This window comes from Pseudomonas sp. TH31 (assembly GCF_016650815.1).
Taxonomy (GTDB): domain Bacteria; phylum Pseudomonadota; class Gammaproteobacteria; order Pseudomonadales; family Pseudomonadaceae; genus Aquipseudomonas.
The window spans coordinates 1-47,450 of the sequence record NZ_JAEKEZ010000017.1 but is presented as its reverse complement, the minus strand read 5'-3'; the positions used below and the strand labels follow the sequence as shown (position 1 = coordinate 47,450).

The 47,450-nt window shown below is 56.8% G+C and carries 36 protein-coding genes and 6 pseudogenes; 22 read left to right on the top strand and 20 right to left on the bottom strand.

Features of this window, described 5'->3' with window-relative positions:
* Window positions 1–143 precede the first annotated feature (143 nt).
* Window positions 144–773: a LysR substrate-binding domain-containing protein gene (locus tag JFV26_RS14465; protein WP_242487831.1), complete on the bottom strand. Its 630-nt coding sequence runs from the start codon at window positions 771–773 to the stop codon at window positions 144–146.
* Entirely contained in the window at window positions 701–1,060 is a 360-nt protein-coding gene (locus tag JFV26_RS33555; RefSeq protein WP_242487830.1) for a LysR family transcriptional regulator, read from the bottom strand. The genes JFV26_RS14465 and JFV26_RS33555 overlap by 73 nt, the downstream gene beginning before the upstream one ends.
* Before the next feature lie 166 nt (window positions 1,061–1,226).
* Between JFV26_RS33555 and JFV26_RS14460 the strand changes: the two genes are divergently transcribed.
* The 6 genes and pseudogenes from JFV26_RS14460 (at window position 1,227) to JFV26_RS14435 (ending at window position 11,035) form a co-directional block, all read left to right on the top strand.
* On the top strand, window positions 1,227–2,531 hold the full coding sequence (locus JFV26_RS14460) for an MFS transporter (protein ID WP_201193378.1): 1,305 nt from the start codon (window positions 1,227–1,229) through the stop codon (window positions 2,529–2,531).
* A 28-nt stretch (window positions 2,532–2,559) separates the two neighbouring features.
* Window positions 2,560–3,660: a CaiB/BaiF CoA transferase family protein gene (locus tag JFV26_RS14455; protein ID WP_201193375.1), complete on the top strand. Its 1,101-nt coding sequence runs from the start codon at window positions 2,560–2,562 to the stop codon at window positions 3,658–3,660.
* A 123-nt stretch (window positions 3,661–3,783) separates the two neighbouring features.
* Entirely contained in the window at window positions 3,784–4,566 is a 783-nt protein-coding gene (scpB, locus tag JFV26_RS14450; protein ID WP_201193373.1) for a methylmalonyl-CoA decarboxylase, read from the top strand.
* A 308-nt stretch (window positions 4,567–4,874) separates the two neighbouring features.
* A complete protein-coding gene (locus JFV26_RS14445) occupies window positions 4,875–7,460 on the top strand; it encodes a bifunctional diguanylate cyclase/phosphodiesterase (protein ID WP_201193371.1) in 2,586 nt (861 codons plus the stop codon).
* 493 nt (window positions 7,461–7,953) lie between these two features.
* Window positions 7,954–9,696, top strand: coding sequence for an ABC transporter permease (locus JFV26_RS14440; protein ID WP_201193369.1), 1,743 nt, complete (start codon window positions 7,954–7,956; stop codon window positions 9,694–9,696).
* A 14-nt stretch (window positions 9,697–9,710) separates the two neighbouring features.
* A pseudogene (locus JFV26_RS14435) lies at window positions 9,711–11,035 on the top strand (ABC transporter ATP-binding protein).
* A gap of 501 nt (window positions 11,036–11,536) precedes the next feature.
* On the opposite strand, the gene JFV26_RS14430 reads toward JFV26_RS14435, so the two are convergent.
* The gene (locus JFV26_RS14430; RefSeq protein WP_201193368.1) at window positions 11,537–12,016 is read right to left on the bottom strand and encodes a GNAT family N-acetyltransferase; all 480 of its coding nucleotides are present in this window, start codon (window positions 12,014–12,016) and stop codon (window positions 11,537–11,539) included.
* Window positions 12,017–12,170: 154 nt separating this feature from the next.
* Between JFV26_RS14430 and JFV26_RS14425 the strand changes: the two genes are divergently transcribed.
* Window positions 12,171–13,193, top strand: a complete 1,023-nt coding sequence (locus JFV26_RS14425) for an AbrB family transcriptional regulator (RefSeq protein ID WP_201193366.1) — start codon at window positions 12,171–12,173, stop codon at window positions 13,191–13,193.
* 129 nt (window positions 13,194–13,322) lie between these two features.
* Here the strand turns inward: JFV26_RS14425 and JFV26_RS14420 are convergent, their stop codons facing one another.
* Window positions 13,323–13,574 (bottom strand): hypothetical protein, encoded by a 252-nt coding sequence (locus JFV26_RS14420; RefSeq protein ID WP_201193364.1) that lies wholly within the window; start codon window positions 13,572–13,574, stop codon window positions 13,323–13,325.
* Between JFV26_RS14420 and JFV26_RS14415 the strand changes: the two genes are divergently transcribed.
* Both JFV26_RS14415 and katG read left to right on the top strand, forming a co-directional pair.
* A complete protein-coding gene (locus JFV26_RS14415; RefSeq protein ID WP_201193362.1) occupies window positions 13,573–14,106 on the top strand; it encodes a hypothetical protein in 534 nt (177 codons plus the stop codon). The two genes, JFV26_RS14420 and JFV26_RS14415, sit on opposite strands and share 2 nt — an antisense overlap.
* Window positions 14,107–14,354: 248 nt before the next feature.
* A complete protein-coding gene (gene katG, locus JFV26_RS14410; protein ID WP_201193360.1) occupies window positions 14,355–16,610 on the top strand; it encodes a catalase/peroxidase HPI in 2,256 nt (751 codons plus the stop codon).
* 335 nt (window positions 16,611–16,945) lie between these two features.
* Here katG and JFV26_RS14405 read toward each other — a convergent pair whose 3' ends face one another.
* Both JFV26_RS14405 and JFV26_RS14400 read right to left on the bottom strand, forming a co-directional pair.
* Window positions 16,946–18,013 (bottom strand): NAD(P)-dependent alcohol dehydrogenase, encoded by a 1,068-nt coding sequence (locus tag JFV26_RS14405; RefSeq protein WP_201193358.1) that lies wholly within the window; start codon window positions 18,011–18,013, stop codon window positions 16,946–16,948.
* 345 nt (window positions 18,014–18,358) lie between these two features.
* Window positions 18,359–18,670: a DUF6124 family protein gene (locus JFV26_RS14400; protein ID WP_201193356.1), complete on the bottom strand. Its 312-nt coding sequence runs from the start codon at window positions 18,668–18,670 to the stop codon at window positions 18,359–18,361.
* A 414-nt stretch (window positions 18,671–19,084) separates the two neighbouring features.
* Here JFV26_RS14400 and JFV26_RS14395 point away from each other — a divergent pair, with 414 nt between their 5' ends.
* The gene (locus tag JFV26_RS14395) at window positions 19,085–19,531 is read left to right on the top strand and encodes a GNAT family N-acetyltransferase (RefSeq protein WP_201193354.1); all 447 of its coding nucleotides are present in this window, start codon (window positions 19,085–19,087) and stop codon (window positions 19,529–19,531) included.
* A gap of 188 nt (window positions 19,532–19,719) precedes the next feature.
* Here the strand turns inward: JFV26_RS14395 and JFV26_RS14390 are convergent, their stop codons facing one another.
* The 5 genes from JFV26_RS14390 to hxsA2 all read right to left on the bottom strand — a co-directional run bounded on the left by JFV26_RS14390 (window position 19,720) and on the right by hxsA2 (window position 23,536).
* Window positions 19,720–20,220, bottom strand: a complete 501-nt coding sequence (locus JFV26_RS14390; RefSeq protein WP_201193352.1) for a class I SAM-dependent methyltransferase — start codon at window positions 20,218–20,220, stop codon at window positions 19,720–19,722.
* Window positions 20,221–20,339: 119 nt separating this feature from the next.
* Window positions 20,340–21,506, bottom strand: coding sequence for a His-Xaa-Ser system radical SAM maturase HxsC (gene hxsC, locus JFV26_RS14385; RefSeq protein WP_201193350.1), 1,167 nt, complete (start codon window positions 21,504–21,506; stop codon window positions 20,340–20,342).
* Complete coding sequence (hxsB, locus tag JFV26_RS14380; protein ID WP_201193382.1) at window positions 21,500–22,957, bottom strand: His-Xaa-Ser system radical SAM maturase HxsB; 1,458 nt, start codon at window positions 22,955–22,957, stop codon at window positions 21,500–21,502. Before hxsB ends, hxsC begins: the two co-directional genes overlap by 7 nt.
* Window positions 22,950–23,252, bottom strand: a complete 303-nt coding sequence (gene hxsD / locus JFV26_RS14375) for a His-Xaa-Ser system protein HxsD (RefSeq protein ID WP_201193348.1) — start codon at window positions 23,250–23,252, stop codon at window positions 22,950–22,952. Before hxsD ends, hxsB begins: the two co-directional genes overlap by 8 nt.
* Complete coding sequence (gene hxsA2, locus JFV26_RS14370) at window positions 23,252–23,536, bottom strand: His-Xaa-Ser repeat protein HxsA2 (RefSeq protein WP_201193346.1); 285 nt, start codon at window positions 23,534–23,536, stop codon at window positions 23,252–23,254. Before hxsA2 ends, hxsD begins: the two co-directional genes overlap by 1 nt.
* A 330-nt stretch (window positions 23,537–23,866) precedes the next feature.
* Here hxsA2 and JFV26_RS14365 point away from each other — a divergent pair, with 330 nt between their 5' ends.
* The 4 genes from JFV26_RS14365 to JFV26_RS14350 all read left to right on the top strand — a co-directional run bounded on the left by JFV26_RS14365 (window position 23,867) and on the right by JFV26_RS14350 (window position 27,905).
* Entirely contained in the window at window positions 23,867–24,133 is a 267-nt protein-coding gene (locus tag JFV26_RS14365; RefSeq protein WP_201193344.1) for a type B 50S ribosomal protein L31, read from the top strand.
* A gap of 228 nt (window positions 24,134–24,361) precedes the next feature.
* Entirely contained in the window at window positions 24,362–26,395 is a 2,034-nt protein-coding gene (locus JFV26_RS14360) for a TonB-dependent receptor (protein WP_201193342.1), read from the top strand.
* A 999-nt stretch (window positions 26,396–27,394) separates the two neighbouring features.
* The gene (locus JFV26_RS14355; protein WP_201193340.1) at window positions 27,395–27,670 is read left to right on the top strand and encodes a bacteriocin immunity protein; all 276 of its coding nucleotides are present in this window, start codon (window positions 27,395–27,397) and stop codon (window positions 27,668–27,670) included.
* Between the two features lie 28 nt (window positions 27,671–27,698).
* A complete protein-coding gene (locus tag JFV26_RS14350; RefSeq protein ID WP_201193338.1) occupies window positions 27,699–27,905 on the top strand; it encodes a helix-turn-helix domain-containing protein in 207 nt (68 codons plus the stop codon).
* 59 nt (window positions 27,906–27,964) lie between these two features.
* On the opposite strand, the gene JFV26_RS14345 is transcribed toward JFV26_RS14350, so the two are convergent.
* Window positions 27,965–28,879 (bottom strand): LysR family transcriptional regulator, encoded by a 915-nt coding sequence (locus JFV26_RS14345; RefSeq protein ID WP_201193336.1) that lies wholly within the window; start codon window positions 28,877–28,879, stop codon window positions 27,965–27,967.
* A 157-nt stretch (window positions 28,880–29,036) separates the two neighbouring features.
* Between JFV26_RS14345 and JFV26_RS14340 the strand changes: the two genes are divergently transcribed.
* From JFV26_RS14340 to JFV26_RS34460, 5 genes are all read left to right on the top strand, one after another.
* Window positions 29,037–30,332 carry an MFS transporter gene (locus tag JFV26_RS14340; protein WP_201193380.1) on the top strand — a complete coding sequence of 432 codons (1,296 nt, stop codon included), beginning with the start codon at window positions 29,037–29,039 and terminating at the stop codon, window positions 30,330–30,332.
* 29 nt (window positions 30,333–30,361) lie between these two features.
* Window positions 30,362–31,864: a M81 family metallopeptidase gene (locus JFV26_RS14335; RefSeq protein ID WP_201193334.1), complete on the top strand. Its 1,503-nt coding sequence runs from the start codon at window positions 30,362–30,364 to the stop codon at window positions 31,862–31,864.
* 871 nt (window positions 31,865–32,735) lie between these two features.
* Window positions 32,736–34,388, top strand: coding sequence for a peptidoglycan D,D-transpeptidase FtsI family protein (locus tag JFV26_RS14330; protein WP_242487828.1), 1,653 nt, complete (start codon window positions 32,736–32,738; stop codon window positions 34,386–34,388).
* A 302-nt stretch (window positions 34,389–34,690) separates the two neighbouring features.
* The gene (gene umoC, locus JFV26_RS14325) at window positions 34,691–35,191 is read left to right on the top strand and encodes a lysozyme inhibitor LprI family protein (protein WP_201193328.1); all 501 of its coding nucleotides are present in this window, start codon (window positions 34,691–34,693) and stop codon (window positions 35,189–35,191) included.
* A gap of 407 nt (window positions 35,192–35,598) precedes the next feature.
* A complete protein-coding gene (locus JFV26_RS34460; protein ID WP_201193325.1) occupies window positions 35,599–36,765 on the top strand; it encodes a serine hydrolase in 1,167 nt (388 codons plus the stop codon).
* Between the two features lie 345 nt (window positions 36,766–37,110).
* Here the strand turns inward: JFV26_RS34460 and JFV26_RS14315 are convergent.
* Both JFV26_RS14315 and JFV26_RS14310 read right to left on the bottom strand, forming a co-directional pair.
* A pseudogene (locus tag JFV26_RS14315) lies at window positions 37,111–38,446 on the bottom strand (sensor histidine kinase); the annotation flags it as partial.
* Window positions 38,443–39,152 (bottom strand): annotated as a pseudogene (locus JFV26_RS14310) (response regulator). The pseudogenes JFV26_RS14315 and JFV26_RS14310, both read right to left, overlap by 4 nt.
* 128 nt (window positions 39,153–39,280) lie before the next feature.
* On the opposite strand from JFV26_RS14310, the gene JFV26_RS14305 reads away from it, so the two are divergent.
* The 3 genes from JFV26_RS14305 (at window position 39,281) to JFV26_RS14295 (ending at window position 40,700) form a co-directional block, all read left to right on the top strand.
* Window positions 39,281–39,574: a hypothetical protein gene (locus JFV26_RS14305; protein ID WP_201193322.1), complete on the top strand. Its 294-nt coding sequence runs from the start codon at window positions 39,281–39,283 to the stop codon at window positions 39,572–39,574.
* Window positions 39,564–39,833, top strand: coding sequence for a hypothetical protein (locus JFV26_RS14300; RefSeq protein ID WP_201193320.1), 270 nt, complete (start codon window positions 39,564–39,566; stop codon window positions 39,831–39,833). Before JFV26_RS14305 ends, JFV26_RS14300 begins: the two co-directional genes overlap by 11 nt.
* 165 nt (window positions 39,834–39,998) lie before the next feature.
* Window positions 39,999–40,700, top strand: a complete 702-nt coding sequence (locus tag JFV26_RS14295) for a DUF3313 domain-containing protein (RefSeq protein ID WP_201193318.1) — start codon at window positions 39,999–40,001, stop codon at window positions 40,698–40,700.
* Window positions 40,701–40,949: 249 nt separating this feature from the next.
* On the opposite strand, the gene JFV26_RS34875 is transcribed toward JFV26_RS14295, so the two are convergent.
* From JFV26_RS34875 to JFV26_RS14270, 6 genes and pseudogenes are all read right to left on the bottom strand, one after another.
* The gene (locus tag JFV26_RS34875) at window positions 40,950–41,357 is read right to left on the bottom strand and encodes a YagK/YfjJ domain-containing protein (RefSeq protein ID WP_201193316.1); all 408 of its coding nucleotides are present in this window, start codon (window positions 41,355–41,357) and stop codon (window positions 40,950–40,952) included.
* A gap of 195 nt (window positions 41,358–41,552) precedes the next feature.
* Window positions 41,553–41,690, bottom strand: a pseudogene (locus JFV26_RS34455) (group II intron reverse transcriptase/maturase); the annotation flags it as partial.
* Window positions 41,691–41,852: 162 nt separating this feature from the next.
* Window positions 41,853–42,490: pseudogene (gene sorB, locus JFV26_RS14285) on the bottom strand (SorB family sulfite dehydrogenase c-type cytochrome subunit).
* Window positions 42,491–42,500: 10 nt separating this feature from the next.
* Window positions 42,501–43,741, bottom strand: a pseudogene (gene sorA, locus JFV26_RS34450) (SorA family sulfite dehydrogenase catalytic subunit).
* Window positions 43,742–43,986: 245 nt separating this feature from the next.
* A complete protein-coding gene (locus JFV26_RS14275) occupies window positions 43,987–45,309 on the bottom strand; it encodes a DUF1329 domain-containing protein (RefSeq protein WP_201193314.1) in 1,323 nt (440 codons plus the stop codon).
* A 401-nt stretch (window positions 45,310–45,710) separates the two neighbouring features.
* The gene (locus JFV26_RS14270) at window positions 45,711–47,357 is read right to left on the bottom strand and encodes a long-chain-fatty-acid--CoA ligase (protein ID WP_201193312.1); all 1,647 of its coding nucleotides are present in this window, start codon (window positions 47,355–47,357) and stop codon (window positions 45,711–45,713) included.
* Window positions 47,358–47,450: the final 93 nt, after the last annotated feature.

The following is a 47,450-nucleotide window of genomic DNA, read 5'->3' as shown; positions in this document are numbered from 1 at the left end:
ATCTGATTCGGGATTTGTGGTGTTTGCGGTCGTCATCGCGAGCAGGCTCGCTCCCACATTTGATCTGCGGCGTTCACAAATCCCCTGTGTGCGAGCCTGCTCGCGATGAGGCCCTCAGTCACACCAAAAAAAACCACTATCCATCACCGCCCATCCGCCCACCCCGGCTGGCGCTCAAACCCGTCGAACAATTCAAAAATGGTGGCCTTGACCTTCTGCACCGCATTGCTCTGCACCGCCGTGTCATGCCAGCACAACGACAGCTCCCGGGTGAACAGTCGATGATCGATCCTCGCCAGCTTCAGCTTGTGCTGTTCCAGCTCAGCATGCGCCGCCGCCCACGGCAAGATCGTCACGCCAAGCCGGGCCTTGACCGCCGAGAACAGCAGGTCCGTGGAGTTGGCCTCGAACTCCACCTCACACTGCAGGCCGGCTTCCTGGAAAGCCGATTCGACCCGACTGCGAATCGTATTCGGCGCACAAGGCAGCACAAGCGGCATCTTCGCCAGGACCTGAATCGACACCGAGCCATCCGGTAAAGCAAATTCCGGCCATGCCACCAGGTACAACGTCTCGGTGAGCAGCCGTTGCGAGACCACGCCTCGGGTTTCGACCACATCGACGTTTACCGCCAGCGCCACCCGCCCGACAGTGATCAGGCCGCCGAGCTCGGCGCTCGGGGCGTCGATCAGCTCCAGTTTTATCCCCGGATAACGGCGGCGGATGGTCCGCGCCAGCGGGATCGCCAACATCCGCGCCGTACTCGACGGCATCCCGACCGAAACCTTGCCTTGCGGAAACTCGGCGTCCTGGCGCAGCAGTTCCCGGTGCCGTCGGCCTGGCGCAGCAGCTCGACGGCATGCCGGTACAACGTCCGCCCCGCCGCCGTCGGCACCACCCCGTGGACGCTGCGTTCGAGCAGTTGCATGTCCATGTCCTGCTCCAGATTGCGCATCTGCTGGCTGATCGCAGGCTGGGCGATGTGCAGGGCTTCACTGGCGCGAGTGATGTTGCCGCACTCGATGACCTTGATGAAATAACGCAATTGGCGCAGGTCCATGGGCACCTCCTAAGCCATCGTATTTTCCGTTGGGAGCAGAGGAATATCATATTTGAAGCTTATGAGATACCGCGCCTAGACTCGCCTCACAACAAACGAAGCGCTACCGGCCGCAACCGCCGGGCCGCGCTTCCATAGGCCTGAAAAAGGCCACTGGGAGATCGCCATGTCTAGAGCAATGACTGCATCTGCAACACGCGAGAAACCGATCAAAACGCCCCTGACCCGCGAGCAGATTCGCGGCTTCTGGACGGTCTACCTGGGATGGGTCCTCGATGGCGTGGACTCGGTCATCTTCGCCCTGGTGCTGATCCCGGCCATGACCGAGTTGCTGCCCAACTCCGGCATCACAGCCACCCCCGCCAACATCGCCATGTACGGTTCCTTGCTGTTCGGTTTGTTCCTGATCGGCTGGGGCTTGTCGTTTATCTGGGGGCCGCTGGCCGACCGCTTTGGCCGGGTGAAAATGCTGGCGGCGAGCATCCTGGTGTACTCACTGTTTACCGGCGCGGCAGCGTTCTCCGAGAACATCTGGCAACTGGCGGCGTTTCGGCTGATCGCCGGGATCGGCGTCGGCGGCGAGTGGGCACTGGCCGGGACCTACGTGGCCGAGTGCTGGCCGGAAGACCGCCGCAAAATGGGTGCCGGTTACCTGCAAACCGGCTACTACCTGGGATTCTTTATCGCCGCGTTGCTCAACTACACCGTCGGCGCCACGTATGGCTGGCGCGTGATGTTTCTGTGCGGCCTGTTCCCGGCGTTCGTGGCGATCTATACCGCGCTGAAAGTCAAAGAACCGCACAAGCCTGTCATCCACATCAAAGGCGCTAAAGCACATACCTCGTGGCTGGAAATCTTCGCCCCGGCGTTTCGTCGCCGCACGCTCACCAGCTCGGCCTTGGTCGGGGTCGCAATTGTCGGTTTGTGGGCCGGTTCGGTGTACGAAGCCACCGCGGTGGTGACCCTGGCGACCCGCGCCGGCATCGACCATGTCGGCGCGGTGCACCTGGCCTCGATTGGCGCAGCGATCCTGTCGCTAAGCACCATCCTCGGCTGCCTGGTCGCGCCGTGGCTGGCCGAACGCGTCGGGCGGCGCAAGGCGCTGGGCCTCTACTTCACCGGCATGGCGGCTTCAATCGTGGTCGCATTTGGCTGGGTGTTTTACATGGACGACGGCCTGCACCTGTTCATGGTGTCGCTGGTGTTCCTCGGCTTCTTCGGCGGCAACTTCGCGATCTTCTCGCTCTGGTTGCCCGAGCAGTACCCAACCCGCATCCGCGCCACGGCGTTCGCCTTCAACGCCTCGGTCGGGCGCTTCATCGGCGCCGGGGTCAACTTCCTGCTGGCGGCGGCCATTCACTGGCACGGCTCGCTCGGCGCGCCCATCGCCTGGACCGCCGCCGCGTTCGTGGCCGGGATTCTGATTCTGCCGTTTGCCGTCGAAACCCGTGATCAAACCCTGCCGCAATAGCGCTCTGATCATTGAACTGGAGAACCCTATGCAAGCGTTAAAAGGCGTGAAGATTGTCGACTTGAGCCGCGCACTGTCGGGGCCGTTCTGCACCATGGTGCTGGCCGACCTCGGCGCCGACGTGATCAAGATCGAGCCCGGCCCGAGCGGCGACATGAGCCGCACCTGGGGTCCGTTCGACCGTGGCGTCAGCACCTATTACCTGTCGTGCAACCGCAACAAACGCGGGATGTGCATCGACTTTCGCCACCCCGAAGGACTGGACACTATCCAGCAACTGATCGACGACGCCGACGTGGTGATCGAGAACTTCAAGCCCGGCACCCTGGAAAGCATGGGGCTCGGCTTTGAGGTGCTGAGTGCGCGCAATCCACGGCTGATCCTTGGCAGCATCAATGCGTTCGGTGCCGACGGGCCGATGAGCAGTTGGCCGGGCTTCGACCAGATCGCCCAGGGTTACTCGGGGCTGATGAGCCTGACCGGTTTCGTCGACGGCGACCCGACTCGAACCGGTACGGCTATCGGCGACTTGACCTCGGGGATGTGGCTGGTGACGGCAGTGATGGCCGCCCTGCTGGAACGCTCGACGACCGGACGCGGCCAGCATGTCAGTACGTCGTTGCTCGCCAGTCTGGTGGGGTTGTTGAGCGTGCATGGCCAACGTTATCTCAGCCTCGGCGATGTGCCCCGCCGTACCGGCAATGCGCATTCGGTCATTGCGCCTTATGGCGTGTTCCAGACCCTGGACGGCCCGCTCAACCTGGCGCCGATCACCTCGGCCATGTGGGGACGCTTGTGCATGTTGCTGGACTTGCCCGAATTGCCGGACGACCCGCGCTTCGCCAGCAACGAGGCCCGGGTCGAGCGCCGTGAAGAGTTGAAGGCGATCCTCGAAAGCCGCCTGAAAACCCGCAGCAAACGCGCCTGGACCGAATTGTTCATCGAGGCCGGCCTGCCCGCCGGCCCGATCAACACCCTCGACGAGGTCTTCGATGATCCGCAAGTGCTGCACAGCCAACTGACTGAAACCCTCACCCACCTCGACCCTCGGCGCACTTCGCCAAGTCGTGACGCCGGTGTTCAGCGCTACCGACAGCGCCGCCAGCCGCCCACCGCCGCTGTTGGGTGAACACACTATAGAGGTGCTGCGCGAGGCGGGTTTTGATGCCGCTTCGATCAACGCCCTGCTCGCCGCCAACGTCGTGTTCCAGGACACCGACGTTTCATCCGCACACGCCACAGGAACCGCCCAATGAACTCGACCGTCACCGTCCACCAGATCGATGAGCGTATCGCCCGACTGGTCTTCAGCAATCCCAGCCACCGCAACGCCCTCAGCGCCCAACTGCTGAGCGCCCTCGACGAGGGCCTCGGCGCCCTCGCCGCCCAACGCGTGCCCGTGGTGATACTTGGCAGCGAAGTGGGCCAACCGGTGTGGAGCGCCGGGCACGATATTCGCGAGCTGCAACATGATCGCGACCCGATCGCCTACGGCAAGCCCCTCGAACAAGTGCTGCGGCGCATCCGTGCGTATCCCGGCGTGGTCATTGCGTTGATCTCAGGTTCCGTGTGGGGCGGCGCGGTGGACCTGGCGATGAGCTGCGACCTGGTGGTGGCCGACCACAGCGCCAGTTTTGCGATGACCCCGGTGAACATTGGCCTGCCCTACACCACCAGCGGTTTGCTGCGTTTCTTCAACAACTTGCCGATTCATGTGCTCAAGGAAATGTTCTTCACCGCGCAGAAACTCGACGCGCAACGGGCGGAACGGTTTGGCGTGATCAATCGCCTGGTCGACAGCAGCGCACTGGAAGCGACCGCGCTGGAAATGGCCCAGGGTATCGCTGCAAAAGCACCGCTGGCGGTGGCGGCGGTCAAGGAACAGCTGCGGATTCTCGAAGATTTGCAACCGATGCCGGTGCAGGCGATGGAGCAGATTGCCGAGTTGCGGCGACAGGCCTGTGAGAGCAGCGACTTTGGTGAAGGGTTGGCGGCGTTTGCGCAGCGTCGGGTGGCGGTGTTTAGCGGTAGTTGATGAGGATCTGAGAGCTGCTGTGTTTGTGCCGCCGTCATCGCGAGCAGGCTCGCTCCCACAGGGGATCTGTGTTGGAACTCATTCACGTGAACGACACAAATCAACTGTGGGAGCGAGCCCGCTCGCGATGAGGCCCGGTCAGCCACCGCCAATTCCAAGGATGACCCCAGCGTTCTGGCCCACGCTGCCTATACTCTCGCCAATAGGTTCATCATCGACGATCGCGGATGACTGAATCGCTGGCCAGCCTGAACAATGCAACCATTCGGGCTGCCCTGACGCCGTGAGAATGGATCAAGGACGAGTCAATGGACCTTTCAGCCTATGCGGCCCCGGCCCATACCCGCCAAAGCTCGGTGACCCGGCGCCTGGCGCTGGCCATGGGCATCGTGTTTATCGCCGGGGTCGGTATCGCGGTCGGCACGTTGTTCAGCATCGCCGCCGGCCTCGACGCCGAAGACCTCAGCGATACCCGGTTCTACACCGAACGCGCGCTGGAAAACCGCGTCAGCGCATCAAAAAACTACATCACCAGCTATGCCTACTGGACGTCCGCCTATGAGCACTTGAATGGCCAGGTGGACACCGACTGGGCGTTCACCCAGCAAAACATCGGAAAAACGCTGTTCACCAACGATGGCTACGAGGGCGTATTCGTACTCGATCGGGAGCACACCAAGTACGCGGTGATTCGGGGGCTGTTGGTCCAGGGCGAGTTTTCCAGTTACCTGAGCGCGTCTGCCGCGACGCTGATCGATCAGGTTCAGGGCCAGGCCGACCTGACCAAACCGATGAGCCTGTACACGATGTTCGAAGGTCGACCGGCGCTGCTGACCGCTTCGGCGATCATGCCCAATGACGACCGCCCGATAACGGACCCCAAAAGCACCTCGCTGCTGGTGTTCGTCGATCAACTGGCCACGACCAAACTGCATACCCTGGGCGTCAGTTATGGCCTGGAGGAGTTGAGCCTCGTCGCCGATGCCAGCATCGCCAAAAACCTGCCACAGGTCGCCCTGGATAGCACCGGTTATAGCCTGATCGCCAAACTCGAAAAGCCCGGGCAGCATTTGTTGTGGTCATTACTGCCGCCGCTGATGGGCACGTTGGTGGTGCTGATGTTGCTGACCGCCTATTTCTTTCGCTATGCGTTGCGCTCCTCACGGTATGTCGACACCAGTTATGCGGAGCTGCAAGCCGCCAATCAGGCGCTGGAAGCCAGCGAAGAACGCTTTCGGGCGGTTGCGGAAGCGGCGTCGGACTGGATCTGGGAAATTGATCAACGCCAGTCCATCACCTACCTGTCCGGGCGCTTCAGCGAAGTGACCGGGTTCACCGATCAGCAATGGCTGGGCGAAAACATCGAGCAACTGCTGTATTGCGACACCACGCCCCTGGCCCTCTGGTTGAACAAACTGACCGAGCAAGCCGATGTCAGCGACCTGCGTTGTACCTACCGCGATCACACCGGACAGCAACGCTACTGCCGCGTATCTGCCCGGCCGATTTTCGACCACCACACCGTCATTGGCTATCGGGGTACCGCCAGCGACATCACCGATGAAGTCGCCGCCCATGCGCAAATCCAGCATCTGTCGATGCACGATGCGCTGACCGGCTTGCCCAACCGCAACAAGCTTTCGCGCTACCTTGACGAGGCGTTGCTGCTCAAGGAGTACTCGGCGCCGCTGACGTTATTGATGCTGGACCTGGACAACTTCAAGCCCATCAATGACTCCCTCGGCCACCCCGCCGGCGATGCGGTGTTGCAGGAGGTCGGTGCCCGTTTGCGTGACTGCACCCGCGACCATGACATCGTCGCCAGGTTGGGCGGTGATGAATTTGTCGTGGTGCTGCACGGCATGGACAGCCACAGCGAAATCGACAAATTCTGCACCCGACTGATCGCCAGCCTGCACCGGCCCATCCCTTATGAAAACCATGCGCTGCATATCGGCGCCAGCATCGGCGTAGCCCTGAGCCGCCGCCAGGGTTACCTGGCAGGCGAATTGATCCGCTGCGCCGACATCGCGCTGTACAAGGCCAAGTCCGACGGCAAAAACACCTGGTGCTATTTCGAAGCGCACATGAACGACCAGATTCAACAGCGTCGCCAACTGGAGGACGATCTGCGCCTGGCGGTGCAGAACCAGCAGTTTGTGCTGCATTACCAGCCGCGCTACAAAGTCGACGGCAAGGAAATTGTCTCGGTTGAAGCGCTGGTTCGCTGGCAGCACCCGACCCAGGGCCTGCTCGGGCCGGACGTGTTCATTCCCCTGGCCGAGCAAACCGACCTGATCGTGCCGCTGGGCCGCTGGGTGTTGCGCGAAGCCTGCGAAACCGCCCTGACCTGGCCGGCCCACTTGCTGCTGTCGGTGAATCTGTCTCCGGCACAATTTGCCCGCAGTGACGTGGTCGAGGATGTCCGCGAGGTGCTGGTCGAAACGCACTTCCCGGCCAGTCGCCTGGAACTGGAGATCACCGAAAACGTGATGCTCAACGACATCGACGGCGCCCTCACCACCATGAATGCGCTCAAGGAGCTGGGCGTGCGCCTGAACATGGACGACTTCGGGACCGGCTATTCCTCACTTGGCTACCTGCGTGCCTATCCGTTCGACGGGATCAAGATCGACAAACGCTTCATCGCCTCGATGAGCAGCGGCGGCAACGACCGCGCAGTGGTGCAGGCGATCATCGGCCTGGGCAAGGCCATGGGCCTGACCGTGACCGCCGAAGGGGTCGAAACCGAAGAGCAACTGGACATCCTGGGCGCAGACCAATGTCACGAGGTGCAGGGCTTCTTCATGAGCCGCCCGATCGACAAACAGGCATTCAGCAAACTCCTGAGCGAATCGCGCCCGCCATTCCCTGAACGCCCCCTCCCCCTGTAGGAGCAAGGCTTGCTCGCGAAGAGGCCCGCCCCCACAGCCTCAACTGGTACGCCACCGCCAGTCACTTTTCGAGGGTGTTAATACGCAAACATGACAGGTAATTTATGTTTTTGTAACATTTGGAAACGTATAATCCGCGCCAGCGTAGCCGGGCATCGACCCTAGCGTCGATAAACCCTGCAATTGCTGGCCCGATGGCCTCAATCAGCCCCCCAATACCCAACCTGCCAAAGGAGCATCCGGCCATGGACCCTGCCCATACTCGGTGGGTCATGCAGACAGAAGCTAAGCTCACGAAAGCCCCTCGCCCTGTTGCCTGATGAGTTCAACGTGGCGTTTGTGCCGGTGCCTTCAGCGTCCGCTTGCGTGACCTCACTCTGCTCTTTGCCAACCCTCAAGGGTGTGCCGTGCCGTGGTTCAGACGCGCGCACTCAAGAAAGTCCTGACTTGTGGTCCTGCCCTTCCACTCAGATCGCTGTTGGAATCACTGAATATGAACAAGGTATTGCGCCACTACCTCCCGGCCACGACGCTGCGACTACTGCCCAACCGCTGGGACCTGGTCGCCCTGCCGCTGGTGATTGGCTTCTTGCTGTTTTTCTCGATAGCCGCGCGGGAAACCTGGGCGCCGATGTCCACCTTGCAAGGTGAAGTCATCTCGCTCGACCCCTCCAGCCTGCCCGAATATGCCATGCGCACCACCCTGCGCATGCTCGCCGCGATGGCAGCCTCGCTGGTCTTTACCCTGCTGTACGGAACCCTGGCGGCCAAAAGCCGGCGCGCCGAGAAACTGCTGGTGCCGGTGCTGGACATCCTGCAATCGGTACCGGTGCTGGGCTACATCTCGTTCACGGTGACGTTTTTCCTGCTGTTGTTTCCAGGGCGAGTGCTCGGCGCCGAGTTCGCCGCTATTTTTGCCATCTTCACCAGTCAGGCCTGGAACATGACGTTCAGCTTCTACCAGTCACTGCGCATGCTGCCCCGTGACCTGGAAGAAGTCTCCAGCAACCTCCAGCTGTCCGGCTGGCAAAGGTTCTGGAAGCTCGACGTGCCGTTCGCCATCCCGGGACTGGTCTGGAACATGATGATGAGCATGTCCGGCGGCTGGTTCTTCGTGGTGGCTTCCGAAGCCATCACCGTGGGTGACAAGACCGTCATGCTGCCGGGCGTGGGTTCGTACCTGGCCGTCGCCATCCAGCAGCAAGACCTGCATGCCGTGGGCTACGTCATCCTGGCGATGATCGCGGTGATCCTGATTTACGACCAGTTCCTGTTCCGCCCTCTGGTGGCCTGGGCCGACAAGTTCCGCATGGAAAACACCGCCTCCCAGGCCGGCGCGCCGGAGTCCTGGGTGTTGAAACTGATCCAGCGCACCCGCATGGTCCAGCGCATCCTGCGCCCGATCACCCGCACCATCGGCCGAATCGGCAACCGCCGCTTCAGTCTGCCGCGCTCAAACCGTCCCGCCACGCCAGTGAACCCGGCCACTTCACGGCTGATCGATTGGGTGTGGGGCACGCTGATTGCCGTGTTGACCCTTTATACGCTGTACCACATCGGCCTCTATATGAGCAGCGAAGTGACACTCGGCGAGGTCGGGCACGTGCTCGTCATGGGGCTGATCACTCTGCTGCGAGTGGTGCTGTTGATCGCCGTGGCCTCGCTGATCTGGGTGCCGCTGGGGGTGATGATCGGTTTGCGCCCGCACCTGGCCGAGAAAATCCAGCCGCTGGCGCAGTTCCTCGCGGCCTTCCCGGCCAACCTGCTGTTCCCGGTGTTTGTCATCGTGATTCTGCGTTACCAGTTGAACCCGGACATCTGGCTAAGCCCGCTGATCGTGCTGGGGACGCAGTGGTACATCTTGTTCAACGTGATCGCCGGCGCCAGCGCCTTCCCGAACGACTTCCGCGAGGCGGCGGCGAACTTCCGCATTCGCGGCTGGCTGTGGTGGCGCAAAATCATGTTGCCGGGCATCTTCCCGTATTACGTGACCGGGGCGATCACCGCGTCTGGCGGCGCGTGGAACGCCAGCATCGTTTCCGAATTCGTTTCATGGGGACAGGACAAGGTGGTTGCCCACGGTTTGGGCGCCTACATCGCCGAAAACACGGCCGCCGGCGACTTCCCGAAAATCACCCTGGGCGTGGTGGTGATGTCGCTCTTTGTAGTGGCCTTCAATCGCGCGGTATGGCGACCGATGTACGCCATTGCTGAAAACAAACTCCGTCTCAATTAACGGGATTCGATGTCATGAACACCTACACCGAACACACACAGGCATCCCCCGAAATCTACTCTTTGAACAACGTGAGCCGGGCGTTTGGCAAAGGCAAGGACGAGTTGCAAGTACTCAGCAACGTTGACCTGACCCTGCGCGAAGGCGAAATCGTCGGCATGCTGGGCCGCTCCGGCTCGGGCAAGTCGACGTTGCTGCGCATCATTGCCGGCCTGATCCCGCCAACGTCGGGCGAAGTCCGCTACAACGGCCACTTGCTCAACGGGCCGGCGGAAGGCGTGGCCATGGTCTTCCAGACCTTTGCGCTGTTCCCTTGGCTGACGGTGCTCGAGAACGTCGAGGCCGGGTTGCAGGCGCTACAGGTCGAACGCAAGGAAGCGCGCAAACGCGCACTCGCGGCCATCGACTTGATCGGCCTCGACGGTTTCGAAAACGCCTATCCGCGGGAATTGTCCGGCGGCATGCGCCAGCGGGTTGGCTTCGCCCGCGGCCTGGTGGTCAACCCGACACTGCTGTTGATGGACGAGCCCTTCTCCGCCCTCGACGTCCTGACCGCCGAAACCCTGCGTACCGACCTGCTGGACTTGTGGAGCGGTAAACAACTGCCGATCAAATCCATTCTGATCGTGACCCATAACATCGAAGAAGCGGTGTTGATGTGCGACCGCATCCTGGTGCTGTCCTCTAACCCCGGGCGCGTGGTTGCCGAGATCAAAGTGCCGTTCGAACATCCACGCAACCGACTGGACCCCACCTTTCGGCAAATGGTCGACGACATCTATGCCCTGATGACCGACCGCCGCAGCGCAGACGCCACCAGCACCGGCAAATCCGAACTGAAAATGGGCAGCCCGCTGCCGGAAGTCTCCACCAACCTGATCGCCGGCCTGATCGAAACCCTGGCAGCCGAGCCCTATAACGGCGAAGCCGGCCTGCCCGACGTCGCCGAACGGCGCTTGCTGGAAGTGGACGACCTGTTCCCGGTCGCGGAAATGCTCGAACACCTGGGCTTCGCCGAACTCAAGGGCGCCGACATCACCCTGACCGAGGCCGGCAAACTCTTCGCCGACTACGGCACCCAAGAGCGCAAAACCCTGTTCGCCGAACACCTGGTCAAACACGTGCCACTGGCCGCGCGCATCCGCCAGGTCCTGCAGGAGCGCAACGGCCACCGCGCCCCCGAGTGCGTTTTGAACAGGAACTGGAAGATTCGCTGACCGATGCGTTCGTCGAAAAAACCCTGGAAAGCGTGATTACCTGGGGCCGCTACGCGGAGATCTTCTCCTACGACGACCACACCGAGACATTCAGTCTCGAAGACGTGGAAGGCAGCGTTTAACGCCCACTAACAAAAGCCCCGATCCCTGGCAGGAGCGAGGCTTGCCCGCGAAAGCGGTGGGTCAGTCAATCTTGATGTTGAAGGTGCCGGCCCCTTCGCGAGCGAGCCCGCTCCCACAGGGGGATCTGCTGTGAATCCACTATCGGTGAACGCCAGAGATCAACTGTGGGAGCGAGCCTGCTCGCGAATGCGGTGGGTCAGCCAACGTTGATGTTGAATGTGCCGGCCCCTTCGCGAGCAAGCCCGCTCCCACAGGGGGATCTGCTGTGAATCCACTATCGGTGAACGCCAGAGATCAACTGCGGGAGCGAGCCTGCTCGCGAATGCGGTGGGTCAGCCAACGTTGATGTTGAATGTAACGGCCCCTTCGCGAGCAGGCTCGCTCCCACATTGGGATCTGTTGTGAACTCACTATTTGTGATCGGCCGAGATAACTGTAGGAGCGAGGCTTGCCCGCGAAGAGGCCCTAAAGCCCAGCACACATTCAAGCCCTGAAAACATTCATCCCCAAACCTTCCTCAAATGGATCAGCGCCATACGACGCCCGTCCGGAGCCGCCCGCTCTTCAATATCAAACGGCACAAACCCAAGCCTGGGATACAAAATCAGCCCCGCCGTATTCTCGTTAAAACACGACAATTGCACTTCCTTCGCCCCATGACGTTCAAGCGCCAGCTGCTCCATCGTTTTCAGCAAAAACGTCGCCACACCCTGCCCCCGCGCCTCGGGCGACACGATCAAATTGCCAATCGCACAGATCCCGTCACGCTCGAACTTGTAGAAGTTGGCAAACCCGACAATGGCGCCGTCCTGCTCGATCACCGTAGAGTCCGAGCGCTTGGCAATCGATGCGCTCAGTTGCGCCTCCGTCAGCGGGTACTGGCCGGCCGGGAACATAAAGAACAGTTCCTGGGGATCTTGAGGAAATTCGCAAATCGTCAGGACATCTTCAGCACTGACTGGGCGATAGGTGAGCGGCATGGTCGGGTTCCCTCCAAATGTCGAGGGGACAGATTACGTTGAGGCCGCGCGGTGTAGAAGAGCACCGGTACTTGACCCGTGCATCGTTAGATGGGAAAACGTGCATGGCCTGAACGGACGACACATTCAGTAACACTAGAATCAAGGAAGACTCATGAAGACCTTACTGTGTTTGCTGATCGCCACCGGCGTCGGCACCGCACTGCAGTATGTCGGCGTACCTCATGGCCTGTTACTCGGTTCGATTCTCGCCACCTCGCTGATCGCCAGCAACCTGCGCTTCGCCCCCACCCTGCCCTTGGGCCTGGGCTTCGTACAAATCGTGCTGGGGGTCGCCACCGGCCTGATGTTCAAGGCCTGGGACAGCCACACTGCCGCCGCCATGTTACCCAGCCTCGGCATCCTGTTCCTGTGCCTGACCGCCCAGATTGCGATGGCCAGTTTCTGGCTGTTCAAGGTCTCGGGCTGGAACCTCAAGGACTCGCTGCTGGCCGTCTACCCCGGCGCCCTCGCTGCGGTGTTCGATTTGCTGGAGTCCGAACGGGCCTCGGGCAAAGTCATCGTCGTGCACCTGGTGCGACTGCTGTCGATCACCGTGCTGGTCAGTTTTCTGATTCCCGCGCAAACCGGCGTGGCACTTGCCCAAGGCAGCCCGCTGGTCTTCAGCACCCTGCTCACGGTGCTGTCGTTGATCGCCCTGAGCATCGGCATCGGCCGCCTACTGTTGCGCATCGGCGTCCCGGCACCGTTCATGCTCACCGCCATCGTCGCCACCGCCGTCTCTATCAAGATGGGCTATCTCCACGATTTCCAGATGCCGCAATGGAGCGTCGATGCCGCAACGGTGATCATTGGCGTGCTGATCGGCTCGAAATTCAAAGACATCTCCTTCGCCGAACTGATCCGCCATGGCCGGGCCGGGGCGATGGCCGTCGCCCTGATGCTGCTGATCGCCGCCGCGTTTGCCGGCGTGGCCGGACGGGTCCTGGGCAGCGATCCATTGTCCTTGTGGCTGGCCTACATGCCCGGCGCCATCGAAACCATCGCCATCGTCGCGTTCGGTGGCGGGCTGAATGTGGTGTTTATCCTGACGCATCATCTGGTGCGGATGGTGGTGCTGCACTTTGCACCGGCGGTGCTTGTTCAGGCGCGGCGCTGGCGCGAGAGTGAATCGTAGGCCCATGCCGAGCGCATCATTTGCCATCCGCGTTTTATTCGCCTGCTGCCTTCTGGTCGCCACGGCCAATCATTTGCGGGCGGACTTTGAACATGGAATTTTCTGGGACTACGGCTACGGCAATGGCGCCTATCGGGCCAGCCGGGTGTTCTGGGGGCGCTTACGATGCTTGATCCTTTGGCGGCACTGCTGCTTTTCATCAAACCCTAGGCAGGCATCGCACTCACGGCGGCGATCATCATCGCAGACGTCGTTCACAACACGTTCTACGTTGCCTTGAATCGGCAGTGGCTTGAGCCGTTCTATCTGTCGCAGGTAGCGTTCCTGCTGACGGTTGTGCTGCTTTCGCCTGTCGCTTGGTTCGGGGCGAAACGCTTTCATGATTAACCCCCGTACATCTTCGGTCCGGAAACCTGCAGGAGCACGGCTTGTCGGTGAAGGCGTTCGTGAGGCCGCCTTCGCGAGCAAGCTTTGCTCCTACAAAAAACAGATCAGCGCTGTCGGTGCAGGGGCACGGCTTGCCGGTGAAGGCGTTTGTGAGGCCGCCTTCGCGAGCAAGCTTTGCTCCTACAAAAAATTAATCAGCGCTGTCGGTGCAGGGGCACGGCTTGCCGATGAAGGCGTTTGTGAGGCCGCCTTCGCGAGCAAGCTTTGCTCCTACAAAAAATTAATCAGCGCTGTCGGTGCAGGGGCACGGCTTGCCGGTGAAGGCGTTCGTGAGGCCGCTTTCGCGAGCAAGCTTTGCTCCTACAAAAAACAGATCAGCGCTGTCGGTGCAGGGGCACGGCTTGCCGGAGATGGCGTCCGGGAGGCCGCCTTCGCGAGCAAGCTTTGCGCCTACAGTCGGCGCGAAAGATTTCGCCTATCACGCTCTAACACTGCGCCTATTAGCGGTCCGCCCCAGAGGGTCTAGTCTTACCCATGCGCCGGCGTACGCTGGCCGTTCAATACCTGATGAAGAGACAAGAAAGAGTCACAGGCTTGCCGTGGGCCCGCGTGCTGGCGAATCGATCGCCAATCTCCAGACTTCCCGTGTGGCCACAATGAGCAGTTGATCGAACTGCCTGGCCCAGCAGCCTATGTCATTGATTTCGCTCATTGCTATTGCGGGCCCAGGCCGGGCCGGATGGCTGGATGAACACGACCGAAGGTAGCTCTTACATGGCAAACGAATCGAAATGCCCGTTCAATCACGCCGCTGGCGGTGGCACGACGAACCGCGACTGGTGGCCGAACCAACTGAACCTGAAGATCCTGCACCAGCACTCTTCCCTCTCCGACCCGTTGGACAAGGGCTTCAACTACGCCGAAGCGTTCAAAAAGCTCGATTTTGCGGCGGTCAAAGCCGACCTGAATGCGCTAATGACCGATTCCCAGGACTGGTGGCCGGCGGACTTCGGTCACTACGGGCCGTTTTTTATCCGCATGGCCTGGCACGCCGCCGGCACCTATCGCACCGGTGATGGCCGCGGCGGCGCCGGTTCCGGCCAGCAACGCTTTGCACCGCTCAACAGTTGGCCGGACAACGTCAGCCTGGACAAGGCACGCCGACTGCTCTGGCCGATCAAGCAAAAGTATGGCCAGAACATTTCCTGGGCCGACCTGATCGTCCTCACCGGCAACGTCGCGCTGGAGTCCATGGGCTTCAAGACCTTCGGCTATTCCGGCGGTCGCCCTGATGTCTGGGAACCGGACGAAGACGTGTACTGGGGCTCTGAAAACAAATGGCTGGGCGGCGACACCCGCTACGGCAAAGACAACACCCCCGTGGAAGCACCCGGCGAAGGTCCACTCGTCGCCGAGCCAGGCAAAAATGAGGAGAGCCGTACCGACCACGGCCGCAACCTGGAAAACCCGCTCGCCGCCGTGCAAATGGGCCTGATCTACGTCAACCCCGAAGGCCCGGAAGGCGAGCCCGACCCAGTCGCCTCTGCCATCGACATCCGCGAGACCTTCGGCCGCATGGCCATGAATGACGAAGAAACCGTGGCGCTGATCGCCGGCGGCCACGCCTTCGGCAAAACCCACGGCGCCGGCCCTGCCGATAACGTCGGGCCAGAACCCGAAGCCGCCGGTCTTGAAGAACAAGGCTTGGGCTGGAAGAGCACATTCGGCACCGGCAAGGGCGGCGACGCCATCACCAGCGGCCTGGAAGTGACCTGGACCACCACGCCGACGCGGTGGAGCAACAACTTCATGGAAAACCTGTTCGGCTTCGACTGGGAACTGACCAAAAGCCCGGCCGGCGCACACCAGTGGACCCCCAAAAATGGCGGCGGCGCCGGCACCATCCCGGATGCCCACGACCCGTCCAAACGCCGCAACCCGACCATGCTGACCTCCGACCTGGCGCTGCGCTTCGACCCGATCTACGAGCCCATCGCGCGGCGCTTCCTGGCCAATCCCGAGCAACTCGCCGACGCCTTCGCCCGCGCCTGGTTCAAACTCATCCACCGAGACATGGGCCCACTCTCACGCTATCTCGGCCCGGAACTGCCCGGCGAAGAACTGCTGTGGCAAGACCCGATCCCGGCGCTCGACCATGCCGTGGTCAACGACAGCGACATCGCCGCACTCAAGGGCAAACTCCTCGCCTCGGGCCTGAGCGTTTCACAACTGGTGTCCACCGCCTGGGCAGCCGCTTCGACCTTCCGTGGCTCCGACAAACGCGGCGGCGCCAACGGTGGACGCCTGCGCCTGGCGCCACAAAAATCCTGGCCAGCCAACCAGCCCGAACAACTGGCGAAGGTGCTGGCGAAACTCGAAAGCATCCAGAGCGAGTTCAACAGCGGCGGCAAGAAAATCTCCCTGGCCGACCTGATCGTGCTGGCGGGTAACACCGGCGTCGAACAAGCGGCAAAAAATGCCGGCCACAGCGTCACGGTGCCCTTCACCCCAGGCCGGATGGACGCCAGCCAGGAGCAGACCGACGTGGAATCCTTCGGCTTCCTGGAACCGATCGCCGACGGCTTCCGCAACTACCTGAAAACCCGCTACCGCGTACCAGCCGAGCAACTGTTGATCGACAAGGCGCAACTGCTGACCCTCACCGCGCCAGAAATGACCGTGCTGATCGGCGGCCTGCGCGTGCTCGACACCAACGTCGGCCACACCAGGCACGGCGTGTTCACCCAGCGGCCAGAAGCGTTGACCAACGACTTCTTCACCCACCTGCTGGACATGGGCGTCGAGTGGAAACCAACGTCGGAGACCAAGGAGGAATTCGAGGGCCGCGACCGCAAAACCGGCGCAGTGAAATGGACGGCAACCCGGGTCGATCTGGTGTTTGGTTCGAATGCGCAGTTGCGGGCATTGGCGGAAGTCTATGCCAGCAGCGACGCGAAGGAGCGGTTCGTCAAAGACTTCGTGGCCGCGTGGACCAAAGTGATGAACCTGGACCGCTTTGAAGTGAAGTAACACAAACCCTAACGCTGAAAACTGCAACGCCTCCCAATGTGGAGGCGTTGTACTGTTTGCGGATCAGGAAAGACTAAACGGGAGAAATCGTGGCAAGGGCCCCCAGCAATATGGTCAGGACCAGAAATCCACCCAGGAAAATCGCCATCTTACCCATCGGGCCTCCTACATCATGAATGTGCGGTGCAAACCGGCCGCGACCGCGAACCGTGCCGGCATTGTGAGCCGCCGACCCGGTACATTACAGATGCAGGTGACACCAAAAAAACCATACCAGATCCCCCTCCCCCCCGTAGGAGCTGCCGAAGGCTGCGATCTTTTGCCCCTAAACCCAATCAAGCAACCTTCACTTCCTTCTTCAAACTGTCCATATCAATCACAAACCGATACTTCACATCCCCCTTGATCATCCGCTCATAAGCCGCATTGATGTTCTGGATATCAATCATCTCGATATCCGACACAATCCCGTGCCGGGCACAGAAATCCAGCATCTCCTGGGTTTCCTGAATCCCGCCAATCAACGACCCCGCCAGACTGCGGCGCTTGAAAATCAGGTTAAACACCGAAGGCGACGGATGCGGACTGTCCGGCGCGCCGACCAGCGTCATCGTGCCATCGCGCTTGAGCAGATTGAGAAAGGCATCCAGATCATGCGGCGCGGCCACGGTGTTGAGAATGAAATCCAGAGTGTTGGCAAACTTCGTCATCTCCTCCGGGTTCTTCGACACCACCACCTCATCCGCGCCCAGACGCAACCCGTCCTCACGCTTGTTCGGCGACGTGGTGAACAACACCACATGCGCGCCCATGGCATGGGCAATCTTCACCGCCATATGCCCCAGGCCACCGAGGCCAACCACCCCGACCTTCTTGCCAGGCCCGACCTTCCAGTGGTGCAACGGCGAATAGGTGGTAATGCCCGCACACAACAGCGGCGCGACGGCGGCCAGGTTGGCGTTGTCGTGGGAAATGCGCAGAGCGAACTTCTCCTTCACCACGATATTGTCCGAGTAACCACCAAAGGTGTTCTCGCCACCAAACACCGGACCGTTGTAAGTCCCGGTGAAACCATTCTCGCAATACTGCTCTTCGCCTTCCGCGCACGACGCACAGTGCTGGCAACTGTCGACCATGCAACCAACGCCCGCCAGATCCCCCACTTTGAACTTGCTGACATTCGCGCCGACGGCCGTCACCCGACCGACAATTTCATGCCCCGGCACCGAGGGGTACAGCGTGTTGTGCCACTCATTGCGCACGGTGTGCAGGTCGGAATGGCACACGCCGCAATAGAGGATGTCGATCTGTACATCATCAGCGCCCAGGGCGCGACGTTCGAAGGTGAAGGGCTTGAGCAAGTCCTTGGAACCCTGCGCGGCGTAGCTGTAAGTCTTGGCCATTGCGATCACCTTTTTCGTCAGAGGTTGAATATAAGAGGAGTAGCGTAGGTGCTGAATCGTTCAAGTGGATGACGGTGGCGGTCAATTTGATGGCCGACCGTCAAGAAGCCTTGGCGGCTGCGTTGAGCCGCGTGGCGGACAGGATAAGACCTGGGCGGGTGTGACCGATGGCTGCATTCTGCTGATTTATTGCCTAATCCCGTTAGATTGGGTTGGCGTGGGGTGAATCCGGCGGCATTGGTGATTGGTGAGTACTGGTTGGCCGCCTCTTGAATGCAAAAAACCCGCTGACCCTACAGGGGACAGCGGGCTTTTTATTACACCGCGGGAAAGGTGATGCCTCACCTACACCTGCGGATCAACTTCATCCAGCACCCGATTCACCGACAACTCAGCCAACGTAATCATCTGCTGAATCGCCAAGGCCAAATTGCGTTTTGGCCCGGAAAGTAGAAATGCGAGCTCGCTGGCCATCACACTGGCCGAGGCAAGGGTTTCGCAGGCATGAACCAGCAGCGTTTCGTTGTCTACGTCGGGAACGATATTGAAAATGGGATTGGGACGTCGCTCGGACATCGCCGGTTTGCTGGATGTGAAGGTGGTATCGGCTTCAATTTCGCCGTCGATATCCGGAGGATCGGGGGTTTCTTTTATCATTGTGAAGTTCCTATGGAGTGAACCTCTCCCTATTGCTACCACGCAAACGGGGAGACGGCTGTACACAGGGTGGTAGACCGGTCATAGGAACCCGGCAGGCCGAAGCCTCCCATGCACAGCCGCCACAAAGCAGCCAGCACAAAAAAACGCCCTAAAGCGTTCTGGGTCTATGAAGTATCCGGGCTACCACACCCGTTCGCTGAATTGGCAGCGACGGGAGGAAGGTTAGCTAGGTAGGTTGGGAAGTGCAAGCTCGTACGAGCGTAGGAAAGATCTGAGATTTTCTGAGGCGTGTGGAGCTTTAATCTTGGGGCGGCTATCGGCTGTGGATTCAATCGGTCACTCGCAGACCCTTTGGGGTAATGTGTCCAATCGAACCATTGAAGCTTCACCCCTTTCACTTGAGGATCTCTAATGACAAACCAATCAGCTATTGTCGAGGTGGTTCAAGAAACCGATTATATATTGCTCAGATCTTTGAATGACCTTCTCCCACAACTTTCCAAAAACGCTCAAGCGATGACAATGGAAGATTTGAAGCAAATCGTGGACTCAGAGTGCTCCCATTTATTAGTCGTGAGAGCAGCAAGTGGAGGAAGGATTTTGGGGGTGCTAACCCTAATTCATTTTCGTATTCCGACAGGCGTTCGTGCTTGGATCGAAGACGTCGTAGTAGATGCCAGTGCTCGAGGTCAAGGGGTCGGTAAAGCACTCATAGAAGCAGCAATAGAAAAAAGCCATGAGCTCGGCGCAAAAACACTGGATTTAACATCCAATCCAGATCGTGAATCTGCCCATCGTTTATACGAGGCGGCAGGATTCTCGGTGCGCACAACAAAGGTCTACCGACATATCAAATGACTAATGGATAGTCCTTCAACGCATGGCGATCATGTGTGCAGGAGCATCCTGAATGGCCGCTATGGGTCCTGGGTGTGTAAAAACGTCAAATTGGATTTTCTACATCGACGCCAGGAGCACGTCCTCACGTTTTCGCAATCCTCGGCGTTTTCACACAGCCTGAACCCGAAACCGACGACCAGATGCGCCTATAAAGCTGCGAGCGATTCAGTTTTTTTCTTCTGGGCAACCACTTTCACGGTGGCATTTTTTTTATCAGGACCTACAGGTCGCTCTAAGTAATACTTGATAATGAACTGCTTTTCTAAAAGCTTTTTAACTTCTCCGAAAAGACTCAGCTCTCGCCAGTTTTCGCCATTGCCAGCAATGCTTTCATAAATAAAAAAACCGTCCGGCCGGATTACATCAATCAAGTTTACAATTAAATCCTCATGATATAAATGCACGACTATGACTGCTGAGAATGTATCATTTAAAAACGGGAGAAATTGCCCACAATCAAGGATCACCGGGTGTATATTTTTACAATCTAAATACCATAAATTGCTGAAACTTTTACAAGAAACATCAGCGGCTATTACATTCGCGAAATACCTTGACAATAGTGAGGAGTTACGACCATAGCCGCACCCCAAATCAAGGGCAAGAGCCCCTTCAGGTAAATTCAGCCCTGATATCTCTCTCGCCAAAAAACTTGACGGATCATTGGATACCGGCTTTTTATGTCGACTGTATTTTTCTATAATTTAAATTTACTCCGCTACGCAACAATTCACAGAATAATCTTGATGCTGACCTTTAATGTAGATCAACAAAAAGGTATTAGGCTCTTACTGTAGCCGTGCTTGATCCCTGACGAAAAAAATCCTCCGCAGTCCGACTTGCGAGTGCATACCTCGCACTCGATGGCGTATTCATTCTTCCAGTCACTGATTGACTTGCGGTAGTAGGGATAAATATCTGAGCTCACTAGGCAGAGTTGATGGTTGTAGACCGAGATATTCATTCCGTATTTGGCGAGGATACCAACGGATTTGCTGAGTGTGTCTTTGTATTCGATTGGGTCGATCCACAGCTCATCAAGATTGGCCCTAGTAAAGCCCATCATCTCAAGACCCATCAGCGCCACATGGTCAACAAACAGCAGGTTGCGTGCAATGAACTCACACAGCTCTGGCAGGCGCTGCACCGACAGCTTGTGAATGACCACTCGGATCTCAACCTTCTGCCCCAAGCGCTTCAGGTTGAGAATGCCCTGAATGGTTTCATCGAATGCGCCTCGGGCCTGGACGATGTAGTCATGCAGTGTCGGATCTTCTGAATAGACAGGAATTCCGATCATCGCGTCAGACAATTCAATCTGCGCATACTGTTCAGCGAACGCTGGGTCTTTGAAACTGCGCCCATTCGAGAGAATGTGGATTGCGGTTCTTGGTAGATAACTTTTTGTGAGGCTGATGATTTTAAGGAAGCGCTGCCGATTGGTCGTCGGCTCGCCCCCAGTAAACACCAGCTCGCGGGTATCTTTTGGAATCAGCGGAATCAGGCTCTCGATTTCGTCGAGTATCCATGAATCATCAGCGGCTTTCGGGGGTTGGGAACACATGAGGCAGTAATGATTACACTGCTCTGTGACCAGGATACTGTTGTGCGGCGACGATGCACGAAACAACACTCGGATGCTCTGACGATCCGCTGAAAGCCGGATAACGTCGCCATCACCGATATAGCTATAGTCCTCCGGTAGAATTGAGAAGTCGGAACCGGAAGGGAGCGCATCAACCAGATGCCGGTGCTTATCAACCAGCAGATAGTGCGCAAATCCGTTAGGTATCTGGTTATCGCAAACCAGATAGGCCATTTCTCGTCGCAAAACTTCAGGCAGATTTCGACTGGTTGATACTTTGGCCAAGGTGATAGCCTTATCAACATCAACCGCATGTATTCGGATAATCTTTCCGCCGAGCTTCAGCATCGGTTGGCCCACCCCATAAAAATCCGTTTCGTTTGCTCATCGCTTCCCATCAGTTCTATGAGGTGCTTGAAGATCGACATATTCCGCTTGCAGAAAGCCGACTCTGGCTTTCTTGCCACCACATCCTTGTGTATTGCGTGGTGGTAGACAGGTTCAGCACCACAGTAGGGTTCGAATGCGCAGTCAGAACACATGGGGGCACTTAAAGTGAAGGAATTTTCCAGTGCATCCAGAAGCTGGTCAGAGAGGATGATCTCCTCATATGAATGCTCAAGAATGCTCCCCAACCGGAACGTATGATCCCCCATTTCGGCAAGCATACGGCTTTCATCTGAGGCGTAGACCGATCCATCATAGTTGAACACGATGGCTGCAATACCAGCACCGGCAGGATTCATTAAATCAACAAACCCTGGGTCCCCTGATGTCAGCATTTTTGTCAGCACGATAGCGGAATACTGCTCTACAAATCGTATGCCCGACTTGTTTAGCTCAATGATGTACTCAAGACCTTCCTTGTAAAATTCCAGCCAGCGCTCCGTGTCATACGACATGAATTTCTTGGTCTTGATAGCAAAGCCGTAAGGGGAAAGCGTGCGCAGGAAGATGCCATCAAAGCCCAAGCGCAAGTATTCATCAATGATGTCACGTGCTCGTGGCAGGCTCTTATCTGTGGTGGTCATCAAGGCTGACACCTGGTCATAGCCGAGGGCCGCACGGGCTTGCTTCAAGCCTTCCTCGAAACGCTGGTGACTATCTCGGCCTGGCCGTGGGCGATTTGCATTATGCAAATCCATTGGCCCATCGAGAGAAGATGAAAGCACAATGCTGTGCTGCTTACAGAAATCGAGCATGTCATTAGTCAGTAGCGATAGCGTGGTCGCAATGACGAACCGCAGATCACGCCCTTCCTTGAGGTTACGTTTTTTTGCTTCAAGAACGACGTGCTTCACCATCTCGAAGTTCAGCAGCGGCTCGCCACCCTGAAACTCAATTTTGATGGCTGGATTCGGAGACCTGAAAACGAAATCCAACGACCTGTCTGCCATTTCCGTGGTCATGTCGAATTCGCCTTTGCTCTCCGACTGCCTCGACACCTGACAATATGGGCAGCTATGGTCGCAGCGAAGGGTCACCACAAAGATATGCAGATTGGTGAACTGGGCCAGCCTGGACAGCCGCGTGCGAATCTTGAGTGCCAGGAGCTGGAGTGGCGCCTGCTCGTTGGTGAAGCGAATGAACTGTTTCGACCGCAGCGTAGCGATCAACTCTGATGAGAGCGCAAGCGTCTTGTTTATGATCGGCTCTAGCATCGGCGCAGGTATGACGTGAAACTCGCCGGCCATGTTGGTGATGACGTACTCGTCGTCATTCAGGCGATCAAACTTAAAGGGCAGCAACTCGTACGTATGTTGCTGCGTGTAGAACTCCAGCTTCTGGAATTTACTCACTAATAAGCCCGGTTTTTGAAAAAGCCAGTCCAAGGATCAGGTTCTTGATCGACTGCGTCTCTGCGTTCAGCCGGTGGCGTAGCTGGTAGTCAAGTACGTCCTTCTTGAACTCTTGGACAGCAAACAGAAAGGAAGGCTCGTCAACACCAATATTCGAGGATAAGGCGCAGATAAATTGCCCCCCTGTTGATGTGATATCAACCGTCACTGAATTGATTGAGCGATAAGCAGCTTTTTGCAGAACCTGCACGTCATAAAGCCGCTCGTCAAAGGCGAGCGTATCTGAGAGCGCCATTAGGAGCCCGAGGTATGGGAGGCATGAGAAACGTGAGAGGCATGAGAACTGTGAGAACTGTGGTAAGCCATCATCTGACCTTGGTCCCCACGTTTGAGAACAAAGGCGAATTGATTATTGCCACTGCGTACCAAAAGGTTTTCGCCTTGGGCATCGGCCTGGAGCGTGTTCGTGGCGTCGGTACCGGGCTCGACAACCTCATGGGTAGCTATCGCTGAAGCTTGTTCTGTGGCTATTGCTGCGGCCAGGGTAGCCAGAGGAACCAGAAAAGAACGCTTTTTCATTACGAGATATCCTTATCATTCAGGTGGTTATTTTTTGAGTTTCGGCGCGCCCTCCCGTGATGTCAATGTGCGATCATTCATTGCGGCCCTTTTCCGATATCCGACATCCCCCTTATCCTCTTCTGAACGTCAGCTACGGTCGATTGCGGCCACTCGCGACAGGCCGAAATCGGCCAAAAGCGGTCGCTAATTGCTTTTCAGCGAGCCGGGCTGATTTCTGCACCTCTGCTAGTCCCTGGATAGACCTCGCTCATATTTTCCTGAAGCCTCCATGCTTGTCGCGCCAAATTTTTCAAGATAATGTTACGATATAACATTATTAGGCTGTGTATGAAATCCGAAATCCACCCTGACTATCGTCTCGTTCTCTTCCACGACACTTCGGCAAACGTGTTTTTCCTAATTGGCTCTACCGCTGAGACCACCAGAACCCACGTTCATGAAGACGCCAACACCTACCCCTACATAGCTCTAGACGTTTCCAGCGCCTCCCATCCGGTCTACACCGGCCAACAGCGGCAAACCAAAACTGAAGGTCGAATCGCCGGCTTTCAGAAGCGCTTTGCTGGTGTTGCGACGCCAAGCTCGAAACGTTGATTCGCTGCGTCATGCCTATCGCCGGCACACGTCCGTCTTCAGACGTATCGGCATAGGCAACTCTGCCCCGAGGAACAGTCGCTGCGCTCAATGAGCACCAGCGATTCATAGGCATTTTTCAGATGCGCAGAAGCAAATCTGCGTACCTGCCTCCCGGTGCGAAAGGTATCCACACACCCGTTTTTTTTGATTCACCTACCTACTAAAACCAGTCCGCACGAGGTCAACATGAGCCGCCGTCACCCACTTGCCTGGGCAATCTCACTTGCCCTGGCGCCCAACTCATCGTCATTCGCAGCCGAAAGAGAAGAGCCCATCGAGCTACGCTCTTCGGTCGTCAGCGCTAGCGCGCTCAACAGCAAGGTCAATGAGATGGCCAGCCCTGCTGAAGTCCTGCAAGGGGAAGAGCTGGTCATGCGTCGTGAGTCGACTCTGGGCGAAACGCTTAACGGTTTGCCGGGCGTCCACTCCAGCAGCTTTGGTGCCGGCGCTAGTCGTCCGGTAATTCGCGGATTGGATGGCGCCAGAGTGAAAATACTCAGCGACGGTGTCGACGTGCTCGATGCATCGACAATCAGTCCCGACCATGCGGTGACCAGTGAGCCGCTGCTAGCCGAACGAATCGAAGTGCTCAAGGGCCCGGCGACCCTACTGTATGGCGGTGGCGCCATCGGTGGTGTGGTCAACGTCATCGACAAGAAAGTCCCGACTTATGTGCCGGAAAAGGGCTATGAGGGCGAGCTCGAACTGCGTGCCAACAGCGTTGCCAATCAGGGAGCTGGCGTTTTCGGCATTACCGCCGGCAGCGGTAATTTTGCAATCCGCGCAGAGGGCACCAAGCGCCAGGATGATGAATATGAAATCTCTGGCTCGCCGGGCAAGCAGGCAGGCTCTTTCAATGACACTGACAGCTACACCCTAGGTGCAAGCTTCATTGGGGAGCGCGGTTTCCTGGGGGCGGCCTATGGCGAGCAGAATCTGAGTTACGGACTGCTCGCACATGAGCACGCCGACTGCCATACCCATGGCGTGCGAGATTGGCATTGCAGCGGTCATGAAGAGGAACATGACGAGGATCATGACCACGCCCACGCCCATGAGGCTGTGCCGTACATCAAGATGAAGCAGAAACGCTGGGACCTGCGCGGTGAGCTGAAAGACCCGCTTCCCGGCTTCGAACTGGCGAAACTGCGCGTGGGCCACAGTGATTACACCCACGACGAAATCGAAGGAGGTGAAGCTGCTACCACCTTCAACAACGAAGCGACCGATGCGCGCCTCGAACTGACCCATGAACCAGTTTTTGGCTGGCGCGGTGTCGTGGGAGCGCAAACCCTACGGCGTGATTTCGAGGCACTGGGGGAAGAGGCTTATGTACCTCCAACGCTGACACGCAACCATGCTTTGTTCCTGCTTGAGGAATACAACGTCGGTGATTGGCGTTACGAACTCGGACTGCGCCATGAGTGGCAGGATATCGATGCCGAAGGTGCAAAGAACACGAGCCATAGCGGCACATCGGTATCCGCCGGCGCTGTATGGACGTTCGCACCGGAATACTCCCTAGGCTTCTCGCTCTCTCGCTCGCAACGGCTGCCAGCCGCCGAAGAACTGTATGCCAATGGCCCGCACGCAGCTACGCGCACGGTCGAGCTGGGTGATGTCGATCTTGACGAGGAAACCTCACACAACGCCGAGTTGACCCTGCGCAAGTTCGCAGGCCGCACGACATTTACCTTCGGTCTTTTCCGCAATCAGGTAAGCGACTTCATCTACGCGGCGGATACCGGACACGATGTCGGTGGTGGCTATCGTGAAATCGAGTACCGCCAGCAGGACGCCGTTCTGACGGGTGCCGAGGGATCCGTAACTTACGCGCTTTCCGACACGACGGACGTCACGCTGTTTGGTGATCACGTGAGAGGAAAGCTGAAAGGTGGCGGAGATTTGCCGCGTATTCCGGCTGATCGTCTGGGGGTGCGGTTGAATCAGGCGTTCACTCAAGCCGTAAGTGGCGAGTTGGAGTTCTATCGCCTGCAGCGCCAGGAGAAGATCGCCTCCTATGAAACCGAGACTGCTGGCTACAACATGCTTGGGGCTGGGTTGACCTATCGTGGTTCCATAACGGCGACGGATTACCAGCTTTTCATCAAGGGCAACAACCTGCTTGATGAGCGTGGCCGCAATCACAGCTCATTCATCAAAGATGATGTACTACTTCCTGGGCGCAATCTGACAGTAGGGCTTCGGTTGGCTTTCTAGCGTCCGCGCCTGAGTCCCGATGCGGGACTCAGGCCTTCCCGAGAGGCTTGCGGACGTGATGTACGAGCCCGCCTTTGGCCTACAACGGACCGCCTCCAAGGGCAGCTAATGGCCCAGGCTGTGTAAAAACGCAAACACCGTTTTGAAGTGTGCGTCGCTACGTGAAATCTGCCAAAGCTCGTTTAGTCAGCAGATCTGAATTTTGCGTAGGAGCGCGATTTTTCAGCTGTTCTCGTCCGGAGCTAGTGCTTGAAAACGTTTTTACACAGCCTCGGCCGATTGCGGTCTCTCATGGAGGGCAGAATTCGCCCCAAATCAGCCCGTGGGATCATCTACGAAATTAGAATCGACTCGCCAAGCGCCACGTACTTACAATTACCCGATCTGCACACCAAACCGGGACCACCCCACCTCGGGACCAGAGACGGGACAGATTTATTTTTACAGTCATAAGCCCTCATCCTCAGCGAAATAGCGCTCCCCATGCACAACCGCTATTACCACGAAATTTGGCTCTCCCCTGACGAAGACGGCCACCTGCTTCCGTCCTGTATTTCCGTGGGCCCAACTGGCGATGCCGCCAGAAACTTGAACGAGCCTGGTAGTGAATGCGTATGGGTTTTCTGGGCTACGTCCCATGTTGAAGCGATGCGGATTTACTACGGCCTTCTTGATTTCGGAACGTATCGATCCGAGTGTCCAGAGGACTCAGAGCCCTACCCCGTTGCGTGGATTGCAGAGCAGAAGGCCTATCTGTCAGCGCTCGGAAACGGGAAAACTTGATTGGCAATCTCAAGGATCGAGGAGAGTGAATGAGCATTTCAATCGCATCAAAACCTTCGTAAGTCGTAGCCCTGAGAATCAAGTCGTCGGTTACGCCCAGCCAGAATTGAAGTCGGTTAGTTCGGGGGCGGCGTTCCGATACCAACGGACGTGGCGGACGCACTGATAACACACCGGGAAACCACATCGATCTTCACCGGGACGAATAGGCCAAACATGACGGACACCCTACTGAAAAACAGCTTATCCGAGTACACCGAAGCCGAGTTTATCAAGCGGCTGGAAGAACTCGCCAAGGAAGACAAAGAAGCCGAAAACGATGCCCGTGCTGATGTGCTCTTGTTGCACTTCGAGAAGGTAAGCGAACACCCGGCAGGGTCAGACTTGATCTACTACCCAGAGCCGGGAGCAGATAACTCCCCTGAGGGCGTGACGCAGATTGTGAAAGAATGGCGTGCGCCCCAAGGCTTGCCGGGAGTCAAGGAGGATTGATTTCCAGCGCTTGGGAGAAGGTGTGACGATGGGGGCGATTTTCCAGAAACTGTCCGCGCGCGGCGAAAAGTCGAGCACTGCTGATACAGGCAGTTTCTCGGCAACGGGACGTCACCTGCGGCGTGCTCAATCTGCCATTAGCCAGTCGATTGCCACACTTGAGTCAGTTCAAGGTGTGAGGCTGTTTGATCGTAGCTGCTCCAGCGACGTGACCGAGAAGCGAATAGTGATGTGACCAGAAACGAGTCAATTGAGGAAGCGTCCTGCAACGGGACTGCCAGGCAGCAAGTGACTTTATTCGTCTGCAAATATCTGCATTTGGGTTTTGATTCGCCGTAAAACTTCATCCGCTGCAATCGACAATGGACGCCCTTGTTTTACCAAGAGCCGGGCGTTGACGTTCTGGCACAGTGGGTGATCAATCTCCAATGCCACCAACTCACCGGATTCGACTTCGTTAAGCGCCGAAAAGATAGCGGTCAAGGTGGCCCCCTTTCCGCGAAGGACAAACCGTCGAAGTGCGGCCAATGAGTTCGTTACCAAGGTGGGTTTTACTTCAATATTCTCAGAATGCACCAACTGCTCGAAAATATGACCCAATCCAAATTCGGGTGGCATTACAGCCAGTGGATGGCTAAGCATGTCCCTGACACTGACCGGATGTTTGAATTGCGCCAGAGGATGCTGGGCGCTGACCAGCAGCTTTACGGGTTGGTGTGAAGAGGCTCTATACTCAATGTCAGCGTGTGCCGAGGGGTTATAAGCGAGCCCGATATGAGCCCTGCTTTCGGCAACCTCTGTCAGCACATCGTTATTGGGTAAAACGTCCATGATCACGTTCAGTCCGGGGTAATCGCCACAAAAATCGGCCAGGACATCGTCCATCACACGGTCGATGAACCCCTCGCTGCAGACGATTCTCACCTCCCCTCTTTGCAGCCCCTGCAGCGCTCGCAGCCGGTCCTCCAGTTGTTCTTGCTGGGATTGGCAACCTCTCCAAAACTCCAGCAAGTATTTCGCCGACTCAGTGGGCTCTACGCCACGGGATTGTCGATTGAACAACTGCACTCCGACCTCGTCTTCGAGCAGCTTAATTTGTCGCGTGATAACAGACGGCGCGGTGTTAAGACTTTCTGCTGCACCTCTGATTGAGCCGTGTGACAACACCGCAAAAAAATAACGCAATCTGCGCTGATTGATCTCCCTCATGGTCGAGTGTCCTCCGTAGTGATTCTGTTGCTCAAAAAGCAACACTATTGATTAAAAGTTGCTATTGCAACAAATGCTTTTGTTATCCACGATGAAGCGGCCATCCTAATCCAGGCAGCCAATACGTTCTCGGAGGTCGGAATTAATCCGATTGAATATGAATAAAAATAAGATCGAGTTAAAAGCGGCGCTCTATAAAAAAATAAGCTGGCGCATCCTGCCCTTTCTATTGATCTGCTATATCTTTGCCTACCTTGATCGCATCAACATCGGCTTCGCCAAATTGCAGATGCAAAGTGATTTAGGCTTCTCAGACGCAGTCTATGGATTGGGCGCAGGTATCTTTTTCATCGGTTATGCGTTGTTTGAAATACCCAGCAACTTACTGCTCCCTAAAATCGGGGCCAGGAAGACGTTTAGCCGCATTCTGATTCTTTGGGGTTTAACCTCCGCTTGCATGTTTCTCGTCAAAAGTGAAACGTCGTTTTATATCTTGCGCTTCTTGCTGGGCGTGTTTGAGGCCGGCTTTGCGCCGGGCATGATCTTTTATCTCACGTATTGGTACGGACAGGATCGCATGGCGCGTGTCATGGCTACTGTCATGCTCGCAGCACCCCTTGCCGGCATTTTCGGCGGACCTCTTTCCGCCTGGGTCATGAGCTCATTTCACACCACAGCGTCCATGGCCGGTTGGCAATGGATGTTCCTGATCGAAGGCGTGCCTTGCGTGCTGCTGGGGATCATGGCGCTGTGGTTCCTTCCTGATCGTCCGTCAGATGCAAAATGGCTGACGCTCGAAGAAAAACAGCTGGTCACTGAAAATCTTGCCCGTGCGGGTGCTCAACACCATTCGTTCAGGCAAGTCGCGAAAGACCCACGGGTTTACCTAATGGCGGCGGCTTATTTCTGTCTTATTTGCGGCATCTACACCCTGGGGTTCTGGCTCCCCACGATCATTCGCGAAGCCGGCGTCACCGACATACTGCAGATAGGCCTTTATTCAGCCATACCCTACATTCTCGCCGCCATCGCCATGCAGGTCTTCAGTCGTCGGTCTGACCGACTCAATGAACGTCGCTGGCATACCGCTGTTCCCGCATTGCTCGCCGCGCTGTTTTTGGCCGCATCTACGATCTTCAGCGGACATCTGGTCATTTCCATGATTTGCCTGACTATCGCAACGGCAACGGTCTGGGTTGCCTACACGATCTTCTGGACCCTCCCATCCCAGCACCTCAAGGGCGACTCGGCAGCAGGTGGCATTGCACTGATCAACACCATTGGATTGACGGGTGGCTTCTTCAGCCCAACGATCATGGGATATGCCAAAACCCTGACCGGCAGCACACAAGCAGGACTACTCGTCATGGCTGCGCTGCTGTTGCTTGGCTCGATATTACTGGCCGCCAACCGCCTGCCTTTCCGCCAGCCAAACCCCATCCCGGCGCACTGAATTAAAACGACAAGAAAGGAGCAGGTCTTATGAAAGTTCGAGTCTTGATCGCTGGTTTCCAGCACGAAACCAACACGTTCGCTCCCTCCAAAGCTCACTACAGTAACTTCGAGCGCGGTGAAGGGTTCCCACAAATGGCACGAGGGGTGGATGTTCTTGCTATGCGGGACATTAACCTGCCCATTGGCGGTTTTATCCTCGCAGCAGAAAAACTCGCTTACGAACTCGTACCAATTATTTGGGCAGGCGCAAGTCCGTCAGCCCATGTCACCGAGGATGCATTCGAGCGCATCAGTGAAGAAATCCTGATAGCGGCACGTCGCGAGCAGGTCGATGCGGTCTATCTGGATCTGCACGGTGCCATGGTTGCAGAACATGTCGACGACGGTGAGGGCACGCTCTTGAAACGGCTGAGAGACATAGTCGGCCACGACGTCCCAATCGTCGCTTCCCTTGACCTGCATGCGAACGTTACTGAGCTCATGTTTGCCAACAGCAATGCATTGGTCGCCTTCCGAACCTACCCCCATGTCGATATGGCTGCCACCGGTGCCAAAGCGGCCGCTCTCCTCTCCTGGCTGCTCGAAAACAGGTGTGAATTGAAGCGCGTTTCGAAACGGCTACCCTTCCTGATTCCGATCAATTCGATGTGCACCCTGCTTGAACCTGCCATTGGTGTGTATGAGCAGCTGGAATCGCTGGAAAGTAGTGAGGTCCTCTCCTTATCGTTTGCGCCAGGTTTTCCTGCAGCTGACTTCCCGGAGTGTGGTCCCGTGGTGTGGGGATATGGGACTGACGAGAAAGCGGTTGAGGACGCAGTTCAGCAGCTATATCAAAAAATGGTCGATGAAGAGACGCATTGGAAAGTTCAGTTTCTTTCGCCTGATGATGCGGTGATCGAAGCGATGCGTTTATCGGCGTCTGCCGATTGCCCCGTGGTGATTGCCGACACCCAGGACAATCCTGGCGCAGGGGGAGACTCCAACACCATGGGCATGCTACGGGCGCTGTTGAAGCATGGTGCGACGCAAGCAGCGATAGGGTTGATATTTGATCCGGCGGCTGTGGCCAAGGCCCATCGTGCAGGTGTAGGCGCTTGCGTAGAGATGGCGCTGGGAGGGCAATCGATGACTCCAGGCGACGCACCATTGGCCGGCCGCTTCGAGGTCGTATCCCTATCCGACGGGTGTTGCCAGCTCGACGGCCCGATGATGAACGGCATGCGGGTGGATGTAGGGCCTGCGGCGTGCCTGAAAATTGAGGGCGTCCTGGTAGGTGTGAGCTCCGGAAAAACCCAGATGCTTGATAGAAATCTGTACCGGATGGTGGGCATTGAACCGGAAAAAATGAAAATCCTGGTCAACAAAAGTTCTGTCCATTTCCGCGCCGACTTTCAAGCGATGGCGCACGCCGTGCTCGTCGCGAAAGCACCTGGACCGATGATTGCCGACCCTGCGGATTTACCCTGGAAAAACCTTGCCATAGGCCTTCGTACCAGCCCCATGGGCAAACCGTTCGATAAGCAAGCCTGACCGCTTACCCAATCGCCGCTTTTTCCAAGAGCAATAACATAGGCATTGATGGCTTCCGAACGGCGGCTTACGCATCAAAATACCTGACTGAAAGTTTCAGTATCGCGACGAAAATCTCATAAGTACCGCGGCATAACCTGTCCAGGCCGGGACGAGTACAACTGAATGTGGACAACCCGGCTTGAGTTATTCAGCCAGCCCCATACACCGCTGAGCGCACTTCAATGTACTCAATGTACGATGGCTGAAACACCGCCCCTGACAACGTAACCTTACATGCCTGGCAAAAGCGATTCCACCCACTATTGAAAGGTGGAATCGCTTCTGGATAGTTTTGATCTACGTCGCATCCACCCTTCTCGCGCACTAAGTCCATGCTCGATAGCGACTTATGACCCGCTGCCCTGTCTTTCCCCGTCGTGCCGTGGGCGTGTCTAAAAGGTCGTGAAGCAGGCTCTGACAGAACGGATGCCGGTGGCCGGTTACACACTGATATGAGCCATGTAAAAAACAGGGCGATTGCACGGATTTTTTTATTTTATGATCAATCCTACTCAGTAGCGGCTCTGTTGCTTAAAAAGCAACACCGCGAGCTAAAATATGCTCTTGCAATAAGTCTTTTTGTTACCCACCATGAAGCGCTATTCCTAATCCAGACAGCCAATAATATCTTTGAGATCGGTATCAGGAACGGCCTAAACCTTAATAAAAAATCCAACACCAGACCAACTACCACTAGATCAATCCTAATAGAGATATCATTTCAAAATATTACAAAGCAAAATAGCACTAAGTCCGTTAGGCTTATATGCCGACGCACGTACAGGGTCAAAAAAGCTGTATGAGTCTCTTAACACGAAACCCAAGATTTATGATAGTGCTAGCCATTTTTTGTTCCCTCGTCATGGTGCTTGTAGCGAGAATTACTTATCTTACGATTTTTTCTCATGAGTTCTTGAATAACGAAGGGCGTAAACGTTCAACGCGGCTGATTGAAACAGTTCCCGTCCGCGGCACTATATTTGACCGATTCAATGAGCCCTTGGCGGTATCCACACCCGTGAGCACCTTGTGGGTGAACCCTAAACAGTTCGTCCCAACTCAACAGCAGGTAGTCATACTGAGCGAGCATCTTGATATTGATGCTTCATTGATTAGCCATTTGGCATTGAACGCCCAAGGCAAATCGTTCGCTTATTTAGCCAGAAGGGTTGATCCAGCGGTCGCAAACGAAGTCATAAAATTATCTATTCCCGGTGTGTATGAACGCCAGGAGTACAAGCGATTCTATCCGCAATCTTCGATGTTGGCTCAGACATTAGGCTTCACCAACATTGACCAGACAGGCATTGAAGGCATCGAGTTAATGTATGATCATCAACTTTCCGGAACGCCTGGGCTTGAAGAACTTACCTTGAATTTGCGCAAGCGTGTCACCAGCGAAATACTGGTACGTAAACCTATCACCCCAGGAGAAGATCTATATTTAACAATTGACTCAACCCTTCAGTACTACGTCGAAAAAGCACTATGGAAAGCACTTAAAGACAATGCAGCCCAATCGGCAAGTGCCATTCTTATAGAAGCCAAAACAGGGGAGATACTAGCCTTATCAACGGTACCTTCATTCAACCCCAACGCACGTAAAAGCTTCAGCGCGAGCGTCATTCGAAATCGTGTATTTACCGATGTGTATGAGCCTGGCTCAGTCATTAAACCCTTCAGCATGGCCGCCGTTTTAACGGCAGGCATCGTTGACAAAAACGCCATTATTCAGATAGCGCCAGGTTTCGTTAAGATTAATGGTTATACCATTCGTGATGTGGGAAGGGATAACCAATTAGATCTAGCAGGAATCATTCGTCGCTCTTCAAATGTTGGCATGAGCAAGGTCGCAATACCGACAGGTGGCGCAGTCATTTCGCGATTGCTCCTGGAGCTTGGATTCGGAAATAACACCTCGATCTACTTTCCTGGCGAAAGTGTCGGGTCTGTTCCAACCAGGAGAGTATGGCCAGATATCGCCACCGCGAGCCTTTCATACGGGTACAGTTTATCTGTCAATCTGGCTCAATTGGTTCAGGCCTATACCGTGTTTGCAAATGATGGAAACCTGATTCCATTATCGATAATTAAAGGCAAGACTCATCCGTCGCGCAAAGTCATGAGCTCGGACGTTGCCAACAGTATTCTGGACATGCTGGTGCACGCAGTAGATGGACCTGGAGCAGGCGGAAAGCGCGCAGCCATTAAAGGTTATGCAATAGCGGGCAAAAGCGGGACCTCACGCAAGGCCTCCGGTGGTGGATATCACAGCAATACATACAGGGCCATGTTCGTGGGCATCGCCCCCGCCAATGCCCCTGAGTTCATCATGGCCGTTCTAGTGGATGAGCCCACCGCCAAAGGTTACTTCGGGGGAGCGATTGCAGCACCGATTTTCAAGGAAGTACTCGAAGACGTCCTTCGTATCAGAAATGTACCGAGTGATCAAAGTCAAATTCTGCCAGCCATACAGGGCTGAGCCGGCATTCTAGGCAAGCAACGGGTCAAGGAAGGTGGTCGGTTGAGATGTAATCTTCAAGATTGAACGAGTACAACAGTTTCTCTCTTCTCCACTCAATAATTGCAGGCGTCAGTCGAATGTGGCTGGCACTCGTTTTTTACCGGCGCTGAATAGCATCCCCGAGGTATTGTCATAAAGGTCTGAGACCCTGGGAACGACACACTTCAATCTGCCTGACCCTGCGCACGTAGTACACAATCGGCCGAGCATTCAGTGTTGCGTCCCCCTCCTCGATAAATGCTTTCAAAAGGATAGATAACATGAGAAAAACCATTTTTGGAGTCGTTGTAGCGACTTCATTTGGCATCGGTACGGCATTTGCTCAAATACCCGCGAAACCTGATGTGAATCCAATCACAAATGGTGCGGTCAATATGGCAGCTACGCCGACTACCACCGCAGCAAAAATTGCAGTGACCAGCGATGCTCATGCTGGAGCATTGAACGACTGCTACAACACCATTGGCGATCAGCCCCGGACTGCGTTGCAGCCTTGCCTTGAGAATAAGACTCGCGAAGTCACGTCACAAATGAATATCGCCTACAAAAAACTGGAAGCCCAGACAAAGGAAATCGATTCGAGTGCGACGGCCAAAGCCCTTGCCTCGCTGCTCGCCTCTCAGAAGGTTTTTGAGAAGTTCAAGGATGCGCAGTGTCAGTGGGAAGCTGACTCCGCGATGGGAGGCTCGGGCGCTGGAGATATATTAAGTTCCTGCAAAGTCGATTTAATGCGATGGAGAACGGAACAACTTTCCGACTGAAGTTATCGACATAGGCTACTGGTTATCTAACCGAGGAGAACCAGTTCGCTTTAAAGTCTGCGTTGCTACGTAAAATCTGCCGGTCCTTCGTTACTCAGTAGACCTGAAATGTGCGTAGAGACGCGGCTTTCGCTCCTATTCGAACCTTCAAATCGGGCCAAAAAAATTATTACACCACCTTGGCCAAAAACGGACGTGACTAGCTGCCTCTGCCGTCAATTGAAGGCGGTTTATTTGCCTTAGATAAGTATTGAGTCACCGAGTTGCAGATGGATTGAGTTCAGCCTTGGTCTCACAAAATAATTTTTCGACGGTCTTGGGCCCGATGCCATCGGAGGTGAACATGCATTGCCGAAAATCAGACACCGATCAAAACCGCAAACGCAGTTTATGAATTAAGGGTTATTGTGAAGTCGATACTTACGCTTTTCTGTTACATTACTTTCGTTGCATCTCCCTGGGCTTCCGCCGCCCTCCGCGCACCTCCTCCCCCCTCTATCGAAGCAAGAAGTTATATTCTGGTAGACGTCGACTCCGGACAAATTCTCGCCGCCCGCGATCCGAATGTCCGCGTCGAACCCGCCTCAACCACAAAGTTGATGACCGCCTATCTGGTGTTCCAGGCTCTCAAAGAGAACAGGATTGCCCTGGACCAGCGGATAGCAGTTAGCGATACGGTTTGGAGGAAGCCAGGCTCGAGTATGTACATCGACACCCGAATGCAGGTGCCGGTGGACGACCTCATCAAGGGCATGCTTGTGCAGTCCGGCAACGACGCTACCAATCTTCTAGCAGAAACGTTAGGTGGCACTACAGATGGATTTGTATCCACGATGAACGCCCAGGCGCGCTTACTGGGGATGAGCAGCACGACGTTCAAAAATCCAGAAGGGTTGCCGACGCCTGGACACCTGACCACGGCACACGACCTGGCCATAATGGGCGTCAGAGTCCTTCAGGATTTTCCTGAGTATTCTCACTACTTCTCTATCAAGCATTATTACTACCCCGGCACTCCATCTTCCAACGGCACCAATCGGAACCGGCTGCTGTTCCGTGATTCCTCCGTAGAGGGCTTGAAGACCGGCCACACGGACGCCGCTGGATATTGCCTCGTGGCATCGGCCACCAAGAGCTTTGGTCATTATGGCAAGCGGCGAATCGTTGCCGTGGTACTTGGCGCAGCGAGTGACAGGAAGAGAGCTGATGAGACCCAGAAACTATTGAACTGGGGCTTCCGCGCCTACAGTGCCGTCAGGCTCGATATCGAGGGCAGCACATATGAAACCATGAAAATATGGAAGGGTGAAAAGGGCTTCATCAAACTTGGCATTGCTCCGTCTGCTGTTGCAGTACCTGCAGGATCAGAAGCAAATATCGAAACGCAGTTTGATATCCCTCAACCACTATCCGCCCCAATCGCCATGGGTCAACAAGTGGGACTCATGAAGGTGAGCCTGGATGGTCAACTATTGCGAGAGATCCCGGTTACAGCGCTCGAGGAAATTAAAGAAGCGAATTTCTTAGTGCGGTTTTGGGACAGCCTGGTTCTTCTTTTCAAAAGTCTGTTTTGAATAACCTGATGTAGCCAAACTACTAGTCACCCCGCTCACACCATGGATGACATGGTTTCATTCATGGTGTGCGGAACCAATGCCGCCGCCGGGGTGGGGCCTTAGAATCATGCAACTGAGTAGCAGTGCTCGCGGTAGGCGGTGCCGAAGCGATTGCAGCGTACTGCTGACTTAAAAGCGCGCCGCCCTCTTCATTAACACCCTCCTGCGCAGGCAAATCCATAACTACGCGTCCAACATCATCGATTACCTCAATAAATGCTTCGCAGCGGCATCCGCCAACTGGCGAGCGGCCTCCTCGCGAGACTCCTGCTCCGCGCGTTGAGCAACCCGCTCCCCCTTCAACACCGGCAACTCCACCCTCACCTCCAATCCTCCAAGCTTGCGACTGCTCAAGGTCAACGCCCCCCTTGCTCCAACACGATCGCTCTTGCCGCCGACAACCCCAACCCCACACCACCGGTGCTTTTATTGCGCGACTGTTCCAGTCGGAAGAACGGTGCAAACACCTGCTCATGGCTTTCGACGGGGATCCCCGGCCCGCGGTCAAGTACGAGAACGGTCACCAGTTCATCGTCCCCGCGTAGTTCAACGGCCGGGTCGCAGGCGTATTTTATGGCGTTGTCCAGCAGGTTGCTGATGACGCGCTTGAGGCCGAGCGGGCGACCAAAGTAGACCAGGTGGGGGGACCGCTGAAGGTGATGTTGATGGACTGGTCGCGGTAGTCGTCGATGATGGTCTGCAGTAGTTCTGCCAGGTCGAACTGCGTGGCCTGTTCCAGTCGGGCATCGTCGCGAAAGAATTCCAGGCTGGCGTTAATCATGGCCTGCATCTCGTCGACGTCGCGAAACAGCCGTTGCTGTTGCTCGGGGTCTTCGATGAATTCGCCGCGCAGGCGCATGCGGGTCAGGGGCGTGCGTAGGTCGTGGGAGATGGCGGCGAGCATCTGGGTGCGGTCTTTGATGAAGTGTTGCAATTGGGCCTGCATGGCGTTGAACGCGAGGATCGCCTGACGGATTTCCTGGGGGCCGACCGGGTCGATGGGCGGGGCGCGGAAGTCGACACCAAAACGTCGGGCGCCTTGGGCGAATTGTTGCAGGGGCTTGGCCAAGCGGCGGGTGGCAATCAGTGCGACGAGGCCGGTGGACAGCAGCACCAGCACGATCAAAATCAGGTTGCGCTGCCACTGCCCCAGTCCCCAACTGCGCGAGGAGATGCTGAACATCAGCCAGGAATCATCGATCAGTTGCACCAGCAAGGCGTAGTGGCCGTTTTGCTGTGGCCAGTCGCTGGGTTGATAGGCTTCGAGCCGGCGCCTAGGGGTTTTGAACAGACGCTGCACTTGAGGTATGGCCGTGCGACGAGCCGCGTCGGGGACCGTCGGCAAATTCAGCTCTTCACGGCTGGCGTGCCAGCTAATGTTCAAGGTGCTGTCACTGACTGCGGCGGACAGGCGTTCGCGCTGTGCGACTTGTGACGCCTCAATCAGCTTGCTCAGCAAGGCAACCTTCTCCAGCAACCCGGTCTCGGTCAGCGGCGGATACGCCCAGACGCCGGCCAACTGGGTGAACAGTGCGTTGAAGCCCAGCGAAGTAAGCATGGCGACAATGGTGGTCAGAGCGATCCAGCGGGCTATTGTATCGCGCGAGCGCAGACGCCAGCCCGCCTTGCCCCCCTTCACTGACGAGTCACACTGGAGGTGAACAGGTAACCGACGTTGCGCACAGTGCGAATCATCTCCACACGCTTGCTGTCGAACTCCAACTTGCGCCGCAAGCGGCTGACCTGAACGTCAATGCTGCGATCGAATGCTTCATGGTTACGACCTCGCGCCAGGTCCAGCAACAGTTCCCGGGTAAGAATGCGCTGCGGGTGCTCGACAAATACCAACAGCAAGTCAAACTCCCCGGCCGACAACGGAATCATCACCTGATCCGGCGAGCGTAGCTCTCGTCGGGTAAGGTCCAACTGCCAGTCAGCGAACTTGATCAGCGGGCGCAGCACCTGCCCGGTCAATGATCGGCTCTCCCCGGCCCGGCGCAAGACTGCGCGCACCCGAGCCAACAGCTCGCGGGCGTCGAAGGGTTTGCCGAGGTAATCGTCGGCCCCCATCTCCAGCCCCACCACCCGATCACTCAGCTCACTCATGGCGGTCAGCATGATCACAGGCGTGGGGTATTGCTGACGCAGGCGCTGGCACAGCGTCAGCCCGTTCTCCCCCGGCAGCATCAGGTCGAGAATGATCAGATCAGGTGCCTGACGCTCCATGGCCGACCACAGTGAGGCACCATCGGTGGCCACCTCCACCGAATAGCCGTGCTGCACAAAAACTTCTTCAGCAGAGCAAGGACCTCAAGGTCGTCGTCTACGATCAAAATACTGCTCACCGGCGCGCATCACTTAAGTTCTGTAAGAACTCACATCTAAAACTATTCGATGCGATCCGTCATATATTTCAACTCGGTAACAAAGTGTCGGCACGGTAAAAAAGCAGACATCTTCAAGCAAGGCCCGAATGCCAGCATTAGATTCCTTTTCCGTCAAGACTGTTTGCCATGCCTTCGCCCAAGCGAGTCCCCGCTCTCGTCCGTCAAGCGACCCTTCTATTGACCCTGAGCGTATCCGGTTGCTCCAGCCGCTCGCCACGCTACTGCCGCTCACCGACGTCCTCAAACCATTGCCGGATTACTACAGCACCCTGCGCTACCTCACCGTCAGAAAGCGCGCCGACTTTGTGCTGGAAGGCAGGAAAGGTGACGCCAAACCACAACAGCATCACTGTGAAGAGGCCACAACCCATGCCGTCTAACAATCAGTCACTGATACTGGAGCAACGGGTAGCGAAACACGCCAACGCCGTCCTGCACTTTCGCGAAACCAGCCTGCAGCTGTCGAACGACCAGCGTGAAGTGATCCTCAGCCGCTATATCGAGCATTACAGCCACGACGGCGTGCAATGGGTGGAACGCAGCCACCGGGTGTCGGTGACCGACATGCTGAACTGGCTGATCGCCCATGGCGAGCCGCAAACCCAGGTACAGAGTAACGATACATCGTGCACCGATTGATGGGGCGGACAGCAGCACAGCAGCGGCACACCATGGCTATTCGCCCATCCGGATGCTGCATGAGTACAACTTGAAAGGCTTCCCTATCGCCCCCTGAGGAAACCTCGAACAGGTCAGCCAAGAATGCCCAGTAACAACTAAACCAAACTCAAAAGTGAGTAACACATGAACATGGTCCATAAACTCTTATTAACTGCCACAGTCTATAAACTCTTATTAGCTGTCGCACTGGGTAGCTTGCTGCTAGGTGGTTGCACCTCGAAAATCACCAAGGAAGAACAGTACTCCGACTTCTTGCCCGACAACCACAACCTGCAAGAAGTCACCACCACCAGCGGCCAGAAAGCGATGCGTTGGGTCGCCCCTTCGTGGAACTCGAACGCCTACGACACGGTCGCTTTCAAGCAATTGGAACTCTACCCGGCACCTCGGCCTGACGATAGGGTCAACCTCAAGACCCTCGAAGAGCTGCAGGCGCACATGACCAGTAGCACTAAAAACGTCCTCGGCCAGAAATACTCGATCGTATCGAACGCCCAATCTGCGCCTGCCGGTTCGCGCACGCTGATCATGCGCGCCGCCATCACAGGCGTTACGGCGTCGAACGAAGGCATGCACTGGTATGAAATCGTCCCAGTCGCTGCCCTCGTCGGCAGCGTGACTGCTGCCACCGGCCACCGCGACCAAAACACCGAGCTTTATATCGAAGCCGAACTGATCGATGCGAGCAACGGCCAAACGGTGGCCAAAGTGGTGCGCAAAGTCTTCGGTGAAACCCTAAAAAATGCCAGCCAACCAGTTACCACCAATGACTTCAAAGTGGCAATTAAAACAGTAAGCAGCGATTTACAAGCGTTTATCCGCTAACTCCAAACACCCCGCCCGGCCTTGGCTGCCGGGCGGAGTCCCAAGACCCTCCTCTCTTTCGCCTTGGTCGCTATTTACGACTTTTGGCTATTGCTGCTTATTCACAACAATTCACCGGTACTAGGTAACACAGTGCTGTAAGCATCACATCCCTGAGCGTGAAGCCTTGCTGTATTGGTTCAACCTCTACTGCAACCGAATGCCCGGCATCGACTAGCGTAGTCCTTGGTAGCTGCCTTGCAGAGGTAGCTAAATCCATCTCCGCTGGATCTTCCTGAGAGAGGTGGACTGTGGTGTAGGGATATGCACCAAGCCATCGGCATCCTCGAAAGGAATCCTCCGCGCACTGGCCCATGCAACCTGAATACGGCTGTATGGATTTTCGCGCTCTGATTGAAAGCGCCCCACGAAGTGGTGTGCATCCCGATTTAGCAACAAGACAAAATGGTAGTGCGACCGACCATACTGACCGACCTCCCTGACCCGACACCATCGCCCCCTTGTCTGATGTGCAGAGCTATTCAAGCGCCCGGAATGCTCTCGTGCGGATTGAATTCTGAAGGTCAACGAATCAACAAACCCGGGAATGACAGCGTTGCCTGATTCGATGAAGTAGTCGTCATCCGCAAAGCGTAGATCGAAGCGTACCGTGAACACCCGAGGTGTGATCGCTCAGCGCCGACTGAGTGGTTTCATAACGTCGTTCGAGGGGTTCAAAAATGAAGGGCGCGCAGAGCGCCATCACGGGTAATCCCTGGAAGGTATCCTCGTACGTAGTACAGGTGGATATTGCTGCTGCCAGAGTGACGCGTGGACTGGTGTGCCATGGGATGATCCGCTGAGTGAGTTCATATCCACTTCGTCCAGCAGAACGTTCGCCAATATCGGCGACAGCGGGCCGCCTTGCGGCGCCCCGCAGCGTCTTTTCTCGACCACGCCATTGATCAGCGTTCCCGCATTCAGATAAGCGCGAATCAGTCGGATATCACCCTGTTTTAGGTCCTGCCATGACCAGCTTGCCAGCGCAATTGGCCCATTAGTCTGTCGCCGCCCAATGCCCCCTCTGACAAAATCGGCGGCATGACTTCGTCCCCCAATCTAGACCTCCTGAACCCTGAACAACTTCGCACTCTGGCCGAGCCAGGACTGGGCTTACTGGTGCAGTATGAAAGTCGCCAGGGTTTGCAGATCCTCCGGGCTTAACTGCGCGTAAGGCGGCATAAGGGTTTCCCCCATTTTCCGGCACCGCCGCGCTGAATGCTGGACGCTATCTTGGCCAGTGCCTGCGGATCACTCCCATACTTGGTAGCGACATCGTGATAAGCCGGGCCTACAACCTTGTGATCAATCGCGTGGCAGGACAGACAGGCGTGGTTCTGGAGCAAAGCCATGGCGTCGACTTTTGCTACAGGCGCCGCCGAGAGCTGGCCCGGTGACGGACTCGAGGCAGCCAGCACCTCGGCATCGCTTGCCTGGGCACTGCCGTAGGTCACCGCCAGATAGGCACCGATAATGCTCACATCCTGATCGCTGATCGGAGCGCCATACACGTGTTGCATCTTGCTCGCCTCTGCAGTCCACTGCGCGAGGGTCATGCCAGGAGGCTGGAAGTTGATGTAATCGGCAGAATGACAGGTGGAACATTTCTGCTGGGCCAATGGGTAGCCGGGTAGCCCACTGGGCTTGAACACGGCCGTTTCAGGCGGCAACGTAATCAACAGTGGCGCTGCGCCAGCCATGGTCGCCAAACAAACTTGAGCCGCGCACAGCAAGGTGGTCAAACGTTTCATGCGAGCCCCCTCAGGCGACAGTCACGTGGCTGGTTTCTACGACGTGGCGGCGGTAGCCTCCGGGGTTCCAGTCGGCTCGTAGCGGTTGCGTCTCGCCTGCACTGTTACTGGCTCGCACCATCAACTGGGTAGCGCCCTTGCTGGTGAAGGTGATCGCCAGTGTCCACTCACGGAAAGAGAAGTGGCCCAGATCCTGCCCAAGCCGGGCTTCGCGCCAGCTCGTGCCGCCGTCGATCGAAATTTCCACCTTGTTGATCCCAGCGCCACCGTCGAACGCTATGCCCTTGAGCACCACGTTTTTTTTCAGCGGCAAGACATCACCGTGCTTGATGCTGGTGATGAAGCTGCGTACCGGCAACTTGGAAATCGGCTGAGTTTTCGCCGCCGTGGTGCCGGGGGCGATGCAAAAACAATCGTTATCCGGAACACGGTAGCCTTTAGCCATAAAAAAGCCGTCATAGGTGTGGTCAACGACTTCGATCTCACTCAGGTGCTTGACCCAGTACGTGCCGAAATAGCCAGGCACCACCAGACGTATCGGGTAACCGTTGAGGAATGGCAGGTCGGTACCGTTCATGGACCAGGCAATCATGGGCTCGCCGTCCATGGCATGGCTGATATCCAGGGCCTTGATAAACTCCGGCGTGCTCGGCAGCACTGGCTTATCGAGCCCTCGGAATGTCACTTGCCTGGCGTCGGCTTTCACCCCGCCTTTTCCAATACCGCCTTGAGCGGTACCCCCACCCAGCGGGCATTACCCATTGAACCATTACCCAACTGAGCGCCGAACACCCGCGGCATCGAGAAGCCACGGCTGTTACCCGAACACTGATTGACGGCCACCACTTCCAGCGGTTCGGTCAGAGCCTTGAGTTCTGCAAGGGTAAGTGACAGCGGCGTGTTGACCGAGCCCTTGATCGTCAGACGGTAACTGTCCGGATCGATGCTGGTAGGGATATTGGCCAGATGGTAACGCACGAAAAAGGCGTCATTCGGCGTGATGGGCCCTTCGTTGAAGATGGGGAATGGCGTCTCAAGGTGCGGCGGGCGAGTGCTCACCAGGGTCAACAGTCGTTTTTGCGGGTATTGCACCAGCGGCCGCGGGCCAGCAGCAAAGGTGACCTCTTCGGGTGTTTCGTCGGCTGCATTGGCGAGGTTTACCAGTGGAGAGGCCGCGAAAGCCAAGACAAAGGAATCGCGTAGAACACGCCGGCGGCTCGGCTTGCAGTTATCTATAAAACTAAATTTCATTCTGCGATCTCTATCTGATTGTTTTACTGAGATGCATCTGTCGCCCCTAAAACACCCCGTTAGGGCGCAGAGGTATCCGGTTTAATGTAGTGGGTTTTCGCTTGATTGTTCGACCTTGACGAGCCGTCAGTATTGTCAAGCGCAAGGCAGCTGCTTTTCATTGAACGTCAGTGAGTTGTCATTTGATGACTGAACGAAAATCGCGTTCCCAGCCTCTCCAGGGGCGCAGTTGTACCGCCCTGTGCTTAGCGAATGCCGGCACCTGCCATGGACTCCGGCGACCACTGCGCCGTTGATAGCGGTGCGATGTACTTGATACCGCCGTGAGGACCGACCACCCCATTGATGTTGTAAGAGCCGCGCGCCAGATCGTAAGTCATGAACGGGGTGGCATCCGGGACTTGCTGGTCATAGCTCTGGCTGAGGAAAGCGAAGGAGCCACGGTAAAGCTGACCGCTCGCGTCGTACTGGTCGGAGGCCAGAGCGGCCCAGCTGTCTTCATCCAGATAGAAGCGGCGCCTCTGGTAGATGTGCTTTGCGCCGGCCTTGAGGTTGCCCTCCACGACCCAGACGCGGTGTTTTTCCCAGCGCACGAAGTCGGGTGCGAGGTGGTTGGGGGTGGTCAGCGAGTTGGGATCCCGGACGTAGGTCAGCTTGTAGGTGTTGTAGGGCACGATCATTTCTTGCTTGCCCACCAGCGTCCAGTCGTAAAGTTCCAGTGCATGGGCGGTACCGGGGTTAGGCGTGTCGTAGGCCAGGATCGATATCTGTTTGACGCGGCGCTGGCCCGGCAGGTACTGCCAGGCGCGGCCTGGCTGCTGCACCGGGTTGGCGGCGTCTTTAAGCATGATCGACTCGCCGGCCCGGCGCGCAGGGCCGGTGTAGGACAGCTTCATCTGATAGTAGATGTCGGAGTTGTTGATGGGCTTCGACAGGTTTTCGTAAATCGGGAAGGAGATGAACGCCTCGCCGGTGACAGCCAGACTCGGCACACCTGCCGAGTCGACGCTCCAGGAGTCGTACTTGGAATTGATGTTGACGCCCTGATAGCGCAGCAGGAAGTTCCACATCGCCTCGGCGCCCGATTGCGGGATCGGGAACGGCACCCCGGGCAGTGCATTGTCGATGGCCAACCCGCCCTTGAGGGATTTGGCGGCGGTGGCATTCTTGCGGCTGTTGTTCAGCACCGCCTGCGGCAGTGCTGCCGTGCGGTGGGTCGGATACACGTCGATGCGGTAGCTGGGAAAACGCTTGGCCAACTCCGTCGTGGTGGCAGTGAGCATGCCCTTGTACTGGTCGACGTTCTTGCCATTGATCACCAGCAGCGGTTTTTCGTCGGCATAGGGATCCGGGCGCATGCTATCGCCCATCTTGAAGCTGGCCGGGGCGGTGGTCAGACCACCGTTATAAACCGGAATGGAACCATCGGCATTACCGGCCTTTTCAGCCCCCACCAGGGTCAGGCTGGTGCCCAGCTTGGCGGCTTCCTGGCTCGACACGGACGCCTGGGCATCAATGGCCAGGGCCATGATGAGCGAAGCAGCCAGCAGACTTTTCACGAATTTCATTTTGTTATTCTCCTGCTTAGTGAACTAAGCAACTCGTGAATCAGGCGGAGCAGTCGGGCGTGCCGGTTTCAAGCCGCAGCTCGATGACTCGACTGGCTCATTCGCCAGAAGTCTTTACAGGGCTGACATTAAAGAGCCCCCACCGGGTGCGCTTTTCATTTGACGACAGCCACTTTGCTATTGATGACAATCCTGAATCCATCCGAGTCGGCATAGCCCTCCCCCGACCATGCCGCCTTGCCCTAGGCCTGCTTCGCTTCGCGGGTTCCGGAGGCGAGCGCAATCATCAGGACGACGTCACCATTCGTCTGATCGATCCCACTACCACCCGCAACAAACGAAAAAGGCCCCGCTCGGACAGCGGGGCCTTTTGACTGGAACAAACACTCGATTCGGAACGCTTACCGGGACAGTTCGTTTTCCCGGATCAGCTTCTTGTTGATCTTGCCGACACTGGTTTTGGGGATCTCGGCGACGAATTTGAACTGTTTGGGGATCGCCCATTTGTTAATACGGCCAAGCTCCACAAACTGTTGCAGGTGGGCTTCCAGCATCTGTTTATCGACGCTCTTTCCAGGCTCGCAAACCACCAGCGCCATGGGCCGCTCCCCCCACTGCGGATCAGGAATGCCCACGACTGCAACGGAACTGACCGCCGGGTGCTCGCTGATCAGGCTTTCCAGTTCCAGCGAGCTGATCCACTCCCCTCCCGTCTTGATGACGTCCTTGATCCGATCCTTGATCTCCACCACACCCCGGGCGTCGATAGAAGCAATGTCACCGGTATGCATCCAACCGTGTTCCCATAGTTGCGCCCCCTGCTCCGGCTCTTTCAGGTAACCCTGGGTAAGCCAGGGCGCACGGACCACGACCTCACCCACCGCCTCACCATCGTGAGGCGCGTCGTTGCCGTTGGCATCAATGATTTTCAGATCCACCATCGGCACCGCGATCCCGGTCTTGATCCGCGCGGCCACCTGCTCCTGCGCCGGCAGTTCAAGCTCGGCCTCACTCAGGTACGTCGCACAAAGCAACGGACAGGTTTCGGACATCCCATACCCGCTATGGACGCGGATACCCCGTGCCGTCGCCTGGGCAGCAATACCCTGCGTCAATGAACTGCCACCCAAGAGCATCTTCCAGCCGTTGAAGTCAGTCCGGGCCGCTTCGTCGCACCCCAGGATCATCTGCAGAATCGTGGGCACGCAATGGGAAAAGCTGACCTTCTCTTCACGGTACAACCTGACCAGGCTATTGGGTTCATACCGCCCCGGGTAGACCTGCTTGATGCCCATCAATGTCGCGACATAAGGCACGCCCCAGGCATGCACATGAAACATCGGCGTGATGGGCATATACACATCGTCCGAGCGTAACAACGGCATGCCCTGGTACACGCCCAGGGTGCCCACGGCATTCAACGTATGCAGCACCAACTGACGGTGCGTGAAGTAAACGCCCTTGGGATTCCCGGTGGTGCCAGTGGTGTAGAAAATGGTCGCCACCGAGTTCTCATTGAAGTCCGGGAAGTCGAAGTGACAGTCAGCTTGCGCCAACAGGCTTTCATATTCACCCACCACAGGCAACCGGCTCGGTACCGCGTCGACATCACTGAGTTGGATGTAGCCTTTGACGGTCGTCAGCTGATCATGAATCGGCTCGATCAAGGGCAGGAAATCATCGTGTACCAACACCAGGTCATCCTCGGCGTGGTTCATGGTGTAGAGAACCTGCTCCCGGGAGAGACGGATATTGACCGTGTGCAGCACCGCGCCAATCATCGGCACGGCAAAGAAGCACTCCAGATAGCGATGGCTGTCCCAATCCAGCAGCGCCACCGTATCCCCGGCTTTGACGCCTGCGCGGGTCAGCGCATTGGCCAATTGCTTGATGCGCTCGTTCAGCGTTCGGTAGCTGTAGCGCAGCTTGTCGGCATAGACGATTTCCTGCTCGGGTGCGTAGCGCGCGCCCGAAAGCAGCAGGTTTTTGATCAACAGCGGGTAGGTGTACGCGCCCTCTGCGGGCGGGATAATTTTTGTTGTCACCACGGGGTTTCCTGAATCTGTTGTTTGGAGATCATCTCCGGTTCGCCGGGTCAAAACTGCGCCGCATCGAGCAGGTAAAGCGATTCGGCCGGCCGT

What these genes read in the sequence shown, in the direction of transcription:
- JFV26_RS14465 (WP_242487831.1), bottom strand. Translation starts at nt 773, where the DNA reads ATGCCGTCGAGTACGGCGCGGATGTTGGCGATCCCGCTGGCGCGGACC.
- JFV26_RS33555 (WP_242487830.1), bottom strand. Translation starts at nt 1,060, where the DNA reads ATGGACCTGCGCCAATTGCGTTATTTCATCAAGGTCATCGAGTGCGGC.
- JFV26_RS14460 (WP_201193378.1), top strand. Translation starts at nt 1,227, where the DNA reads ATGTCTAGAGCAATGACTGCATCTGCAACACGCGAGAAACCGATCAAA.
- JFV26_RS14455 (WP_201193375.1), top strand. Translation starts at nt 2,560, where the DNA reads ATGCAAGCGTTAAAAGGCGTGAAGATTGTCGACTTGAGCCGCGCACTG.
- scpB (WP_201193373.1), top strand. Translation starts at nt 3,784, where the DNA reads ATGAACTCGACCGTCACCGTCCACCAGATCGATGAGCGTATCGCCCGA.
- JFV26_RS14445 (WP_201193371.1), top strand. Translation starts at nt 4,875, where the DNA reads ATGGACCTTTCAGCCTATGCGGCCCCGGCCCATACCCGCCAAAGCTCG.
- JFV26_RS14440 (WP_201193369.1), top strand. Translation starts at nt 7,954, where the DNA reads ATGAACAAGGTATTGCGCCACTACCTCCCGGCCACGACGCTGCGACTA.
- JFV26_RS14430 (WP_201193368.1), bottom strand. Translation starts at nt 12,016, where the DNA reads ATGCCGCTCACCTATCGCCCAGTCAGTGCTGAAGATGTCCTGACGATT.
- JFV26_RS14425 (WP_201193366.1), top strand. Translation starts at nt 12,171, where the DNA reads ATGAAGACCTTACTGTGTTTGCTGATCGCCACCGGCGTCGGCACCGCA.
- JFV26_RS14415 (WP_201193362.1), top strand. Translation starts at nt 13,573, where the DNA reads ATGATTAACCCCCGTACATCTTCGGTCCGGAAACCTGCAGGAGCACGG.
- JFV26_RS14420 (WP_201193364.1), bottom strand. Translation starts at nt 13,574, where the DNA reads ATGAAAGCGTTTCGCCCCGAACCAAGCGACAGGCGAAAGCAGCACAAC.
- katG (WP_201193360.1), top strand. Translation starts at nt 14,355, where the DNA reads ATGGCAAACGAATCGAAATGCCCGTTCAATCACGCCGCTGGCGGTGGC.
- JFV26_RS14405 (WP_201193358.1), bottom strand. Translation starts at nt 18,013, where the DNA reads ATGGCCAAGACTTACAGCTACGCCGCGCAGGGTTCCAAGGACTTGCTC.
- JFV26_RS14400 (WP_201193356.1), bottom strand. Translation starts at nt 18,670, where the DNA reads ATGATAAAAGAAACCCCCGATCCTCCGGATATCGACGGCGAAATTGAA.
- JFV26_RS14395 (WP_201193354.1), top strand. Translation starts at nt 19,085, where the DNA reads ATGACAAACCAATCAGCTATTGTCGAGGTGGTTCAAGAAACCGATTAT.
- hxsC (WP_201193350.1), bottom strand. Translation starts at nt 21,506, where the DNA reads ATGCTGAAGCTCGGCGGAAAGATTATCCGAATACATGCGGTTGATGTT.
- hxsD (WP_201193348.1), bottom strand. Translation starts at nt 23,252, where the DNA reads ATGGCGCTCTCAGATACGCTCGCCTTTGACGAGCGGCTTTATGACGTG.
- hxsA2 (WP_201193346.1), bottom strand. Translation starts at nt 23,536, where the DNA reads ATGAAAAAGCGTTCTTTTCTGGTTCCTCTGGCTACCCTGGCCGCAGCA.
- JFV26_RS14365 (WP_201193344.1), top strand. Translation starts at nt 23,867, where the DNA reads ATGAAATCCGAAATCCACCCTGACTATCGTCTCGTTCTCTTCCACGAC.
- JFV26_RS14360 (WP_201193342.1), top strand. Translation starts at nt 24,362, where the DNA reads ATGAGCCGCCGTCACCCACTTGCCTGGGCAATCTCACTTGCCCTGGCG.
- JFV26_RS14355 (WP_201193340.1), top strand. Translation starts at nt 27,395, where the DNA reads ATGACGGACACCCTACTGAAAAACAGCTTATCCGAGTACACCGAAGCC.
- JFV26_RS14350 (WP_201193338.1), top strand. Translation starts at nt 27,699, where the DNA reads ATGGGGGCGATTTTCCAGAAACTGTCCGCGCGCGGCGAAAAGTCGAGC.
- JFV26_RS14345 (WP_201193336.1), bottom strand. Translation starts at nt 28,879, where the DNA reads ATGAGGGAGATCAATCAGCGCAGATTGCGTTATTTTTTTGCGGTGTTG.
- JFV26_RS14340 (WP_201193380.1), top strand. Translation starts at nt 29,037, where the DNA reads ATGAATAAAAATAAGATCGAGTTAAAAGCGGCGCTCTATAAAAAAATA.
- JFV26_RS14335 (WP_201193334.1), top strand. Translation starts at nt 30,362, where the DNA reads ATGAAAGTTCGAGTCTTGATCGCTGGTTTCCAGCACGAAACCAACACG.
- JFV26_RS14330 (WP_242487828.1), top strand. Translation starts at nt 32,736, where the DNA reads ATGATAGTGCTAGCCATTTTTTGTTCCCTCGTCATGGTGCTTGTAGCG.
- umoC (WP_201193328.1), top strand. Translation starts at nt 34,691, where the DNA reads ATGAGAAAAACCATTTTTGGAGTCGTTGTAGCGACTTCATTTGGCATC.
- JFV26_RS14305 (WP_201193322.1), top strand. Translation starts at nt 39,281, where the DNA reads ATGCCAGCATTAGATTCCTTTTCCGTCAAGACTGTTTGCCATGCCTTC.
- JFV26_RS14300 (WP_201193320.1), top strand. Translation starts at nt 39,564, where the DNA reads ATGCCGTCTAACAATCAGTCACTGATACTGGAGCAACGGGTAGCGAAA.
- JFV26_RS14295 (WP_201193318.1), top strand. Translation starts at nt 39,999, where the DNA reads ATGAACATGGTCCATAAACTCTTATTAACTGCCACAGTCTATAAACTC.
- JFV26_RS14275 (WP_201193314.1), bottom strand. Translation starts at nt 45,309, where the DNA reads ATGAAATTCGTGAAAAGTCTGCTGGCTGCTTCGCTCATCATGGCCCTG.